This is a genomic window from Rhizobium alarense (genome assembly GCF_021555155.1).
Taxonomy (GTDB): domain Bacteria; phylum Pseudomonadota; class Alphaproteobacteria; order Rhizobiales; family Rhizobiaceae; genus Rhizobium_D; species Rhizobium_D alarense.
On the sequence record NZ_JAKGBU010000011.1, the window covers coordinates 1 to 41,272 of the forward strand.

The 41,272-nt window shown below is 65.1% G+C and carries 37 protein-coding genes and 1 pseudogene; 25 read left to right on the top strand and 13 right to left on the bottom strand.

Annotated elements, in window-relative coordinates; translation table 11 throughout:
* The 10 genes and pseudogenes from LXM94_RS05290 to LXM94_RS05335 form a co-directional block, all read left to right on the top strand.
* Window positions 1–173: pseudogene (locus LXM94_RS05290) on the top strand (acyltransferase); the annotation flags it as partial.
* A gap of 40 nt (window positions 174–213) precedes the next feature.
* Complete coding sequence (locus LXM94_RS05295) at window positions 214–1,347, top strand: AAA family ATPase (protein ID WP_235770114.1); 1,134 nt, start codon at window positions 214–216, stop codon at window positions 1,345–1,347.
* Between the two features lie 61 nt (window positions 1,348–1,408).
* The gene (locus LXM94_RS05300) at window positions 1,409–3,613 is read left to right on the top strand and encodes a primosomal protein N' (RefSeq protein ID WP_235770115.1); all 2,205 of its coding nucleotides are present in this window, start codon (window positions 1,409–1,411) and stop codon (window positions 3,611–3,613) included.
* Between the two features lie 93 nt (window positions 3,614–3,706).
* Window positions 3,707–4,099 carry an AGROH133_08824 family phage infection protein gene (locus LXM94_RS05305; RefSeq protein WP_235770116.1) on the top strand — a complete coding sequence of 131 codons (393 nt, stop codon included), beginning with the start codon at window positions 3,707–3,709 and terminating at the stop codon, window positions 4,097–4,099.
* Window positions 4,100–4,353: 254 nt separating this feature from the next.
* Window positions 4,354–4,920 carry a F0F1 ATP synthase subunit delta gene (locus LXM94_RS05310; RefSeq protein WP_235770117.1) on the top strand — a complete coding sequence of 189 codons (567 nt, stop codon included), beginning with the start codon at window positions 4,354–4,356 and terminating at the stop codon, window positions 4,918–4,920.
* Window positions 4,920–6,449, top strand: coding sequence for a F0F1 ATP synthase subunit alpha (atpA, locus tag LXM94_RS05315; RefSeq protein WP_235770118.1), 1,530 nt, complete (start codon window positions 4,920–4,922; stop codon window positions 6,447–6,449). Before LXM94_RS05310 ends, atpA begins: the two co-directional genes overlap by 1 nt.
* Window positions 6,450–6,477: 28 nt before the next feature.
* Complete coding sequence (locus LXM94_RS05320; RefSeq protein ID WP_235770119.1) at window positions 6,478–7,356, top strand: F0F1 ATP synthase subunit gamma; 879 nt, start codon at window positions 6,478–6,480, stop codon at window positions 7,354–7,356.
* Between the two features lie 26 nt (window positions 7,357–7,382).
* Window positions 7,383–9,005 (top strand): F0F1 ATP synthase subunit beta, encoded by a 1,623-nt coding sequence (atpD, locus tag LXM94_RS05325; protein ID WP_235770120.1) that lies wholly within the window; start codon window positions 7,383–7,385, stop codon window positions 9,003–9,005.
* A 69-nt stretch (window positions 9,006–9,074) separates the two neighbouring features.
* Window positions 9,075–9,482 (top strand): F0F1 ATP synthase subunit epsilon, encoded by a 408-nt coding sequence (locus LXM94_RS05330; RefSeq protein WP_235770121.1) that lies wholly within the window; start codon window positions 9,075–9,077, stop codon window positions 9,480–9,482.
* Between the two features lie 194 nt (window positions 9,483–9,676).
* On the top strand, window positions 9,677–11,122 hold the full coding sequence (locus LXM94_RS05335; RefSeq protein ID WP_235770122.1) for a mannose-1-phosphate guanylyltransferase/mannose-6-phosphate isomerase: 1,446 nt from the start codon (window positions 9,677–9,679) through the stop codon (window positions 11,120–11,122).
* Window positions 11,123–11,135: 13 nt separating this feature from the next.
* Here LXM94_RS05335 and LXM94_RS05340 read toward each other — a convergent pair whose 3' ends face one another.
* The 3 genes from LXM94_RS05340 to LXM94_RS05350 form a co-directional block, all read right to left on the bottom strand.
* Window positions 11,136–11,939 carry a DUF6030 family protein gene (locus LXM94_RS05340; protein ID WP_235770123.1) on the bottom strand — a complete coding sequence of 268 codons (804 nt, stop codon included), beginning with the start codon at window positions 11,937–11,939 and terminating at the stop codon, window positions 11,136–11,138.
* A 72-nt stretch (window positions 11,940–12,011) separates the two neighbouring features.
* On the bottom strand, window positions 12,012–12,209 hold the full coding sequence (locus tag LXM94_RS05345; protein ID WP_235770124.1) for a hypothetical protein: 198 nt from the start codon (window positions 12,207–12,209) through the stop codon (window positions 12,012–12,014).
* A 208-nt stretch (window positions 12,210–12,417) separates the two neighbouring features.
* Window positions 12,418–13,371, bottom strand: coding sequence for a LysR substrate-binding domain-containing protein (locus LXM94_RS05350; protein ID WP_235770125.1), 954 nt, complete (start codon window positions 13,369–13,371; stop codon window positions 12,418–12,420).
* Between the two features lie 111 nt (window positions 13,372–13,482).
* Between LXM94_RS05350 and LXM94_RS05355 the strand changes: the two genes are divergently transcribed.
* The 6 genes from LXM94_RS05355 to LXM94_RS05380 all read left to right on the top strand — a co-directional run bounded on the left by LXM94_RS05355 (window position 13,483) and on the right by LXM94_RS05380 (window position 20,402).
* Complete coding sequence (locus LXM94_RS05355; RefSeq protein ID WP_235770126.1) at window positions 13,483–14,625, top strand: iron-containing alcohol dehydrogenase; 1,143 nt, start codon at window positions 13,483–13,485, stop codon at window positions 14,623–14,625.
* A 15-nt stretch (window positions 14,626–14,640) separates the two neighbouring features.
* Window positions 14,641–16,140: an aldehyde dehydrogenase family protein gene (locus LXM94_RS05360; RefSeq protein WP_235770127.1), complete on the top strand. Its 1,500-nt coding sequence runs from the start codon at window positions 14,641–14,643 to the stop codon at window positions 16,138–16,140.
* A gap of 15 nt (window positions 16,141–16,155) precedes the next feature.
* A complete protein-coding gene (locus tag LXM94_RS05365) occupies window positions 16,156–17,277 on the top strand; it encodes a mandelate racemase/muconate lactonizing enzyme family protein (protein WP_235770128.1) in 1,122 nt (373 codons plus the stop codon).
* Between the two features lie 131 nt (window positions 17,278–17,408).
* Window positions 17,409–18,452 carry an efflux RND transporter periplasmic adaptor subunit gene (locus LXM94_RS05370; RefSeq protein ID WP_235770129.1) on the top strand — a complete coding sequence of 348 codons (1,044 nt, stop codon included), beginning with the start codon at window positions 17,409–17,411 and terminating at the stop codon, window positions 18,450–18,452.
* 1 nt (window position 18,453) lies between these two features.
* Window positions 18,454–19,695, top strand: coding sequence for an ABC transporter permease (locus tag LXM94_RS05375; RefSeq protein WP_235770130.1), 1,242 nt, complete (start codon window positions 18,454–18,456; stop codon window positions 19,693–19,695).
* Window positions 19,692–20,402 carry an ABC transporter ATP-binding protein gene (locus LXM94_RS05380; RefSeq protein WP_235770131.1) on the top strand — a complete coding sequence of 237 codons (711 nt, stop codon included), beginning with the start codon at window positions 19,692–19,694 and terminating at the stop codon, window positions 20,400–20,402. Before LXM94_RS05375 ends, LXM94_RS05380 begins: the two co-directional genes overlap by 4 nt.
* Window positions 20,403–20,450: 48 nt before the next feature.
* Here LXM94_RS05380 and LXM94_RS05385 read toward each other — a convergent pair whose 3' ends face one another.
* From LXM94_RS05385 to LXM94_RS05420, 8 genes are all read right to left on the bottom strand, one after another.
* The gene (locus LXM94_RS05385) at window positions 20,451–22,172 is read right to left on the bottom strand and encodes an ABC transporter substrate-binding protein (RefSeq protein WP_235770132.1); all 1,722 of its coding nucleotides are present in this window, start codon (window positions 22,170–22,172) and stop codon (window positions 20,451–20,453) included.
* 76 nt (window positions 22,173–22,248) lie between these two features.
* Window positions 22,249–22,668 (bottom strand): DUF2160 domain-containing protein, encoded by a 420-nt coding sequence (locus LXM94_RS05390; protein ID WP_235770133.1) that lies wholly within the window; start codon window positions 22,666–22,668, stop codon window positions 22,249–22,251.
* Complete coding sequence (locus LXM94_RS05395; protein WP_235770179.1) at window positions 22,668–23,519, bottom strand: carbohydrate ABC transporter permease; 852 nt, start codon at window positions 23,517–23,519, stop codon at window positions 22,668–22,670. The genes LXM94_RS05390 and LXM94_RS05395 overlap by 1 nt, the downstream gene beginning before the upstream one ends.
* A 41-nt stretch (window positions 23,520–23,560) precedes the next feature.
* Entirely contained in the window at window positions 23,561–24,427 is an 867-nt protein-coding gene (locus LXM94_RS05400; RefSeq protein WP_235770134.1) for a carbohydrate ABC transporter permease, read from the bottom strand.
* Window positions 24,428–24,429: 2 nt separating this feature from the next.
* A complete protein-coding gene (locus tag LXM94_RS05405; RefSeq protein WP_235770135.1) occupies window positions 24,430–25,500 on the bottom strand; it encodes an ABC transporter ATP-binding protein in 1,071 nt (356 codons plus the stop codon).
* A gap of 11 nt (window positions 25,501–25,511) precedes the next feature.
* Entirely contained in the window at window positions 25,512–26,594 is a 1,083-nt protein-coding gene (locus LXM94_RS05410) for an ABC transporter ATP-binding protein (protein ID WP_235770136.1), read from the bottom strand.
* Between the two features lie 39 nt (window positions 26,595–26,633).
* Window positions 26,634–28,148, bottom strand: a complete 1,515-nt coding sequence (gene glpD / locus LXM94_RS05415) for a glycerol-3-phosphate dehydrogenase (RefSeq protein ID WP_235770137.1) — start codon at window positions 28,146–28,148, stop codon at window positions 26,634–26,636.
* A 104-nt stretch (window positions 28,149–28,252) separates the two neighbouring features.
* A complete protein-coding gene (locus LXM94_RS05420) occupies window positions 28,253–29,038 on the bottom strand; it encodes a DeoR/GlpR family DNA-binding transcription regulator (protein ID WP_235770138.1) in 786 nt (261 codons plus the stop codon).
* Window positions 29,039–29,182: 144 nt separating this feature from the next.
* Here LXM94_RS05420 and LXM94_RS05425 point away from each other — a divergent pair, with 144 nt between their 5' ends.
* The gene (locus tag LXM94_RS05425; RefSeq protein ID WP_235770139.1) at window positions 29,183–29,953 is read left to right on the top strand and encodes an SDR family NAD(P)-dependent oxidoreductase; all 771 of its coding nucleotides are present in this window, start codon (window positions 29,183–29,185) and stop codon (window positions 29,951–29,953) included.
* 25 nt (window positions 29,954–29,978) lie between these two features.
* Here the strand turns inward: LXM94_RS05425 and LXM94_RS05430 are convergent, their stop codons facing one another.
* Entirely contained in the window at window positions 29,979–30,974 is a 996-nt protein-coding gene (locus LXM94_RS05430; protein WP_235770140.1) for an MDR family oxidoreductase, read from the bottom strand.
* A 98-nt stretch (window positions 30,975–31,072) separates the two neighbouring features.
* On the opposite strand from LXM94_RS05430, the gene LXM94_RS05435 reads away from it, so the two are divergent.
* The 6 genes from LXM94_RS05435 (at window position 31,073) to LXM94_RS05460 (ending at window position 38,251) form a co-directional block, all read left to right on the top strand.
* Window positions 31,073–31,966, top strand: a complete 894-nt coding sequence (locus tag LXM94_RS05435) for a LysR family transcriptional regulator (protein WP_235770141.1) — start codon at window positions 31,073–31,075, stop codon at window positions 31,964–31,966.
* 182 nt (window positions 31,967–32,148) lie between these two features.
* Complete coding sequence (locus LXM94_RS05440) at window positions 32,149–32,625, top strand: formate dehydrogenase subunit gamma (protein WP_235770142.1); 477 nt, start codon at window positions 32,149–32,151, stop codon at window positions 32,623–32,625.
* Window positions 32,622–34,193: a formate dehydrogenase beta subunit gene (locus LXM94_RS05445; protein ID WP_235770143.1), complete on the top strand. Its 1,572-nt coding sequence runs from the start codon at window positions 32,622–32,624 to the stop codon at window positions 34,191–34,193. The genes LXM94_RS05440 and LXM94_RS05445 overlap by 4 nt, the downstream gene beginning before the upstream one ends.
* Before the next feature lie 4 nt (window positions 34,194–34,197).
* Entirely contained in the window at window positions 34,198–37,077 is a 2,880-nt protein-coding gene (gene fdhF, locus LXM94_RS05450) for a formate dehydrogenase subunit alpha (RefSeq protein WP_235770144.1), read from the top strand.
* A gap of 11 nt (window positions 37,078–37,088) precedes the next feature.
* On the top strand, window positions 37,089–37,928 hold the full coding sequence (gene fdhD / locus LXM94_RS05455; RefSeq protein WP_235770145.1) for a formate dehydrogenase accessory sulfurtransferase FdhD: 840 nt from the start codon (window positions 37,089–37,091) through the stop codon (window positions 37,926–37,928).
* A 14-nt stretch (window positions 37,929–37,942) separates the two neighbouring features.
* On the top strand, window positions 37,943–38,251 hold the full coding sequence (locus tag LXM94_RS05460) for a formate dehydrogenase subunit delta (RefSeq protein WP_235770146.1): 309 nt from the start codon (window positions 37,943–37,945) through the stop codon (window positions 38,249–38,251).
* A 7-nt stretch (window positions 38,252–38,258) separates the two neighbouring features.
* Here LXM94_RS05460 and LXM94_RS05465 read toward each other — a convergent pair whose 3' ends face one another.
* The gene (locus LXM94_RS05465) at window positions 38,259–38,789 is read right to left on the bottom strand and encodes a methyltransferase family protein (protein WP_235770147.1); all 531 of its coding nucleotides are present in this window, start codon (window positions 38,787–38,789) and stop codon (window positions 38,259–38,261) included.
* 255 nt (window positions 38,790–39,044) lie between these two features.
* Between LXM94_RS05465 and LXM94_RS05470 the strand changes: the two genes are divergently transcribed.
* Together LXM94_RS05470 and LXM94_RS05475 are read left to right on the top strand one after the other, a co-directional pair.
* On the top strand, window positions 39,045–39,905 hold the full coding sequence (locus tag LXM94_RS05470) for an alpha/beta fold hydrolase (protein ID WP_235770148.1): 861 nt from the start codon (window positions 39,045–39,047) through the stop codon (window positions 39,903–39,905).
* A 160-nt stretch (window positions 39,906–40,065) separates the two neighbouring features.
* On the top strand, window positions 40,066–41,115 hold the full coding sequence (locus tag LXM94_RS05475; RefSeq protein ID WP_235770149.1) for an aldo/keto reductase: 1,050 nt from the start codon (window positions 40,066–40,068) through the stop codon (window positions 41,113–41,115).
* Window positions 41,116–41,272: the final 157 nt, after the last annotated feature.

Sequence of the window (41,272 nt, forward strand, 5' to 3'; positions counted from 1 at the left end):
TCCTGAACAAGAAGAGCAACCGCTTCGAGTTCACCATCGGCAATCTGATCCCGCCCGAGGCGCTCGACGGTGATCCGGCGGACGTGACCCGCGCGCTGGAGCGTCACAGCGTCGTCTCGCTTGCGAGCGATGCCGATGCGGTTTTCGGCCGGCCGGCCCAGCAGTTGCCATAACACCCTTCAAAGCCGTTCGATCTTGGCTTAGGGAAGGGCGATGATCGTCCGTTCCATGTTCGCCGAAAACTACCGGTCCCTGCGGTCCATCCGCATGGATCTCGGCGCGCTCAACCTTTTCGTCGGCGAGAACGGCGCCGGGAAATCCAACCTCTACCGCGCCCTTCACCTGCTGCAGGCCGCAGCGCGCGGCACCTTCGCGCGCGAGATCGCGGAGGAGGGCGGCATGGCCTCGGCGCTGTGGAGCGGGCCGCGGCGCGCCACCGATCCGGTGCGCATCCGGCTCGAGACCGAACTCCTTGACGAGGATCGGGCAGCGACCTTCCGCTACCGCATCGAAGCCGGGCTGAAACCGCCGGCCGCGGCGGGCTTCACCTTCGAGCCGCAGGTGAAGCTGGAGGAGCTGACAGTCACGCCCGGCTCGCGGCCCGTCGTCATGATGAAGCGGGCCGGTCCGTCGATCTCGGTGCGCGGCGAAAACGGCCGGATGGAGACACATCCCGAGCAGGCGCTGCCCTCCGAAACGGCGCTGGCGCTGCTTGGCGATGCCGGGCATTTCCCCGAGGTTGGCACCTTCCGCCGCGCCGTGACGCAGTGGCGCTTTTTTCACGGCTTCCGCACCGACCGCGATTCGCCGCTGCGGGCGCCGGCGCTTGCCGTGACGGCGCCGATGCTGGACGAGGACGGTGCCAATCTCGCCGCGGTCCTCGCCACCCTTGCCTGCATCCGCGAGGATACCGTGGATATCGACCGCGCCGTGTCGGATGCCTTTCGCGGCGCATCGCTCGTCGTCGGCGATCCCGAGGCCCATGCGACATTCGGGCTGGCCTTTCCGGAATTTCCGGGCCGCCTGTTTCAGGCGCGCGAACTGTCGGACGGACAGATTCGGTTTCTCGGGCTTGCCGCCGCGCTGCTTTCCTATCGCACGCCGCCCTTCATCGCGCTCAACGAGCCCGAGGCGAGCCTGCATCCGTCCATGCTCGGTCCGCTCGCCGACATGATCGTGCAGGCGAGCGCCGCAAGCCAGATCTGGCTTGTGACGCATTCCGAGCTCCTGGCCGACGAAGTGTCGCGCCGTGCGGGCATCAGGGCGCGCCGGGTCATCCGGCGGGACGGCGCGACCTGGATCGACGGCATGCGGCTCACCGGAGAAATCGACGAGGAGGACGCATGACGGCTGCCGTCGTCTGCCTGCCGGTTTCCTTTGCCGGGCGCGCGGGGCAGGATCGGTCGCCATGACGTCCGATTCGATCGATCTCTTCGGCGTGCCGTCGGGCCCGCGCACCGTGCCCGTCATGATCCCCATGCCGGCGCCGAGGGCTTATTCCTATGCCGTGCCGGACGGCGTGGCCGTGGAACCGGGCTCCATCGTGCAGGTGCCGCTCGGGCCGCGCATGGTGGCCGGCGTCGTCTGGGACGGCGACGGCGAGGACAAGGTCGATCCGAGGAAGCTGCGGCCGATCGAGAAGGTCTTCGACTGCCCGCCGCTTTCCAGGGAGATGCGCGCCTTTCTCGACTGGGTGTCCACCTATACGCTGACGCCGCCGGGCCTGGTGGCGCGGATGGCGCTGCGGGCGCCGGCCGCCTTCGATCCCGAGCCGATGGTCGAGGGGCTGCGGTTCACCGGCGTCAGGCCGGAGCGGCTGACACCGGCGCGCGAGCGCGTGCTGGCGCTCGCATCGGACGGTTTCGCCTGGACGCGCTCCGGCCTCGCCCATGCGGCGGGCACCTCGTCTGGGGTCATCGACGGGCTGACGCGGCAGGGCAGTTTCGAGACGGTCTTCCTGCCGCCGCCGCCGGTGGTCGCCGCCCCCGATCCGGATCACGCGGCGCCGCGGCTCGAAGGCCCGCAGACGGAGGCCGCCGCCGACCTGGTGGAGGCGGTGAGATCGGGCGGCTTCGGCGTGACGCTGATCGACGGCATCACCGGATCAGGCAAGACGGAGGTCTATTTCGAGGCGATCGCCGAGACGCTGCGCGCGGGCCGGCAGGTGCTGATCCTGCTGCCCGAGATTGCGCTGACGGCGAGCTTTCTTGAGCGCTTCCAGGATCGCTTCGGCGCCAGGCCGGCCGAATGGCATTCGGACCTGGCGCCGCGCATCCGTGAAAAGGTCTGGCGCCAGGCGGCGACGGGCGACGTGCGGGTCGTGGCAGGTGCGCGCTCCGCGCTGTTCCTGCCCTTCGAGAACCTGGGCCTCATCATCGTCGACGAGGAGCACGACCCCGCCTACAAGCAGGAGGACCGTGTCTTCTACAACGCGCGCGACATGGCGGTGGTCAGGGCCCGCATCGGCGATTTTCCGGCCGTGCTCGTCTCCGCGACACCGTCGGTCGAAAGCCGGGTCAACGGCGATTCCGGCCGCTACCGCATGCTGCACCTGCCGACGCGCTTCGGCGACGCGGCGCTGCCGGATCTGCATCTCGTCGACATGCGCCGCCATCCGCCGCAGCGCGGCGGGTTCCTGTCGCCGGTCCTCCTGCGCGCCATCGGCAAGACGGTGGAGAAGAGGGAGCAGGCACTGCTCTTCCTCAACCGGCGCGGCTATGCGCCACTCACCCTCTGCCGTGTCTGCGGCCACCGGTTCCAGTGCCCCAATTGCTCGAGCTGGCTCGTCGAGCACCGTTTCCGCGGGCAGATCCAGTGCCACCACTGCGGCCATGCGGAGCGCACGCCGGACGCCTGCCCGGAATGCGGCACGCTCGACCATCTCGCCGCCTGCGGCCCCGGCGTCGAGCGCATCGCGGAAGAGGTCGAGCGGCATTTCCCGGAGGCACGCACCATCGTGCTTTCCTCCGACCTGATGGGTGTCAAGCGGCTTCGGCTGGAGCTGGAGGCCATCGCCAAGGGCGAGGCCGACATCGTCATCGGAACGCAGCTCGTCGCCAAGGGGCACAACTTTCCGCTGATGTCGCTGGTCGGCATCGTCGACGCCGATCTCGGGCTGTCGAACGGCGATCCGCGCGCGGCGGAACGCACCTTCCAGCTTTTGTCGCAGGTGACGGGACGTGCCGGCCGGTCCGGCCTGAAGAGCCACGGGCTCATCCAGACCTATCAGCCGCAGCACCCCGTGATGCAGGCGATCGTTTCGGGCGAGGCGCGCGATTTCTACGAGCGCGAGATCGGCGAGCGCGAGCGGGCGGTCCTGCCGCCCTTCGGGCGCCTTGCGTCGGTGATCGTTTCGGCCGAGAGCCGGGCGGATGCGGAAGGCCATGCACGCGGCCTCAGGCAGGCGGCTCCGCGTGCCGACGGCATCGCGATCCTCGGTCCGGCCGAGGCGCCGCTCGCGCTGGTCCGCGGCCGGCACCGTTTCCGGCTGCTCGTCCACGGCCGCCGCGGCAGCGACATGCAGGGCTATCTCAAGGCCATGCTGGCCAACGGACCGAAGGAGCGCGGCTCGATCCATGTGCAGGTGGACATCGATCCGCAGAGCTTCCTCTGACCGGCCGGCAAACAGCTGTTCAAATGCGGCGACCCGGGATTCCGGCTCTGCCGGTCCCGTGGCATAACGGTGCGGCACGCGAAAGGAGCTCGCATGTTCGAATTCTACTGGCCGACCGAAACCGGCGAACTGTCGGCCTTCGCAGCGGCGGCTGCGACCGCCGTCTTCGGTCTGATCGGCCTCTTCGCACCGCGGACGTCGCTGCGGCTCAACGGGCTCGACCTGCGCGAGGGCCGGGCGGACGGTCTCGCCGGCGCGCGCTCAACCGGCGGCTTCTATGCGGGGCTCGCCATCGCCGCGCTGCTGCTCGCGCAGGACTGGATCTATCTCGCCCTCGGCGCCGGTTTTTCGCTTGCCTGCTTTGGCCGGATTCTGTCCCTGATGTCGGACGGTTCGTTCTCCGCAAGGAGCGTCGTCTTCCTTGTCGTGCAGCTTGTCCTTGCCGTCATGCCACTGCTCCACGTGTTCGGATTTCTGGGCGGCTGAACGGGCGAATTTGAAGCCTTTCGCGAACGCGGATTCAATTTCGCCCAGATTCCGCCCCAGACGGATAGACATAAGGCGCATTCCTGACCCAGGCGTGTTGCGAGTCCAGAGTTCCTATGCTAGACGAACCGCGAAATTCAGAAAAAGCGGGCGTCAAAAGCCTGTGGGAGCTGAAGATTATCGCAACGAATTCAAAGTGTTAGGCTTACGGTTCTCCGCTAGGCAAGCGCTTTGGATGAAAATAAGAGAAGCTTGTGCCCGTGGCAGACACATCCCAGCTTGTTTCCGGTGTTGCGGAAAGATACGCGTCCTCGCTTTTCGAACTCGCGCTTGAAGCTGGCTCCGCCGACGGCGTCGGTTCCGAACTCGATGGTTTCCAGACTCTCATCGACGAAAGTGCGGATCTGAAGCGGCTCGTGACGAGCCCGGTCTTCTCCGCCGAGGACCAGGCGAAGGCCATCGCGGCCATCGCCGAAAAAGCCGGCTTCTCGATGCTGGTCTCGAACTTCCTCAAGGTGGTCGCGTCGAACCGCCGGCTCTTCGCCGTGCCGGGCATGATCCGCGCCTATCGCGTGATCGCCGCCCGCCATCGGGGAGAAGTCACGGCCGAGGTCACCTCGGCTCATGCGCTGACCGCAGCGCAGGAAACAGAATTGAAGGCGGCGCTCAAGGGCGTCACCGGCAAAGACGTGGCGGTCTCCGTCACTGTCGACCCGTCCATTCTCGGTGGTCTGATCGTCAAGGTCGGGTCCCGCCAGATCGACACCTCCCTTCGCACCAAACTCTCTACCCTTAAGCTTGCACTGAAAGAGGTCGGCTGATGGATATCCGCGCCGCGGAAATTTCCGCAATTCTCAAAGATCAGATCAAAAACTTCGGCAAAGAGGCGGAAGTCTCGGAAGTCGGCCAGGTGCTCTCCGTGGGTGACGGCATCGCCCGTGTCTATGGCCTCGACAATGTCCAGGCCGGCGAAATGGTCGAGTTTCCCGGCGGCATCCGCGGCATGGCGCTGAACCTCGAAAGCGACAATGTCGGCGTCGTTATCTTCGGTTCCGACCGCGACATCAAGGAAGGCGACACCGTCAAGCGGACCGGCGCCATCGTGGACGTTCCCGTAGGCCCGGAACTGCTCGGCCGCGTCGTCGACGCGCTCGGCAACCCGATCGACGGCAAGGGTCCGATCAACGCCAAGCAGCGTTCGCGCGTCGACGTCAAGGCGCCGGGCATCATTCCGCGCAAGTCGGTGCATGAGCCGATGTCGACAGGCCTCAAGGCCATCGACGCTCTCATCCCGGTTGGCCGCGGCCAGCGCGAGCTCGTCATCGGCGACCGCCAGACCGGCAAGACCGCCATCATTCTGGACACGATCCTGAACCAGAAGGCGATCCACGACAACGGACCGGAAGGCGACAAGCTTTACTGCGTCTACGTCGCCATCGGCCAGAAGCGTTCGACCGTCGCCCAGTTCGTCAAGGTGCTCGAAGAGCGCGGTGCGCTTCAGTATTCGATCATCGTTGCTGCAACCGCATCCGACCCGGCGCCGATGCAGTATCTCGCACCGTTTGCCGGCTGCGCGATGGGCGAATATTTCCGCGACAACGGCAAGCACGCCCTCATCGGCTACGACGACCTGTCAAAGCAGGCCGTTTCCTACCGCCAGATGTCGCTGCTGCTGCGCCGCCCGCCGGGCCGCGAAGCCTATCCGGGTGACGTGTTCTACCTGCACTCCCGCCTGCTCGAGCGTGCCGCAAAGCTCAACGACGACCAGGGCGCCGGCTCGCTGACCGCCCTGCCGGTCATCGAAACGCAGGGCAACGACGTGTCGGCCTTCATCCCGACCAATGTGATCTCGATCACCGACGGCCAGATCTTCCTTGAAACGGACCTGTTCTACCAGGGTATCCGCCCGGCCGTTAACGTCGGCCTGTCGGTATCGCGCGTGGGCTCGGCGGCGCAGATCAAGGCGATGAAGCAGGTTGCCGGCTCGATCAAGGGCGAACTCGCTCAGTATCGCGAAATGGCCGCCTTCGCGCAGTTCGGTTCGGACCTCGATGCTGCGACGCAGCGCCTCCTGAACCGCGGCGCGCGCCTGACCGAACTCCTGAAGCAGCCGCAGTTCTCGCCGCTGAAGACGGAAGAGCAGGTCGCGGTGATCTTCGCCGGCGTCAACGGCTATCTCGACAAGATCGCCGTCAACCAGGTCGGCAAGTTCGAACAGGGTCTGCTCGGCTACATGCGTTCCGAGGGCAAGGGCATCCTCGACACGATCCGCACGGAAAAGGCCATCAGCGACGACACCAAGGGCAAGCTCAAGGCTGCTCTCGATGCCTTCGCCAAGTCCTTCTCCTGACAGGGTTCCATTCTAGGACGGAAAACGGATGCCTTCACTTAAGGATCTGAAAAACCGGATCGCCTCCGTCAAGGCGACGCAGAAGATCACCAAGGCGATGAAAATGGTCGCCGCGGCGAAGCTTCGGCGTGCGCAGGAGGCGGCCGAGGCCGCCCGGCCCTATTCGCAGCGCATGAGCGCGGTTCTCGCCAACATCGCGCAGGCGGTGGGCCAGGACGACTCGGCACCGCGGCTGATGACGGGCACCGGCAAGGACGACGTGCACCTGCTCGTCGTCTGCACGGCCGAGCGCGGCCTTTGCGGCGGTTTCAACTCGCAGATCGCGCGGCTCGCCCGCGACCACACCCGCAAGCTTCTGGCGAGCGGCAAGACGGTCAAGATCATCTGCGTCGGCAAGAAGGGCTTCGATATCCTTCGCCGCGAATTCGCATCGCTGATCATCGATCGTGTCGACCTGCGCGACGTCAAGCGCATCGGCTTCGAGAACGCCGACCAGATCGGCCGCAAGGTGATCTCGCTCTTCGAGCATGGCGAATTCGACGTCTGCACCATCTTCTATTCCGAGTTCAAGTCGGTCATTTCGCAGATCCCGACCGCATTGCAGCTCGTCCCGGCCGCCGCTCCGGAGGCCGTCGGGCAGACCGGTGCGAGCGCGATCTACGACTACGAGCCCGACGCCGCGGCGATCCTCAGCGACCTTATTCCGCGCAACATCTCCGTGCAGATCTTCCGGGCGCTGCTCGAGAACGTCGCCGGCGAGATGGGCGCCAAGATGAGCGCCATGGACAACGCGACGCGCAATGCCGGTGACATGATCAACAAGCTGACGCTGAGCTACAACCGCCAGCGCCAGGCTCAGATCACCAAGGAACTCATCGAAATCATCTCGGGCGCCGAAGCGCTCTAAGGACCAGGACAAAGAGGGTAAGAATCATGGCTAAGGCAGCTACCCCGAAGGACACCGCCGCAGCGACCAAGGCGGCCACCACGACCAAGAAGGCAGCGCCGGCCAAGGCCGCTGCTGCTCCGGCGAAGGCCGCAACGACCACCAAGGCGGCCGCAAGCAAGACGGCGGCCAAGGCACCGGCAGCTGCAGCCAAGGCCGCGACGACAGCAAAGCCGGCCGTGACGGCGAAGGGCGCCATCGGCCGCGTGACCCAGGTCATCGGCGCCGTCGTGGACGTGGCCTTCGACGAAGGCAGCCTGCCGCTGATCCTCAATGCGCTCGAAACCGAGAACCTCGGCAACCGGCTCGTCCTGGAAGTGGCGCAGCATCTCGGCGAAAACGAAGTGCGCACCATCGCGATGGACTCGACCGAAGGTCTGGTTCGCGGCCAGCAGGTTGTCGACACCGGCGCTCCGATCACCGTTCCGGTCGGCGACGAGACGCTCGGCCGCATCATGAACGTCATCGGCGAGCCCGTCGACGAAGCCGGTCCGCTGGTTACCTCCGGCATGCGCGCCATCCACCAGGAGGCGCCGGCCTATGTCGAGCAGTCGACGGAAGCGCAGATCCTCGTCACCGGCATCAAGGTCGTCGACCTGCTCGCGCCTTACGCAAAGGGCGGCAAGATCGGCCTGTTCGGCGGCGCCGGCGTCGGCAAGACCGTTCTCATCATGGAACTGATCAACAACGTCGCCAAGGCGCACGGCGGTTACTCGGTGTTCGCGGGCGTCGGTGAACGCACCCGCGAAGGCAACGACCTCTACCATGAAATGATCGAATCCGGCGTGAACAAGCACGGCGGCGGCGAAGGCTCCAAGGCGGCCCTCGTCTATGGCCAGATGAACGAACCGCCGGGCGCCCGCGCCCGCGTCGCGCTCACCGGTCTGACGATCGCCGAGGACTTCCGCGACAAGGGCCAGGACGTTCTGTTCTTCGTCGACAACATCTTCCGCTTCACGCAGGCGGGCTCCGAAGTGTCGGCTCTGCTCGGCCGCATCCCGTCGGCCGTGGGCTACCAGCCGACGCTCGCCACCGACATGGGCCAGATGCAGGAGCGCATCACGACGACGACCAAGGGCTCGATCACCTCGGTTCAGGCGATCTACGTTCCGGCCGACGACTTGACCGACCCGGCGCCGGCAACCTCGTTCGCCCACCTCGACGCGACGACCGTTCTGTCGCGCTCGATCGCCGAAAAGGGCATCTATCCGGCCGTCGACCCGCTCGACTCCACCTCGCGCATGCTCGACCCGATGGTTGTCGGCGAGGAGCACTACGAGGTCGCCCGCAAGGTGCAGACGACCCTGCAGCGCTACAAGGCTCTCCAGGACATCATCGCCATCCTCGGCATGGACGAGCTCTCCGAAGACGACAAGCTGGCCGTTGCCCGTGCCCGCAAGATCGAGCGCTTCCTGTCCCAGCCGTTCTTCGTTGCCGAAGTCTTCACCGGTTCGCCGGGCAAGCTCGTGGCACTTGAAGACACGATCAAGGGCTTCAAGGGCCTCGTCAACGGCGAATACGACCATCTGCCGGAAGCCGCCTTCTATATGGTCGGTTCCATCGACGAAGCCGTCGAGAAGGCGAAGAAGCTCGCTGCCGAAGCCGCTTGATCGGAGGAACGGGCGTCCTTTCGAGGGTGCCCTCTCCTGACCCGACGAAAACAGAAGAAGTGATTGGTCATGGCCGACAGTTTCAACTTTGAACTCGTGTCTCCGGAGCGTCTGCTGGTTTCCGGCAGCGTGACCGAGGTGGTGCTTCCGGCAACGGAAGGCGAGATGACCGTCATGGCCAACCACGCGCCGACGATGACGACGATCAAGCCGGGCGTGGTGAAGGTCAGGTTCGCCGACGGCAAGACCGACAGTTTTGTCGTGTTCGGCGGTTTCGCGGATATTCTGCCGAAGGGATGCACGCTGCTTGCCGAGTCCGCCGTCCACGTCGATGCCTTCGACGCCGCGCTAATCAGCAAGCGGATCGATGCCGCGAAGGCGGAGCTTGCCGGCGCAACGTCGGACGATCACAGATTTACGCTCGAAACCTATATGGCGCAGCTCACCACGCTGCACGGCGCGATCCTGCCGGCCTGACCGGTTTTCCCAAGGGCAAGACTTTTCAGAACCCCGCTCCGGCGCGGTTTCTGTTGCTGTTAAGCACCTTTGCTGAAGCGTCGCGCAGCGATCGGTTTGTGCTTTTCCTCACGCGCAATTGCTGCTTCTATCCGCCGGGCCGGACGAGACTGGACGATTCCGGCACAGGCTCTATCTGAAACGGGATGGATTTCGTGGGCGAGCGCATAGTACCGGTCATCATGGCGGGCGGCAAAGGCACGCGGCTCTGGCCCCTGTCCCGCGCGGCAGCGCCCAAGCAGTTCCTGGAGTTCCTCGGCGAGGCGACGCTTTTCCAGAAAACCCTGCAGCGCGTGTCGGCCACAGAACTCTACGAACCGCCGATCGTCGTGACGAACGCGGATTTCCGCTTCATGGTGGCGGAGCAGGCGCGTACCGCGGGCGTTGCGCTCTCTTCGATCCTGCTCGAGCCCGTCGCACGCAACACCGCCCCGGCTCTGGCTGCGGCAGCGACGCTCGTCGCCCGGCGTTTCGGCGAGGGCGCCATCATGCAGGTGCTCGCCTCCGACCACGAGATCAAGGCCGACCGGGTCTATTTCGACTGCGTCGAGAAGGCGCGCCGCGCCGCGGCTGCCGGACGGCTCGTCACCTTCGGCATCACCCCGACGGAACCCGCGACGGGATACGGTTATATCGAACTCGGCGAGGCGCTTGGCGACGGCGTGCATGCCGTCAAGCGGTTTGTCGAGAAGCCGGATCAGGCGCGGGCCGAGGAACTGCTGGCCGCCGGCAACTATCTCTGGAATTCCGGTCTCTTCATGTTGCCGGTCGCCGTTTTCCTGCGGGAGTTGCGCCAGTATGCGCCGGAGGTGCTGGAATCGGCGGTCGCCGCGATCGACAACCTGAAGGGCGACCTGGATTTCGAGCGCCTTGACGCGGAGAGTTTTGCCGCCGCGCCGAACATTTCGATCGATTACGCGATTTTTGAAAAGACGCCGATCGCTGCGGTGGTTCCGTCGCCCTTCGCCTGGTCCGACCTTGGAAGCTGGGACTCGGTCTGGAAACAGGGGGACCGGGACGACAAGGGCAATGTCACCGACGGCAAGGTGACGCTTATCGGTACGGAAAACTCGCTCGTGTTGTCGAAGCACATCCATGTCGCGGTCCAGGGCCTCGCCGACCTGGCCGTCATCGCCAGCGAGGACGCCGTCTATGTCGGACGGATCGAGGACAGCCAGGATGTCGGCAGACTGGTGAAGCAACTCGCCGCCGAGAAGTCGACGGTGCATCTCACCGAGACCCACAGGACGTCCTATCGTCCCTGGGGTGGCTTCACATCCATGCTGGAGGGCGAACGCTTCCAAGTGAAGCGCCTGTTCGTCACGCCGGGCAAGCGGCTGTCGCTGCAGCGCCATCACCATCGTTCGGAGCATTGGGTGGTGGTCCGCGGCACGGCGGAGGTGACGATCGGCGAGCGCACGATGCCGGTGCGGGAGAACGAATCCGTTTACATTCCGCAGGGCGAGATTCATCGCCTCGCCAATCCCGGCAAGATCACGCTGGAGCTCATCGAGGTGCAGACGGGATCCTATCTCGGAGAGGACGACATCATCCGCCTGGAGGACGAGTTCGGCCGGGAGTCCGAAGTGCCGCAGGCATAGGTGGCATCCGGGCTCAGAAGGGACCGCGAAGCTCTTCGGGAAGCGGCAGCCAGAGGCTCCGGTTGAAATAGTCCGGGATATAGGTGTTCTTCGGGCGCGTCCGATCGGGCGTGATCAGGAAATTGTAGCGCGGCGTCTCGCTGAATTCCCTCTTGAGCTGGATCCGGTTGCCGAAGCGGATGATGTCGAACTCAGTCAGGGACTCGATATTCGCCAGGATGTCCGGTGCCTCCTCCCAGCGCACCTCGTCCAGAAAGGTGCGGATGGCGGCAAGCACGGCGCCCGTCATGTCCGGCAACGTATTGCGGTTTTCGACATTGAGCTTGATGCGGAACGACGTGATCCGCGTCTCCTGGTTGCCGCGGATCGCCAGATAGGCCGACGTGGGCGCCCGCGTTCCTTCCCGGTCGGTGGGAAACTCGCGATAGGAAGAGCATTCCCAGCTGCCTGCCGCAAAGCCGCCCTCGCGCCAGCCCGAGCTGGCAAAGCCGGTGCGCCGCAAGGCTTCGCAAAGATCCTTCGGATCGCGACGGATCGCGCGCTTGAATTTCGTTTCCATCGGCACGATGCGCGAGATCAGCCGATCGGGGATCGCGACCTTCGGTCGCGGGATGCGATTGCCGCGCAGTTCATACGGCCGCAGTTCCCGATCGTCGCCGGACGTGGAAATCGGATCGAAGCCGGTGCGCACCAGAAGATGATTGAGATTGCGGTAATCGTTTGCGAGCAGAAAGGTCGCCAGGATGGCCAGGACAAGACAGGCCGAAAGCGCGATGAAGAAGCCTTTGCCGGATCTTGCGCTGGTGCCGTCCGTCATGTCCCGTCGAAGATCCTGGTGCCGGGCGTGGCCGCTGGAAGCGCCGGAAACTCCACGCGCCGACCGGCATTGTCAATTGCTCCGGCGTTCCTGATAAGCCACGAGCAGGACGGCTGCAAGCGCCAGTGGCCAGGTCAGGCTGAGCGCCAGACCCTTCAGCCGACCGGCGTCCCAGGCTCCTGTCGGTCCGCCGCCCTCCTCAAGTGTTCGGTGGAGGAAGAGAAGCATCACAAAGGCATAAAGTGAAAGACTGAATGAAAGCAGAGTCATCGGTTGCGATCGTAGCTGTACCGGAGCTGCCGCGGCCCCTCTTCGGAAGCTGTCCCGTGCGGCAGGATGCCGATTGTCCCCATTGCGCGGCAGTTTTGCAAGTTTCGAGTGAAATGCAAAGGAAAACATTCCCCAACAACTCAGGAAATGTCGGTCGGCGCGACCGGCCTGTGGCCGCCGACTGACAATGTTCCGGGACATGCTGCGTTCATTGAACCGGCGCGTCCGGGGAAGGGCCATCATCCTCTGGGGATGCGGCCGCGCCCTGAGCGGCAAGCAGGCTCAGGTGAAGCCGGGTTGCGGTGGCGGAGGCGGTCCGGAAACGCGGCAGACCGAGATAGTAACCGTAACCGGTCGCTAGGCTCGCCCCGCCGAGGCGCAGGAGCGATCCGGCGGCGAGATGGCGCTCCAGCAGCCCGAGGCTGCCGAGCGCGACACCGTCGCCCCGCAGGGCCGCGTCGATCGCCATTCCATAGTTCGAGAACGTGAAACGCGGCCTGACGCGCGACGGCGGATCGTTCGGCGCAACTCTGGAAAACCACTGGCGGAACGAAATCCAGTTGGCATTGAAGCGGTCGTAGTCGATGAGGTCCAGGCTTCGCAGCAGCGCAAGATCGACCGTCTGCGGATCGATGCCGGCGGCTGCGACATAACCGGGCGCCGCGACGGGGGCGAGCTCTTCCATCATCAGCGGGCTGAGATGCCAGCGCGGATGCTCGCCCGTCGTGTAGAGGATGACGAGGTCGTTGTTCTCGGACGCGAGATCGACCGGGCTGTCGGAGGTGATCAGACGGATGGCGGCGCCGGGATTGGCGTCGATGAAGGTCCGCAGCCGCGGTCCGAGCCAGAGATGGGAGACGGAGCCGCTCGCCGCGATGGTGATCGGCTGTTCGCCGCCGGTATGGAAGGGTTCGAGGCTTTCCTCCAGGTAGTCGAGTGAGGAGCGGACGCGCTGGAACAGCCGTTCACCCTGCGGGGTGAGTCGCAGATTCTTGCCCGCCCTCTCGAAAAGCCGGGCGCCGAGATGGTCTTCCAGCCCCCGGATGCGATGGCTGACGGCTGCCTGGGTGATCTGCAATTCCCGCCCGGCACGGGAGAAGTTCATGTGGCGGCAGGCCGCATCGAAGACGCGAAAGCACTCCAGGGGGATCCGGTCCAGCATTTCCTGCCTTTATAAGTTCAAATAATCAAAATAGCCGAAAATCGGATGGATTTGAAAATATCAGATTGTGATGCAGGGTAAAGCGTCGGTCGTCTTCCCCGGAGCGCTCCCTTGCATTTCACCACGCAGGCAATTCCCGAAATTCGGTTCGGCGCGGATGTCCATCGCCAGATCGGCGAGGCGGCGCGCAGCATGGGCGCCGCGGCCGCTCTCGTCGTCGCCGATGCGTTCCTCGCTCAAAGCGGCCTTGCCGATCGCGTGAAGAAGCAGCTCGTCGATGCGGGCGTTGCAACCGCGGTCTTTTCCGGCTTTTCCGGCGAGCCGAAGCTGCAGCACCTGCGCGCGGCGGTTGCAGCGGCCGAGGGCGCCGATCTCGTTGTGGGAATCGGTGGCGGTTCGGCGCTCGACATTGCCAAGATCACGGCCTGTTGTGCCGCCTCCGGCGAGGACCCGATGCACTATGCGCTCGCCGCCAACCCGTTGCCGAAGAACCCGCTTGCCAAGATTATGGTGCCGACCACGGCGGGCACCGGGTCCGAGACCTCCGCGACGAACATCTTCGCCGGACCGGAGGGCAGGAAGCTCTGGATCTGGGGCGTCGAGACCAAGGCGGATCTCGTGCTGCTCGATCCAGCCCTGACGACGAGCCTGCCGGCGAATCTTACCGCCTGGTGCGGCCTCGATGCCTTCGTGCACGCCTTCGAGGCGGCCACCAACAGGAATGCGCATACCGGCGCAAAGCTCTTCGCACACGAGGCGTTGCGGTTGATCGCGAGGGCGCTCGAACCGGCCGTGCAGAGCCCGGAGGATCTGGCTGCCCGCGGACGCATGTTGCTCGGCTCCTGTTACGCCGGCGTCGCCATCGACAATTGCGGAACGGCGATCGCGCACACCATCAGCCATGCGCTGGCGGGTCTTGCCCCCGTGCACCACGGCCTTGCGACCGCCCTTGCCTTCGAGGTGACGCTGGCCTGGCTGGTCGAGGCGGACACCGTGGACCTGAATGACGCGGCCGGAGCCTGCGGGCTCGCCTCGGCGCGCGACCTCCCGGCCTTCGTCTCCGGACTGATGGATCGTGCCGGGCTCGTGCGGGCGTTGCCTGCCGCCTTTGCGGCCTTTGCGGCAGACGACCTTGCCCGCGAGATGCGGGCTCCGGAAAACCAGCCGATGCGCCGATCCACCATCCGCGACCTGTCGGACGCAGACATCGACCGCGTCGCCGCCGCGATGATGGCGCTGCCGAAGACGCTTTGAACCGGAGGACACCGCATGGGCACGCAATATACACGGACCTATTGGGAAGCGCTGCTCGCCTCGCTTCGTCTCGAGGGGCGCCACTTCATCGACGGCGCGCACCGGCCGTCCCGGTCCGGCCTGACCATCACGCGGCCGCGGCCGATGGACGGTGCTGCGGGGCCGGTTCTGGCGCGCGGCGATGCGGCGGATGTCGATGCCGCAGTGGCCGCAGCACGCGCGGCCTTCGCGAGCGGCGTCTGGCGCCACAAGGAGCCGGGCGACAAGAAGAAGATCATGCTCGAATGGGCGGGTCTCATCCGTGCTCACGGCGAGGAGCTCGCCATGCTGGAGACGATCGATGTCGGCAAGCCGGTGACGGCGTCGCTGAATGTCGACGTCCGGCTCTGCGCCGACGGCATCCAGTATTACGGCGAGATGGTCGACAAGATGTATGACGAGATCGCGCCGACGGGTCCGAAGGCCCGCGCGCTCGTCCGCAAGGTGCCGCTCGGCGTCGTCGGGGCGATCACCCCGTGGAATTATCCGATGATCATCGACGCCTGGAAGCTCGGCCCGGCGATCGCCGCCGGAAATTCGGTTGTGCTCAAGCCGGCGGAACAGTCCTCGCTGACGGCGATCCGGCTTGCGGAACTGGCCGTCGAAGCCGGCCTTCCGGCCGGCGTCTTCAACGTCGTCACCGGCTACGGCGAGGAGACCGGCAAGCCGCTGGCGCTTCACATGGACGTCGACATGATCGCCTTCACGGGCTCGACCGAGGTCGGCAAGCTGATCATGGGCTATGCGGCGCAGTCGAACGTCAAGCGCGTGGCGCTGGAACTCGGCGGCAAGTCGCCGCTCGTCGTCTTCGAGGATGCCGATCTCGACGCCGCTGCTTCCGCCGCCGCCTGGGGCTGCTTCTACAATTCCGGTGAAACCTGCCACGCGTCGACGCGGCTGATCGTGCAGCGCTCCGTGCAGGAGGCGCTCGTCAGCAAGATCGAGGCGGTGGCCAAGAACGACATCGTGCTCGCGCATCCGCTCGACCCGTCGGCGCAGATCGGGGCGCTCATCGAAGAGACGCATATGGAAAAAGTACTCTCGATGATTGCGGCGGGCGAGCAGGAGGGCGCGCGACGGGCCTTCGGGGCGGAGCGCGTGCTGGCGGAAACGGGCGGCTGCTATATTTCGCCGGGTGTCTTCATCGACATGACCAACGACATGAGCCTGGCGCGGCAGGAAATCTTCGGTCCCGTGCTTGCCGCCATTCCGTTCGACACCGAGGAGGAAGCGCTGACGATCGTCAATGACACGGTCTACGGTCTCGCCGGCGCAGTTTTCACGAAGGACATGGACCGGGCGCACCGCTTCTCGGAAGCGATCCATGCCGGCACGGTCTGGATCAACACCTATGACATGGCGACCTTCGCGACGCCGTTCGGCGGCTTCAAGCAGTCCGGTTTCGGGCGCGACCGGTCGGTGCATGCGATCGACAAATATTGCGACTACAAGACCATCTGGCAGCAGTTCGGCTGAGGAGGAGCGTAGCCCGTGTCCAAGATCGTTTCCATCGAGATCACCCACCACCGCCTGCCGCTGGATCCGCCGTTCAAGGCGAGCTGGGACGGCCGTCCACGCAAGCAGTTCGAAGCGACCATCGTCCGCGTGACCGACGACGGAGGCCGCGTGGGCATTGGATCGGGCGACCTGATGAAGGGGTTCGAGGGGCACGAGGACCTGTTCGTCGGCCATGATCCGCGTCATCTGGAGCGGCATTACGAGGTTCTCTCGCACATCAATTTCCACTACGGCCGCTGCTGGCCGCTCGACCTGGCGCTGTGGGATCTCGCCGGCAAGGTCACCGGCGAGCCGGTCTGGCGCATGCTCGGCGGGCGCTCCGACCGCGTCCGGCTCTATGCGTCTTCCGGCGTGCTGCGCGACCCCGCAGCCATGGCGGACCAGGCGGAGCGCTATCTCGCAGAAGGCTTCCCGGCGATGAAGGTGCGCTTCTCGTCGAGCGCCGGCGGCCGCGGCGGCTGGCGCGACGACGTGAAGGCGCTGGAGGCGATCCGCGCGCGTGTCGGCGACCGGCTGGACCTCATGGTCGACTGCAACCAGGGCTGGCGAATGCCCTGGGACACGACGCTGCCCTGGACCTTCAAGGACGCCTTGACGGTTGCCAGAGAGCTGGAGCGGCTCGGCGTCTACTGGATGGAGGAACCGCTGTTCCGCTCCGACCGCGAGGGCATGAAGGCGCTGAAGGAAGCGACATCCGTCCGGATCGCCGGCGGCGAGATGACGCGCGAGCTCTCCGAGTTCCGCGACATCATCGAAGAGCGCGCCTTCGACGTGATCCAGCCGGACGTGGCGCTGGTCGGCGGAATCACCGGCTGCCGCCGCCTCGTCTACCAGGCGCGCGAGGCCGGCGTGACCTTCACGCCGCATTCATGGACCAATGGCATCGGTGTCCTGGCCAATGCCCACCTGACGGCAGGCGCCGGCGACGCACCCTTCCTGGAGTACCCCTATGACAATCCGGAGTGGAGCGAGGCGCGGCGCGACTATCCGATGGCGACGCCGCTGAGGCACAACAAGGGCTGGCTGGAGCTCGGCGACGCCCCCGGTCTCGGCGTGGTGCTCGACGAGGAGCGGCTGACGGCGACGAGGCTTTAGACGAACCGACACCGCCCCGGCCTCGTGGGCGGTGTCGGCCGCCGGTGCCCGCGTGCGACGGTGCCGGTCTCCCTGATCCCGATCAAAGTCCCGCTCGGCCGCGACGGTATGATCTCGCCACGAACTGGTCTATGACGTCGGCAACGACGAGACGGAGGTCAAAGGTGAGAACCAAGCGTCTGCTCTATGCCGTTGCCATCCTTGCTGCCGCCGGTGCGGCCGGCTGGCTCTATCTGAGGCGTCCGACGCCCGTCGACGTGGCGACGCCGTTTCGCGGCGACGCGGCGGAAATCGTCTATGCGAGCGGCACGGTCGAGCCGCTGACCTGGGCCAAGGTCGCGCCCCTCATTCGCGAGCGAATCGTCGAGCAATGCGATTGCGAGGCAGAGCGCGTCAAGAAGGGCGACGTGCTGGCACGGCTCGACGACAGCCAGGCGCGTGCGACGCTTGCCGAACTGCAGGCGCGTCTCTCGCTGGCGCAAGAGGAGTTGCGCCGCTCCAATGTCCTCGCCGAGCGGAACACCGCGTCCCGGCAAGCGGTCGACCGGGCGCAAAGCGAGGTCATTCAACTGGAAGCCCTGGTGGCCGGGCAGATTGCCAGGCTCGAAGGCTATGTGCTGAGGGCGCCGATCAACGGCGTCGTTCTTCGCCAGGACGGCGAGGTCGGCGAGGTGGCGGACCCGGGAACGGTCCTTCTGTGGGTTGGAGACCGCTCGCCGCTGATCGTCATCGCCGATGTCAACGAAGAGGACATTCCAAGGGTCGAGGTCGGTCAGAAAGCCCTGATCAAGTCGGATGCCTTTCCCGACCGGCCCCTCGACGCCACCGTCGATTCGATCACGCCGAAGGGCGATCCCGTCACGAAGACCTATCGCGTGCGCCTCCGCCTGCCCGCGGAGACACCCTTGCTGATCGGCATGTCCACCGACGTCAACATCATCATCCGGGTCGTCGGGGACGCGCTGCTGGTCCCGCCGGGCGTCCTGAAGGGCAATACGCTCTTCGAGGTCGACGGGGACCGGGCGCGGGAGCGGACCATCACGGGCGGTATCCGCGGCGCGACGGGGGTGGAGGTTCTTGATGGCCTTGGTGAGTCCGCGCGGGTGATCTCGCCCTATCCGACCGACCTCGTCGACGGCGATCGGGTTCGCGTCCGGCAGGTCGAGGAACGCTGACATGCGGCTGATCCTCGACATCGCCGTCACCCATATCGCCGGGCGCGGGCGTCAGACGCTCGTCGCCGTCCTCGGCGTCGCCGTCGGGGTCGGCTTCTCGATCGCCATGGCGGCGCTGATGCAGGGCGGGCAGGACGATTTCGTCGAGCAGCTGGTCAACACGATGCCGCATGTCGAGGTGACCGACGAACACCGTGCGGCGGAGCGCCAGCCGGCCGAGGATGTCTTCGCGGCATCCGAGATCTTCGGCTTGCGGCCACGCGAGGATCGCCGGGGGATCATCAATCCCACCGAGGCGACGGCCTGGCTCGAGGCATGGATCCCGGGACGCCTGGCGCCGTCGCTGCGCACGCAGGGTGTCATCCGCTATGCGGGGCGCGAAGTCGGGGCTTCGGTGATCGGGGTGGAGCCATCCGCCGAACGGGCGGTGTCGCCCATCGTCGGCGATTTCGTATCCGGCAGCTTCGAGGTGCTGTCGGCGGGCGGCAACAATGTGGTCATCGGCGACACGATGGCGGACCGGCTCGGCGCCGGCATGGGTGACACGATCAGCGCGGTATCGTCCGAGGGGATCACGAAAGCCTTTCGCATCGCCGGCCTGTTCCACACCGGCACCACGGCACGGGACGAGGGCGAGGCCTATGTGCTGCTGAAGAATGCGCAGATCCTCAGCGTGCGGCCCAATGCGATCAACGAAATCCGCATCAAGCTCGACGATCCCGATGCCGCGCCCGGCGTCGCCCGGCGCGCGGAGGCGGAACTCGGCTACAAGGCCCTGGCCTGGCAGGAGGCGAACGAGTCGATCCTCGAGGCGCTCGTGGTGCGCAACGTCATCATGTACACCGTGGTGGCCGCAATCATGCTGGTGGCAGGTTTCGGCATCTTCAACATCATCTCGACGATCACCCATGAAAAGGTGCGCGACATCGCCATCATGAAGTCACTGGGTTTTGCCGAGAAGGACGTGACCCGGATGTTCCTGCTGGAAGGTCTGGCGATCGGCGCCGCGGGTTCGGCGCTCGGCTGGCTCCTGGGGCTGTCACTGGTCTATGCGCTGTCGCTCGTCCGTTTCGAGCTCGCCGCGACCGGCCAGGAGATGACGCGTCTGCCGATGGCCTGGAGTCTGCTGCACTACGGGATCGCGGCCGGCTTCGCGCTGGGCTCGTCCGCCGTCGCCGGTTACCTGCCGGCACGGCGCGCGGCGCGCCTCAATCCGGTCGACATCATCCGGGGCGCCACATGAGCGCGCTGATCGAAGCACGCAACGTGACCCGCATCCTGCAGGAGACGGTGCCGGTGACGCTCGTCAAGGACGTCTCGCTGACGATCGGCGAAAGGGAATTCATCGCCATCACCGGCCCGTCCGGGTCCGGAAAGTCGTCGCTGCTCTACCTTCTCGGTCTTCTCGACAGGCCGACCGCGGGCGAGATCCTCGTCGGGGGCCGCGACACGATGCAGATGGAAGAGGAGGAGAGGGCCGAGACGCGCCTCGCGATGATCGGCTTCGTGTTCCAGTTCCATTTCCTGCTGCCGGAGTTCACCGCGCGGCAGAATGTCGAAATCCCGATGCGCAAGCTCGGGCGGCTGTCGCGGCACGCGATGCGGGAGCGGGCGGGCGAACTGCTGGGCGCGCTCGGGCTCGGGGATCATCTCGACAAGCGGCCGGACCAGCTCTCGGGTGGCCAGAGGCAGCGCGTCGCGGTCGCGCGGTCGCTGGCGAACGACCCGCCGCTCGTTCTCGCAGACGAGCCGACGGGCAGCCTCGACAGCAAGAATTCCGAGCAGGTCTTCCAGATCCTGGCCGACCTGGTGGAGGTGCGCGGCAAGACGGTCGTCGCGGTGACGCACGATCTCGACATGGCGGGCCGCATGAGCCGCCGCATCCATCTGGTGGACGGCCGTGTCGCGGAGCCGCCCTCCGGAGAACAGAAAACGCCGCCCGGGACATGACCCCGGGCGGCGCGGATTTATTCGCGCGTGTCGCGCGCGACCAGGGGCTTATTCCTGCCAGCTCTTGACCAGTTCGTCATAGTTGACGGTGACCGGCTGTTCCTTCTCGTTCTCGACCTTGAGCTGCGGAGCGAGGTTGCCGGCCTTGACGGCTTCCGCGTTCCAATATGCGAGGTCGTGCTCTTCGGCGAGCTTCGGGCCGATGTCGCCCTGGATGCCGGCGCGCTCGAGGCGCTCCATCACCTGTTCCTGCTCGGCGCACAGCGAGTCCATGGCTTCCTGCGCCGTCTTCGCACCCGAGGATGCGTCGCCGATCGCCTGCCACCACAGCTGGGCCAGCTTCGGATAGTCCGGAACGTTCGTGCCGGTCGGCGACCACTGGACGCGGGCCGGCGAACGGTAGAACTCGATCAGGCCGCCGAGCTTCGGAGCGCGCTCCGTGAAGCTGTCATGCCGGATCGACGATTCGCGGATCAGCGTCAGGCCGACATGGCTCTTCTTGACGTCGATCGTCTTAGAGACGACGAACTGCGCATAGAGCCAGGCGGCCTTGGCGCGGTCGTCCGGCGTGGACTTCAGCAGCGTCCAGGAGCCCACGTCCTGATAACCGAGCTTCATGCCGTCCTTCCAGTAGACCCCATGCGGGCTCGGAGCGAAACGCCACTTCGGCGTGCCGTCCTCGTTCACCACCGGCAGGCCATCCTTGACGAGGTCCGCGGTGAACGCCGTGTACATGAACATCTGCTGGGCGATCTCGCCCTGCGACGGGACGGGACCGGATTCCGAGAAGGTCATGCCCTGGGCGGCGGCCGGCGCATAGGCCTTCAGCCAGTCGAGGTATTTCTGGATGGCGTAGACCGAGGCCGGGCCGTTGGTGTCGCCGCCGCGCGCGACGCACGAGCCGACCGGACGGGAATCCGCGTCGACCTTGATACCCCATTCGTCGACCGGCAGGCCGTTCGGCAGGCCCTTGTCGCCGTTGCCGGCCATCGAGAGCCAGGCGTCGGTGAAGCGCCAGCCGAGCGACGGGTCCTTCTTGCCGTAGTCCATGTGGCCGTAGACCTTCTTGCCGTCCACGTCGCGGCCGGTGAAGAACTCGGCGATGTCCTCATAGGCCGACCAGTTGACCGGAACGCCGAGGTCGTAACCGTACTTCGCCTTGAAGTCCGCCTTGTTCTTCTCGTCGTTGAACCAGTCGTAGCGGAACCAGTAGAGGTTGGCGAACTGCTGGTCGGGCAGCTGGTAGAGGTCGCCGTCGGGAGCGGTGGTGAACTTCAGGCCGATGAAGTCCTCGAGGTCGAGGCCCGGATTGGTGACGTCCTTGCCTTCATTTGCCATCCAGTCGGTCAGCGAGCGGGCCTGCTGGTAGCGCCAGTGGGTGCCGATCAGGTCCGAATCGTTGACATAGGCGTCATAGACATTTTCGCCCGACTGCATCTGCGTCTGCAGCTTTTCGACGACGTCGCCCTCGCCGATCAGGTCGTGGGTGACCTTGATGCCCGTGATCGCCGTGAAGGCCGGCGCGAGAACCTTCGATTCGTATTCATGCGTGGTGATCGTCTCGGATACAACCTTGATCTCCATGCCTGCGAAGGGCTTCGCAGCATCGACGAACCACTGCATTTCGGCTTCCTGGGCAGCGCGGTCGAGCGTCGACATGTCGCCGATTTCCGCATCCAGGAATGTCTTGGCGGCATCCATGTCCGCGAACGCGGTGCCGGTAAACGCCAGCAGCACGGCTGCCGTCGTCGTCAGAAGATGCTTTCGCATAATAATCCTCCCTTGGGGTTAGCGATTGCATGTATGAAGGACCCCATCTCCCCGAGGCCCCCCAATTCGATTTGCCTTACACGTAGCGGAATACGCCGATGGCGTAGACCACGGACAAGGCAAGAGCCCACCACAGGCCGGAGCCGACGAGCCCCAGCCATGCGAGATGAATGAATGCGGAACCGAGCAGCGACACGAAGAGCCGGTCGCCGCGGGTCGTTTCGAAGCGCAGGATGCCGACGCGCGGGCTGCCGCCGGGCCGCGCATATTCCCAGACGGCCATCAGCGCGAGCAAGGCGAAGATCGTCAGGAAGAACATGGCGCTCGGGAAGGACCAGGCCATCCAGCCGCCGGGGACGAGCGCGGCGAACCAGTCGCGCTCGCCGTCCTTGACGGGCAGCGCCATGACGAGCAGTCCTGCCGCGGCGGCATAGGTGGCGAGAACGGCGGCAAGCGCGATCGGCCAGCGGGTGTTGCGATTGGCGACGGCGGTCATCAAACCCTCCCCAGGGCGAAGCCCTTGGCGATGTAGTTGCGGACGAAGTAGATCACGAGCGCGCCCGGGATGATGGTGAGCACGCCGGCGGCGGCGAGCACGCCCCAGTCCATGCCGGAGGCCGAGACCGTGCGTGTCATGGTGGCGGCGATCGGCTTGGCGTCCGTCGTCGTCAGCGTGCGGGCGATCAGCAGTTCGACCCAGGAGAACATGAAGCAGAAGAAGGCGGCGACGCCGATGCCGGACGCGATCAGCGGCACGAAGATCTTCGCGAAGAACTTGGGGAACGAGTAGCCGTCGATATAGGCCGTCTCGTCGATTTCCTTCGGCACGCCCGACATGAAGCCTTCCAGGATCCAGACCGCCAGCGGCACGTTGAACAGGCAGTGGGCGATGGCCACCGCAATATGCGTGTCGATCAGGCCGAAGGCCGAATAGAGCTGGAAGAAGGGCAGCGCGAAGACGGCCGGCGGCGCCATCCGGTTCGTCAGCAGCCAGAAGAACAGATGCTTGTCGCCGAGGAAGCGGTAGCGCGAGAAGGCATAGGCCGCCGGCAGCGCAACGGAGACCGAGATGATCGTGTTCAGCACGACATACAGGATCGAGTTGATGTAGCCGGAATACCAGGCCGGGTCGGTGAAGATGACGATGTAGTTCCGAAGCGTCGGGCTGGTCGGCCAGAGCGAGAAGGCGCCGGTGATCTCCTGGTTCGTCTTGAAGCTCATGTTGACGAGCCAGTAGATCGGCAGCATCAGGAACAGGATGTAGAGCGTCGGGACGAGCCAGGAGAGGCTGCGGCTCTTCGGCCTTGCGACGGAACGCGTCGCCGCAGGGGCGCTGCTCGATGCCATCGTGGTGGCGGTGGTTGCCTGTGTGGTCATGGTTTCCTCCCTCACGCCTGTTCGTCGCTGCTGGTCATGACCGTGTAGAAGATCCACGACAGCAGAAGGATGATCAGGAAGTAGATGATGGACATCGCCGCGGCCGGGCCGAGGTCGAACTGGCCGATCGCCATCTTGACGAGGTCGATCGACAGGAAGGTGGTCGAGTTGCCGGGACCACCGCCGGTGACGACGAAGGGCTCGGTGTAGATCATGAAACTGTCCATGAAGCGCAGCAGGAAGGCGATCAGCAGCACGCGCTTCATCTTCGGCAACTGGATGTAGCGGAAAACGGCCCAGCGCGAGGCGCCGTCGATCTTGGCGGCCTGGTAATAGGCTTCCGGGATCGAGACGAGACCGGCATAGCAGAGCAGCACGACGAGGCTCGTCCAGTGCCAGACATCCATGACGATCAGCGTGATCCAGGCATCGAAGACGTTGTTGACGTAGTTGTAGTTGACGCCGAGCAGGTAGAGCGTGCGGCCGAGCAGGCCGATATCGACGCGGCCGAAGACCTGCCAGATCGTGCCGACGACGTTCCACGGGATGAGGAGCGGCAGCGCCATCAGAACGAGGCAGACAGGCACGCCGAGACCCTTCTTCGGCATGTTGAGCGCGATCAGGATGCCGAGCGGGATCTCGATCGTCAGGATGATGGCCGAGAAGAGCAGGTTGCGGCCGAGCGCTTCCCAGAAGCGGTCGGACTCGAGCACGTCCGCGAACCAGTCGGTGCCGGCCCAGAAGAACTGGTTGTTGCCGAAGGTGTCCTGGATCGAATAGTTCACCACCGTCATCAGCGGGATCACCGCCGAGAAGGCGACGAGCAGCAGAACGGGCAGGACCATGAACCAGGCCTTGTTGTTCCAGGTCTTGTTCATCGTCAGCCCTCCCTGCCGATACGCCAGCTGTCGGCGTAGATGTTGATGGCGGCCGGATCGAAGGTGACGCGCGGTTCGGCCGGGATCTCGCCATCCTCGTCGACGACGATCGCGATCGGCTTGCCGGCGAACTCGGCACGAACGATCTTCTGGCGCCCGATGTCCTCCACCTTGCTGATCGAGACAGGCATGCCGTCGCGGGAAAGCGCGATGAATTCCGGCCGGATGCCGAGCTCGGTCCTGGCGCCCACGGCGATCTGCGGCTTGTAGCCGAGCGTAAGCGTTTGCTCACCGATCTTGACGCTGCTTCCATCAATGGATGCCGGCAGCACGTTCATGCCCGGCGAGCCGATAAAATAGCCGACGAAGGTGTGGCTCGGCCGCTCGAAAAGTTCGGCCGGCGTGCCGATCTGCACGATCTGGCCGTCATACATCACGACGACCTTGTCGGCGAAGGTCAGTGCCTCGGTCTGGTCATGCGTGACATAGACCATGGTGAAGCCGAACTGGCGGTGCAGCTTCTTGAGCTGCGACCGCAGCACCCATTTCATGTGCGGATCGATGACCGTCAGCGGCTCGTCGAAGAGGATGGCGTTGACGTCGTTGCGCACGAGGCCGCGGCCGAGCGAGATCTTCTGCTTCTGGTCGGCGGTAAGACCGCGCGCCGTCTTCTTCGCCCAGTCGGCGAGATCGATCATCTCGAGGATTTCCCGCACGCGGCGGTCGACTTCAGGCTCGGCGACGCCGCGGTTGCGCAGCGGGAATGCGAGATTGTCGTAGACCGTCATCGTGTCGTAGATGACCGGGAACTGGAAGACCTGCGCGATGTTGCGCTCCTGGGTCGACAGGTAGGTCACGTCCTTGCCGTCGAAGAGGATGCGGCCTTCGGACGGCTGGAGCAGCCCCGAGATGATGTTGAGCAGCGTGGTCTTGCCGCAGCCGGAAGGGCCGAGCAGCGCATAGGCGCCGCCGTCCTTCCATTCGTGGTGCACTTCCTTCAGCGCGTAGTCGGCTTCCGACTTCGGCTTCTCGCCATAGGCGTGGCGGATGTGGTCGAGATTGATGCGTGCCATGGTCTTTCTCCTCAGGCCGCCGCCGCAGTCGGTTCGGCGATCGCCCTGCCGTCCGTGCCGAAGGCCATCAGGTGGCGCGTGTCGACGTGGATCGTGATGATCGCGTCGGGTTCGATGTCGTGGATGCCGGGCGACAGCATGACCCAGCGGCTGCCCTCGAATTCGATGTGAATGAAACTCTCCGATCCGGCGATCTCCGAGATCGCGGTGCGCACGACCAGGCTGGCGGAGGAGGCATGCTGGCTCGCGAGCGAGAGGTGATGCGGATGGAAGGCGATCGTGCAGGAGCCGTCCGGCAGGGCGGCAAGATGCGCGGGCACGGGCAGGACCGGCCTGCCGGCGACCTCGAAATGGCCACCGCTCTTCAAGACCGCCATGGTGTTGAGCGGCGGGTCGGCGAAGGTGCGGGCGGTCTTGAGATCCGTCGGGCGGCGATAGACGTCGATCGTGCTGCCGAACTGGGTGATGCGCCCCTCCGACAAGGTTGCGGTATTGCCGCCGAGAAGCAGCGCCTCGGAAGGTTCCGTCGTCGCATAGACGAAGATTGCGCCAGAGGCGGCGAAGATCTTCGGCAGTTCCTCGCGCAGTTCCTCGCGCAGCTTGTAGTCGAGATTGGCGAGCGGCTCGTCGAGCAGCACCAGGCTGGCGTTCTTGACAATGGCGCGGGCGAGGGCGGTGCGTTGCTGTTGTCCGCCGGACAGGTTGAGCGGCGTGCGGTCGAGATAGGGGCCGAGCTTCAAAAGGTCCGCAGCCTTGCGGACCTCGCGGTCGATCGTCGCCTTGTCCGCGCCCTTGATGCGCATCGGCGAAGCGATGTTCTCGTAGACCGTCAGCGCCGGATAGTTGATGAACTGCTGGTAAACCATGGCGATGCTGCGATCCTGCACACGCACGCCGGTCACATCCGCGCCGTCGAACCAGACGGAGCCGGTCGTCGGGCGATCAAGGCCCGCCATGAGGCGCATGAGCGACGTCTTGCCCGAAAGCGTCGGACCGAGCAGCACGTTGAGCGTGCCGCGTTCGAGCACGAGATTGGTCGGGTGGATATGCGTTTCCGCCCCCGCCATCTTCGTGATGTTCCTGAGTTCAAGCATTCATGTCTCCAATGTTCCTCCCAGCCATCGGACTCGGCGCTAGTGGGTCGACCTGTTGGCCTCCGCCATATAGTCTTCCAGCGCGGCCACTTCGGCGGCGGTGAGATGCAATCCACGTTTCGTGCGACGCCACAGCACGTCCTCCGCGTGCCGGGCCCATTCCTCCTTCATCAGCCAGCGGACTTCGGCCTCATAGAGGTCGCTGCCGAAGTGGCGGCCGAGGTCGGCAAGCGATGTTGCCGAACCCAGTATCGCCGCTGCGTTGGTTCCATACAAGCGAACGAGACGGCGGCCATGGTCTTTCGTAAGAAACGGGTGACTTTTTGAAAGTGCGGCCACCTGCGCATCGAAGGTCGTGGCCGGAAAGTCGCCGCCCGGCAGGCGAGAATTCGCGGTCCATTTCACGCCCTTGTCGCCGATCGCCTCGCCGATCTTCTCAAGGGCGGATTCCGCCAGGCGGCGATAGGTGGTGAGCTTGCCGCCGAAGATATTGAGAAGCGGCGCCTGCGTGCCGCCACCCTCGAGCTTCAGCACGTAGTCGCGGGTCGCTTCCTGCGCCTTGCTCGCGCCGTCGTCGAACAGCGGCCGCACGCCCGAATAGGTCCAGACGATGTCGTCCGACCGGACGGGTTCGGCAAAATATTCGCTGGCGGACCGGCAGAGATAGTCGATCTCCTCGTCGCTGATACGCACGTCGCGCGGATCGCCCTGGTAATCCCGGTCCGTCGTGCCGATCAGCGTGAAGTCTTCTTCGTAAGGTATGGCGAACATGATCCGCCCATCCGGGTTCTGGAAGAAATAAGCACGCGGATCGGCGAATTTCTTCTTCACCACGATATGGCTGCCCTGGACGAGCCGTACATTGTGAACGTCGTTGCGGCCGAGCGAGGTGGCGAGCACCTTGTCCACCCAAGGACCGGCAGCGTTGACCAGCATGCGGGCGCGCACGGTCTCGCGGTCTCCGGTCTCCGTATTTTCTGTCTCGACGTTCCAGTGACCGTTCTCGCGGCGCGCCGCGACGACCTTTGTGCGAACCCTTATGTCGGCGCCGCGGTCGGCGGCGTCGCGGGCGTTGAGCACGACGAGGCGCGCATCGTCGACCCATCCGTCCGAATATTCGAAGGCCTTGCGGAACAGGCTCTTCAGCGGCTTGCCGGACGGATCTCGCGCCATGTCCAGCGTGCGCGTCGCCGGCAGCAGCTTGCGGCCGCCGATATGGTCATAAAGAAAGAGGCCGAGGCGGATGAGCCAGGCGGGGCGCAGGCCGCCTTTCTGGAAGGGCAGGACGAAGCGCATCGGCCAGATGACGTGCGGCGCCATCGCCCACAGCACTTCGCGTTCCATCAGCGCTTCCCGCACGAGGCGGAACTCGTAGTGCTCGAGATAGCGCAGGCCGCCATGAATGAGTTTCGTGGAGGCGGATGAGGTGCCGGACGCGAAATCCTTCATCTCGGCGAGCACGACGGAATATCCACGGCCCGCCGCATCACGTGCGATGCCGCAGCCGTTGATGCCGCCGCCAATGACAAAGATGTCCTGGATCACGTCGTCCACTGAATATTCCCCTCCCATTTCGCATTGCACAATTTTGCGCATATGCGAAAGCAAGAAGAGTTAAAACGAAAACCGTTCGAATGTCAAACGAATGTCTAAGGAAATTACGATGCCTTTGCCGCGGGATTTTCGAGCGTTTCCACGAGACGGACGTCATGTTCGACGCAGATGTCGCGAATCACGTCCACCGGACAGTGGTCCGTGATGAACGTATGCACCTGGGAAAGATGGCCGATCCGCACGGGTGCCGTGCGCTCGAACTTCGTCGAATCCGACACAAGGATGACATGGCGGGCATTGGCGATGATCGCCTGCGCCACTTTGACCTCCCGATAGTCGAAGTCGAGCAGCGCACCGTCGTGGTCGATGGCGGAAACGCCGATGACGGCATAGTCCACCTTGAACTGCCGGATGAAGTCGACCGCCGCCTCGCCGACGATGCCGCCGTCCGCGCCCCGTACGACCCCGCCGGCGATCACCACCTCTATCGACGGGTAAACACGCAACCTGTTGGCCACATTGATGTTGTTGGTGATGACCATCAGTTCCCGGTGATCCAGCAGCGCCTCGCCGACGGCTTCGGTCGTGGTGCCGATATTGATGAAGAGCGACGAATTGTCGGGGATCATGCTGGCGGCTGCCTTGCCGATCGCCTGTTTTTCGGGCGCGGCGATCGAGCGGCGCGCCTCGTATTTGACATTCTCGTTGCCGCTCGGAAAGAGCGCGCCGCCATGGATGCGGGTCAGCACCTTGTTGTCGCAAAGGTCGTTCAGATCCTTCCGGATCGTCTGCGGCGTAACGGAGAAGCGCGTTGCAAGATCCTCGACGAGAACACGGCCCTCAACCTTCGCCAGGTCCAGGATTTCCGTCTGGCGGCCCGTCAGAAACATAAGCACCTCCCTTTGCTTTCGTTTTCTTTCATAATATCGGAAAACGAAAGCGTAGCAATTCGTCCCGGGCATCTTCTTGGAGCTCCGGCGCTTTTTTGTGATACTGGCCGCAGACCGGCTGTCCGCATGAGGAGGAGATGCGCCATGTTCCACCCGTCCCTGTTCAAGGGCGCCAGCGTCGTCGTCACCGGCGCCGGACGCGGCATAGGGCTCGAAGTGGCCCGGCAGTTCCTGGATTGCGGCGCGCATGTGCTGCTGCACGGCGGGCGGAGCCAGCAGGGGGCGATGCCCGAATTTCTCGAAAGCGCGATCGCCGAGGCGCGCGCACATGTGGTGCACGCGGATTTCCTCGCGCCGGGCGGCGTCGATCGTGTCGTAAGCCGGGTCGACAGCCTGTTTCCGCAGGTCGATGTGCTGGTGAACAATGCCGGCACGATGGTCGGGCGATACCCGGCGGGCGAACTCACGGACGAGCAATATGAAACGGTGGTGCGCCTCAACCAGACGTCGGTCGTCGCGGTGACGCGCGGCCTGCTGCCCTATCTGCGCCGCGCGCCGCATGCGGCGATCGTCAACACCGTCTCGATCTCGGCGCTGACCGGCGGGAGTCCCGGCTCAGCGATCTATTCGGCGACGAAGGCCTTCGTCTCCACCTATTCCAAGGCTCTTGCCCGCGAACTCGCACCCGACGGCATCCGCGTCAACTGCGTCTCGCCGGGGACCATCACGACGGATTTCCACGAGCGCTATTCCTCGCCGGAAAAGCTGGAGGCGACGCGCCGAACGATCCCGCTGCAGCGCCTCGGCACGGCGGAGGATTGCGCGCCGGCCTATCTGTTCCTCGCCGCGCAGGCGCTGTCCGGCTACGTGACCGGACAGGTTCTCGAGGTGAATGGCGGCCAGCTCATCTGCTGACCGCGTCTTGTGGCACGGGGGGTGCTCAGCGCCGGACGTCGATGACCGCACGGCCCCTGATGCCGCCCTTGAGGATCGACTGCGCCAGGTCCGGCAGATCGGCGAGCCCATATTCGCTCACCATGCCGGTGAGCTTGTCGAAGGGCAGGTCCGTCGCGAGCCGGTGCCAGGCATCGAGCCGCTGGTCGTAGGGCCGCATGACGGAATCGATGCCGATCAAACTGACGCCCCTGAGCAGGAAGGGTATGACGGTAAAGGAAGGCACGGCCGCGCCGCCGGCGAGACCGATCGCGGCAACCGGCGCACCGTATTTCATCTGCTTGAGGACGCGTCCCAGCATCTCGCCGCCGACCGCGTCGATGGCGGCGGCCCAGCGTTCCGATTCAAGTGGCTTGCTGCTCGGTTCGGCAAGCGCTGCGCGGTCGACGATTTCCGTCGCGCCGAGTTCCTTCAGGTAGCCGGCCGCCTCCGGCCGCCCGGTCACGGCGGCGATCTCGTAGCCGAGCTTTGCCAGGATCGCCACGGCGACCGAGCCGACGCCGCCGGCAGCACCGGTGACCAGCACCTCGCCGCGCGTCGGCGACAGCCCCGCCTTTTCAAGTGCCGTGACGGCGAGCATGGCCGTGAGGCCCGCCGTGCCGATCGCCATCGCCTGCCGCGTCGAGATTTCGTCGGGCAGCGGCACCAGCCAGTCCGCCTTCACCCGGGCGCGGGTCGCGTGGCCGCCCCACCGGATCTCGCCGACGCGCCAGCCGGTCAGAACCACCCGGTCGCCGCGCCGGAAGCGTGGATCGTCCGACGTTTCCACCGTGCCGGCGAAGTCGACGCCCGGAACGTGCGGAAAATTGCGCACGAGGCCGCCCTTGCCCTCGATGCACAGCGCGTCCTTGTAGTTGAGGGTCGAATATTCGACCGCCACCGTGACGTCGCCGTTCGGCAGCAGGCCGTCGTCGAGGTCCTTGACGGAGGCGACGATCGCGCCATCCTCGTTCTTTTCCACCAGCAACGCCCGGAAGGTCATGCTCCGCTCCCTGTATTTCCCGTTCACCCTCTATATGGCGCAAGAGGTTTGTGCCGCCACCGTTCTTTTGTATGAAGGGGAGGGGAGCGGAGGGTCGCATGATCGACAAGCTGGAATATTTCATCGCGCTTGCCCGGGAGCGGCATTTCGCCCGCGCCGCGGAGGAACTCGGCATTTCCCAGCCGACCCTTTCGGCGGCGATCCGGCAGCTTGAGGACCAACTCGGCGTCATGCTCGTCAATCGCGGCTCGCGTTTCCAGGGGCTGACACCGGAAGGCCAGCGGGTGCTCGAATGGGCGCGCCGTATCGTCGGCGACGCACGCACCATGCGCGAGGAGATGCGCGCGGCACGCACCGGCCTGTCCGGCCATATCCGGCTCGCCGCCATCCCGACGACTCTTGCCATGGTGCCGAAGGTGACCGCGCCGTTCCAGCGGAAGCATCCGGACGTCACCTTCTCCGTCTTTTCCACCAATTCGCTGCAGATCCTCAGCCTGCTCGAAAACCTTGAGATCGACGCTGGCCTCACCTACCTGGAAAACGAGCCGCTCGGGCGCGTCACGAGCGTGCCCCTCCTGCAGGAGCACTACTGTCTCGTGACGGCGAAGGGCGGTCCCTTTGCGGATCGCGAACGGGTGACATGGAAGGAGGCGGGCGATCTTAGCCTTTGTCTATTGACCGCCGACATGCAAAACCGGCGCATCATCAACCGGCACTTTGCGGAAGCGGGCGTCGCGGTGAAGCCGACGCTCGAGTCGAACTCGATGATCGTGCTCTTCTCGCATGTACGAACGGGGCACTGGTGCAGCATTATGCCGCGAAACGTGGCGAAATCGTTCGGATTTCATGAGGAAATTAGTGTAGTTTCTCTCGTGGAACCGGAACCTCACCATATGGTCGGCCTCGTCGCAACCCACCGCGAACCTTTCACGCCCCTTGTCTCGGCGTTGCTGCACGAGGCGCGAATACTCGCGGAGATTGGTCTCGATTGATAGTTTTTTTCTATCATTCGACGGGACTGCATTATTGACCCCCTTCCGCATCCTTGAGAAGCTTGTCGGATCAAGGCGCGAGGATCGATGGTTGCGATCCCGCCGGCCGCAAGAGGAGTTGCGGGCCGGTGCGGAATCCCCGGAAGCGAGGCTTCGATCGTCGCGATGCGGGAGGTCTGTTCATGAATCTGCACGTATCCGGCGACGTCGGAGCGAGAACTTTGGCGATCGTCGCCGAACTGAAGGGGCTCGAAGGGCCGCTGTTGCCCATCCTGCACGAGATACAGGCCGAGTTCGGCTATGTGCCGCAGGAAAGCCTGCCGGTGATCGCGCGGGAACTCAACCTGTCGCGCGCCGAGGTGCACGGCGTCGTCACCTTCTACCATGACTATCGCGATCACCCGACCGGACGCCATGTGCTGAAGCTCTGTCGCGCCGAAGCCTGCCAGTCGATGGGCGGCGATGCGCTCGCCGAGCGCGTCAAATCGCTGCTCAGCATCGAGTTCCACCAGACGACGCCGGATGGGGCGGTGACGCTCGAACCCGTCTACTGTCTCGGGCTCTGTTCCTGCGCACCCGCCGTGATGCTCGACGGCGAGGTGTTTGGCCGGATGGATGTCGAGACGGCCCGGGAGATGATCGCGGAGGCGCGCCGATGACCGTTCGCCTCTATGTCCCGCGCGATGCCGCCGCCCTCGCTCTGGGTGCCGAGAAGGTTGCCAAGGCCTTCGCCGAGGAAATCGCGAGCCGCAATCTCGACGTCGTGATCGTGCGCAACGGCTCGCGCGGCCTGCACTGGCTGGAGCCGCTGGTCGAGGTGGAGACCGCGAACGGGCGCATCGCCTACGGCCCGGTCAAGGCGTCCGACGTCGCCGGCCTGCTCGATGCGGGTCTTGTGGAAGGCAAGGCGCACGCGCTCTGTCTCGGGCCGACGGAGGAGATTCCGTTCCTGAAGACCCAGACACGGCTGACCTTCGCCCGCTGCGGCATCACCGATCCGGTCTCGCTCGACGACTATAAGGCCCATGGCGGACTGCGCGGTCTCGAAAAGGCGACCGGCATGGTGCCGGCCGACGTGGTCCAGCAGGTCACCGACAGCGGCCTGCGCGGTCGCGGCGGCGCCGGCTTCCCGACCGGCATCAAGTGGAAGACCGTGCACGACGCGCCCATAAATGCAGAGAAGGGCGAGAGGAAATATATCGTCTGCAATGCCGACGAGGGCGACAGCGCCACCTTTGCCGACCGCATGATCATGGAGGGCGATCCCTTCGTGCTGATCGAGGGCATGGCGATTGCCGGGCTTGCGACGGGCGCGACGAAGGGTTTCGTCTATATCCGCTCGGAATATCCGCATGCCATTGCCGTGATGAACGAGGCCGTGACGGTGGCGCGTGCCGCCGGCGTGCTCGGGCAGTCGGTCATCGGTTCCGGCAAGGCCTTCGACATGGAAATCCGCGTTGGCGCCGGCGCCTATGTCTGCGGCGAGGAAACGGCGCTGCTGAACAGCCTGGAAGGCAAGCGCGGCATCGTGCGCGCCAAGCCGCCGCTGCCGGCGCTCCAAGGCTTCATGGGCCGACCGACCGTGGTCAACAACGTCATCTCGCTCGCCTCCGTGCCGATCATTCTGGACAAGGGTGCCGCCTTCTACAAGGATTTCGGCATGGGCCGCTCGCGCGGCACGATCCCGATCCAGATCGCCGGCAACGTCAGGCATGGCGGCCTCTACGAGACCGCCTTCGGCCTGACGCTGGGCCAGATCGTCGATACTATCGGCGGCGGCACGGCAACGGGCCGGCCGGTGAAGGCGGTGCAGGTCGGCGGGCCGCTCGGCGCCTATTTCCCGCGCGCGCTGTTCGATACGCCCTTCGACTACGAGTCCTTCGCGGCCAAGGACGGGCTGATCGGCCATGCCGGCATCACCGTCTTCGACGACACGGCCGACATGCTGAAGCAGGCGCGCTTCGCCATGGAATTCTGCGCCGTCGAAAGCTGCGGCAAGTGCACGCCCTGTCGCATCGGCTCGACGCGCGGCGTCGAGACGGCCGACCGGATTGCGCAGGGCATCGAGCCCGAGAAGAACCGCGAACTTCTGGCTGACCTCTGCAATACGATGAAGTTCGGTTCGCTCTGCGCGCTCGGCGGCTTCACGCCCTATCCGGTCATGAGCGCGATGAACCATTTCCCCGAAGATTTCTCGCCGGCGCCGGCCGCCGAAGCAGCGGAGTGATTCCATGTCCCTCGTTCCAGAAATCGACTATGGCACGCCCGCTTCCCGCTCCGAAAAGACGGTGACGCTCACCGTCGACGGGTTCGAGATCACCGTGCCGGAAGGCACCTCCGTCATGCGCGCCTCGATGGAGGCCGGCATCCAGATCCCGAAGCTCTGCGCCACCGACATGGTGGACGCCTTCGGCTCCTGCCGGCTCTGCCTTGTGGAAATCGAGGGGCGCAACGGCACGCCGTCCTCCTGCACCACGTCGGTGGCGCCCGGCATGGTCGTGCACACGCAGACGGGGCGGTTGAAGCAGCTTCGCAAGGGTGTGATGGAGCTCTACATCTCCGACCATCCGCTCGACTGTCTGACCTGCGCGGCCAATGGCGACTGCGAGCTGCAGGACATGGCCGGTGCCGTCGGCCTGCGCGACGTGCGTTATGGTTACGAGGGCGACAACCACGTCAAGGCCCGTAACAATGGCGACATCAACGCCAAGTGGATGCCGAAGGACGAGTCGAACCCCTATTTCACCTATGATCCGTCGAAGTGCATCGTCTGCTCGCGCTGCGTTCGCGCCTGCGAGGAGGTGCAGGGCACCTTCGCGCTGACGATCGAGGGTCGCGGCTTCGAAAGCCGGGTGTCGCCCGGGATGCACGAAAATTTCGTCGAGTCCGAATGCGTCTCCTGCGGCGCCTGCGTGCAGGCCTGCCCGACGGCGACGCTGACGGAAAAGTCGGTCATCAACATCGGCCAGCCGGAACATTCGGTCGTCACCACCTGCGCCTATTGCGGCGTCGGCTGTTCCTTCAAGGCGGAAATGCGCGGCGAGGAACTCGTGCGCATGGTGCCCTGGAAGGACGGGCAGGCGAACCGCGGCCATTCCTGCGTCAAGGGCCGCTTCGCCTGGGGTTACGCCACTCACAAAGAGCGCATCCTCAACCCGATGATCCGCGAAAACATCTCGGATCCGTGGCGTGAAGTCACCTGGGAAGAAGCGTTCTCCCACGTCGCTTCCGAGTTTCGCCGCATCCAGTATCAGTATGGCCGCGAATCGATCGGCGGCATCACCTCGTCGCGCTGCACCAACGAGGAAACCTATCTCGTCCAGAAGCTGATCCGCGCCGGCTTCGGCAACAACAATGTCGATACATGCGCCCGCGTCTGTCATTCGCCGACCGGCTACGGCCTCGGCCAGGCTTTCGGCACCTCGGCCGGCACGCAGAACTTCGATTCTGTCGAGTATACCGACGTCGTCATCGTCATCGGCGCCAATCCGACGGATGGCCACCCGGTCTTCGCCTCGCGGCTGAAGAAGCGGCTGCGCCAGGGCGCCAAGCTCATCGTCATCGATCCGCGCCGCATCGATCTCGTCAAGGGGCCACATGTCGAGGCTTCCTATCACCTGCCGCTGAAGCCGGGCACCAATGTCGCGATCGTCACGGCACTCGCTCATGTCATCGTGACGGAGGGGCTCTACGACGAGGCCTTCATCCGCGAGCGCTGCGACTGGTCGGAATTCGAGGACTGGGCCTCCTTCGTCGCCGAACCGCGCCACAGCCCGGAAGAAGTGGAGAAATTCTCCGGCGTCAAGGCGGACCTGATCCGCGGTGCCGCCCGGCTCTTTGCGACCGGCGGCAACGGCGCAATCTATTACGGCCTCGGCGTCACCGAGCACAGCCAGGGCTCGACGACCGTGATGGGGATCGCCAACCTCGCGATGGCGACCGGCAATATCGGCCGCCCGGGTGTCGGCGTGAACCCGCTGCGCGGCCAGAACAACGTGCAGGGCTCCTGCGACATGGGCTCGTTCCCGCACGAGCTGCCCGGCTACCGCCACATCTCGGACGACGCGACGCGCGACATCTTCGAGAAGCTCTGGGGCGTCACGCTCAACAACGAGCCGGGCCTGCGCATCCCGAACATGCTGGACGCCGCCGTCGATGGTTCGTTCAAGGGCATCTACATCCAGGGCGAGGACATCCTCCAGTCCGACCCGGACACGAAACATGTGTCGGCCGGTCTCGCCGCGATGGAATGCGTCGTCGTGCAGGATCTCTTCCTGAACGAGACGGCCAACTACGCCCATGTCTTCCTGCCGGGCTCGACCTTCCTCGAGAAGGACGGCACCTTCACCAATGCCGAGCGCCGCATCAACCGCGTGCGCCGCGTGATGACGCCGAAGAACGGCCTTGCCGACTGGGAAGTCACCCAGAAGCTCGCGCAGGCAATGGGCCTCGACTGGAACTACACCCATCCCTCGCAGGTCATGGACGAGATCGCGGCGACGACGCCGAGCTTTGCGCTCGTCTCCTACGACTATCTCGAGAAGATGGGCTCGGTGCAGTGGCCCTGCAACGAGAAGGCGCCGGAAGGCTCGCCGATCATGCATGTCAACGGTTTCGTGCGCGGCAAGGGCAAGTTCATCCGCACCGAATATGTCGCGACCGACGAGAAGACCGGCCCGCGCTTCCCGCTGCTGCTGACGACCGGCCGCATCCTCAGCCAGTACAATGTGGGCGCGCAGACCCGGCGCACGGAAAACGTCGTCTGGCATGCGGAAGACGTGCTCGAAATCCATCCGCACGACGCTGAAAACCGCGGCATCCGCGAGGGCGACTGGGTGCGGCTTGCCAGCCGATCCGGCGACACGACGCTGAGGGCGGTCATCACCGATCGCGTGGCGCCGGGCGTCGTCTACACGACTTTTCACCATCCGAACACGCAGGCGAACGTCATCACCACCGACTTCTCCGACTGGGCAACCAACTGCCCGGAATATAAGGTGACGGCCGTGCAGGTCTCGCCCTCCAACGGTCCGTCGGAGTGGCAGGTCGAATATGACGAACTCGCCCGCCAGTCGCGCCGGATCTCCGGCAAGCTGGAGGCGGCGGAGTAAGGACGGTTCCCGTGCCGGACATCGCAACGACGGCCCTCGTTTCCGAACGTGCCCGCCGCAACGGGCGGCTTGCCGACGGCAGCCGCGTCGTTCCGGAGGAGACGGCGATCGCCTTTTCCTATGCGGGGTCGACCCATGCCGTCATGATGGCGACGCCGGCCGATCTCGAGGATTTCGCGGTCGGCTTCAGCCTCACCGAAGGCATCATCGCCGATCCGTCCGAGATCGAGGCGATCGAGCCGGTGGTCGAGGACAAGGGCATCGACGTGCAGATCCGCCTGGCGGACGCGCGGAACGACGCGCTCGTCGCGCGCCGGCGCCACATGGCGGGGCCTGTCGGCTGCGGTCTCTGCGGCATCGAATCGATCGAGCAGGCGGTGCGCGAGACGCCGTCAGTGCGTGTGTCTCCGCTTACGTTGTCGGAAGACGAGGTAGCGGAGGCGGTTCACCTGCTGAACGGTCAACAGCCGCTGCATATGGCGACGCGCGCCGTACATGGTGCGGGATTCTATGTGCCGGGACAGGGGTTGATCGCGGTCCGGGAAGACGTCGGCCGGCACAATGCGCTCGACAAGCTGGCGGGTGCTGCCGCGCGCGCGGGCTACAAGGGTGCGGCCGGTGCCGTCGTCGTCACCAGCCGGGTTTCGGTCGAGATGGTGCAGAAGACGGCGATCGTCGGCAGCCCCTTCATCATCGCCATTTCCGCGCCGACGGCGCTTGCCATCCGCACGGCGGAACAGGCGGGCATGACGCTGATCGCGCTGGTGCGCGGCGACGAGTTCGAGATTTTCACCGGGGCCGAGCGCGTCCCGTCGGCGAGCGCCGCGGCGCTGAAGGCCGGCAACGGCTAGAGGGGAACAAAGGCATGTCCACCGATCAGAAGCTTGTGCGCATGGCGAACCAGATCGCCACGTTCTTCCATTCCCAGCCGCGGGAAGACGGCCCGCTGGGTGTCGCCACCCACATCAACAAGTTCTGGGAGCCGCGCATGCGTCGCGCGCTCTTCGAGATCATCGACCACCATGGCGGCGAGGGGCTGGACAGTCTCGTCATGGCGGCCGCGCCCCTGATCCGGCGACCGCATGCCGATCCGGACACGAGGGCGGGGACAGGCGGCGGTGCGCCCGGCGGCAAGGGTTCTGGCGAAGCGCTTTCGGAAACGAGCGCGCCCTGATTCGACGTCAGCCCCGCGTCAGGCGCGGAAACAGGAAACCCGTCCGGCTCTTGTAGTCTGCATAGGTGGGGGCGAGCGCGGTGTTGCCGAACTTGCGCTCCTCGTCGCGGGCGGCGACAATGTAGATTGCCACGAAGGCGACGACCGGCACGATGGCCCAGATCGTCTGCGTCGCGAGCGCCCAGCCGGACCAGAAGACGATATAGGACGAATAGAAGGGATGCCGGACATAGCGGTAGGGGCCTTCCGTCACGATGCTGTCCGGATGGTCGGCATCGAAGGCGAAACGCAGCCGTGCCCGGCGCGAGGCGGAGACGGCCCACCAGAAGAGCACCGCGGCGGCGATCTCCAGCAGAAGGCCTATGCCCTGCGCGGTCCCCGACTGCTCCCTCGACCAGATCAGGTAGAGGAAGAAGAGGGTCGAAGCGGTCACGGCCGCCGAGATCACCTTCGCGCCGTCCGGCATCGTCGGCGACGAAAAGTGCCCCTTCAGCGACCATGTATAGAACCCGACGACCATCAGGCTCACGATCGTCACCGCAATATCCAGCACCACCATCGCACCGCTCAATCGTTCGTGCAGGGCGCAGGCTGCTCCTTCGGCCGGAAGCCTCTGCCCCAAGAAGGGAGAACCATAGCGGCTGGTCGGCGGGGTGGCAATGCGGCGGCTGCGGTCGCCAGAGGATGTCCCATTTAAAGCAAGCGGTTAGGTTTTCTTCACGATAGATGTGCACACTCCGTAGAGGTTATCGTGAGACTGTGCGGCATGCGCTCTTCAGACCGATCCCATCCAGTGCGAGCAAGGACGTTTTCCATCCCGACCCGCTGCGGCGCGGTCGTCGTGACCGATGTCGGCGGTTCCGGCTTTCCCCTGCTGCTGATCCACGGGTCGTCCTATTCCGCCCGTGTCTTCGAGAAGCAGTTCGACAGCGAACTTGCGCGGCACTGGCGGCTGATCGCAGTGGACCTTCCGGGGCACGGCCGGTCGGAGGATGCTGCCGATCCGCAGTCGGGGTACACGGTCAGCGGTCTTGCGGACTGCCTGGCAGAGGTGCTCCGCCGCTGCCGCCTGTCGCGCGTCGTCGTCTATGGCTGGTCGCTCGGCGGGCATGTGGCGATCGAACTGCTGGCGCGCAACGCCGCCATTGCGGGCCTGGTCTGCGGCGGCGCGCCGCCGGTTCAGGGCGGTTTCCTCGGCATGCTGAAAGGCTTCAGCCCGTCGTTCGACCTGCTGCTCGCGTCGAAGCAGACCTTCACGCCGCGCGATGCAGAGCGTTTCGAGCGGCTGTGCTTCGGCCGCCGCTCCGATGGCCGGTTCCGCGACGACATCCTGCGATCCGATGGCCGCATGCGGGCGATCTTCACCCAGAGCATGATGCGCGGCGACGGCACCGACCAGCGCCGGGCCATCGAGACTGCCGAGGTGCCGGTGGCCTTCGTCAACGGCGCCGACGAACCGTTCGTCCGTCTCGGCTATTTCGACGGGCTGTCGGTGCCGATGCTTCATGGCGGCGAGCCGCAGCTTATCGAGGGAGCGGGCCATGCGCCGTTCTGGGAGCAGCCCGAAGCCTTCAATGCCTTCGTCGACCGTTTCATGTTGTCCGTGATGGAGAACGAGGTTCGGCGGAAAAAGCGGCGCGTCGCACGGGCATGACGACGCGGGGTCTTGCAACCCTCGCCACCGGGTTCCTATATCCCTTGTGCAGCAAGAAGGCGCAGCTATAAGCGCCGCGTCCGCGCCCTGCGGACCTTAAAAGCACGATCACGATATTTCAGCCATCATCAACCGACCGCACAGGCGGGGGAGTTTTTCCATGCGCTACAATCAATTGGGCAATACCGGCCTTTTCGTCTCCGAACTTTGCCTCGGAACAATGACCTTCGGCGAGGCCGGCGGGGCGAGCCTCTGGGGCCAGATCGCCGACCTCGATCAGCAGGCGGCCGATGCCATTGTCGCACGGGCGCTCGGCGCCGGCATCAATTTCATCGACACGGCGGACGTCTATTCCTTCGGTCAGTCGGAACGCATTCTCGGCCAGGCGTTGAAGAACCTTGGCGTCAAGCGCAAAGACGTCGTCATCGCCACCAAGTTCCTCGGACAGACGGGCGAGGGGCCGAACGACCGCGGCGCCTCGCGCGGTCACATCATGGATTCCGTCGAGGCGAGCCTCGAGCGGCTGCAGACGGACCATATCGACCTCTACCAGATCCACGGCACGGACATGGTGACGCCGATCGAGGAGACGCTGCGGGCGCTCGACGATCTCGTGAGCCGCGGCCTCGTCCGCTATGTCGGGCTTTCCAACTGGCAGGCCTGGCGCGTTGCCAAGGCGCTCGGCATTTCGGAGCGACGCGGTTATGCCCGGTTCGAGACGATCCAGGCCTATTATTCGATCGCCGGCCGGGACCTGGAGCGCGAGATCGTGCCGCTCATGAACGAGGAGAAGCTGGGCCTCATGGTCTGGTCGCCGCTTGCAGGCGGGTTGCTCTCCGGCAAATATGGTCCCGGCGCGCCCGGCAATGGCGAGGGTCGCAGGGCGAATTTCGACTTTCCGCCGGTCGACAAGGACAAGGCCTGGGACGTCGTCGCCGTCATGCGGGTGATCGCCGAGACGCGCGGCGTCAGCGTCGCCGAAGTGGCGCTCGCCTACATCCTTGCCAAGCCCTTCGTCACCAGCGTCATCATCGGGGCAAAGCGCATGGAACAGCTCGAGCAGAACCTGAAGGCCGTCGACCTCGCATTGGGGCCCGACGAGTTGCTAAGGCTCGACGAGGTGAGCGCGCTTGCGCCCGAATATCCCGGCTGGATGGTGGCACGACAGACGGCGGCCCGCCGACCGGAACCCTTCGTCGCGAACGCTTGACGCCAAAGGCCACCGCCCGCAGTCCGGCACGGGCGGTTTTGCTTTCGCGCCGGCTCTGCTATCTGTTCCCAAGAGGCAGAGGCCGGCGCAACGCGGGGAGGGTCGTCATTGCATACGGAAGCGTTGCGCAAGACCGCGGAGGCAGAACGAGACCCCG

Excerpts from the sequence above, each read along its gene's own strand:
- LXM94_RS05435 (WP_235770141.1), top strand. The coding sequence starts at position 31,073 with ATGATCGACAAGCTGGAATATTTCATCGCGCTTGCCCGGGAGCGGCAT.
- atpA (WP_235770118.1), top strand. The coding sequence starts at position 4,920 with ATGGATATCCGCGCCGCGGAAATTTCCGCAATTCTCAAAGATCAGATC.
- LXM94_RS05370 (WP_235770129.1), top strand. The coding sequence starts at position 17,409 with ATGACGTCGGCAACGACGAGACGGAGGTCAAAGGTGAGAACCAAGCGT.
- LXM94_RS05360 (WP_235770127.1), top strand. The coding sequence starts at position 14,641 with ATGGGCACGCAATATACACGGACCTATTGGGAAGCGCTGCTCGCCTCG.
- LXM94_RS05395 (WP_235770179.1), bottom strand. The coding sequence starts at position 23,519 with ATGGCATCGAGCAGCGCCCCTGCGGCGACGCGTTCCGTCGCAAGGCCG.
- LXM94_RS05330 (WP_235770121.1), top strand. The coding sequence starts at position 9,075 with ATGGCCGACAGTTTCAACTTTGAACTCGTGTCTCCGGAGCGTCTGCTG.
- LXM94_RS05405 (WP_235770135.1), bottom strand. The coding sequence starts at position 25,500 with ATGGCACGCATCAATCTCGACCACATCCGCCACGCCTATGGCGAGAAG.
- LXM94_RS05375 (WP_235770130.1), top strand. The coding sequence starts at position 18,454 with ATGCGGCTGATCCTCGACATCGCCGTCACCCATATCGCCGGGCGCGGG.
- LXM94_RS05440 (WP_235770142.1), top strand. The coding sequence starts at position 32,149 with ATGAATCTGCACGTATCCGGCGACGTCGGAGCGAGAACTTTGGCGATC.
- LXM94_RS05410 (WP_235770136.1), bottom strand. The coding sequence starts at position 26,594 with ATGCTTGAACTCAGGAACATCACGAAGATGGCGGGGGCGGAAACGCAT.
- atpD (WP_235770120.1), top strand. The coding sequence starts at position 7,383 with ATGGCTAAGGCAGCTACCCCGAAGGACACCGCCGCAGCGACCAAGGCG.
- LXM94_RS05380 (WP_235770131.1), top strand. The coding sequence starts at position 19,692 with ATGAGCGCGCTGATCGAAGCACGCAACGTGACCCGCATCCTGCAGGAG.
- LXM94_RS05420 (WP_235770138.1), bottom strand. The coding sequence starts at position 29,038 with ATGTTTCTGACGGGCCGCCAGACGGAAATCCTGGACCTGGCGAAGGTT.
- LXM94_RS05400 (WP_235770134.1), bottom strand. The coding sequence starts at position 24,427 with ATGAACAAGACCTGGAACAACAAGGCCTGGTTCATGGTCCTGCCCGTT.
- LXM94_RS05295 (WP_235770114.1), top strand. The coding sequence starts at position 214 with ATGATCGTCCGTTCCATGTTCGCCGAAAACTACCGGTCCCTGCGGTCC.
- fdhF (WP_235770144.1), top strand. The coding sequence starts at position 34,198 with ATGTCCCTCGTTCCAGAAATCGACTATGGCACGCCCGCTTCCCGCTCC.
- LXM94_RS05340 (WP_235770123.1), bottom strand. The coding sequence starts at position 11,939 with ATGACGGACGGCACCAGCGCAAGATCCGGCAAAGGCTTCTTCATCGCG.
- LXM94_RS05445 (WP_235770143.1), top strand. The coding sequence starts at position 32,622 with ATGACCGTTCGCCTCTATGTCCCGCGCGATGCCGCCGCCCTCGCTCTG.
- LXM94_RS05305 (WP_235770116.1), top strand. The coding sequence starts at position 3,707 with ATGTTCGAATTCTACTGGCCGACCGAAACCGGCGAACTGTCGGCCTTC.
- LXM94_RS05385 (WP_235770132.1), bottom strand. The coding sequence starts at position 22,172 with ATGCGAAAGCATCTTCTGACGACGACGGCAGCCGTGCTGCTGGCGTTT.
- LXM94_RS05475 (WP_235770149.1), top strand. The coding sequence starts at position 40,066 with ATGCGCTACAATCAATTGGGCAATACCGGCCTTTTCGTCTCCGAACTT.
- LXM94_RS05320 (WP_235770119.1), top strand. The coding sequence starts at position 6,478 with ATGCCTTCACTTAAGGATCTGAAAAACCGGATCGCCTCCGTCAAGGCG.
- LXM94_RS05350 (WP_235770125.1), bottom strand. The coding sequence starts at position 13,371 with ATGCTGGACCGGATCCCCCTGGAGTGCTTTCGCGTCTTCGATGCGGCC.
- LXM94_RS05430 (WP_235770140.1), bottom strand. The coding sequence starts at position 30,974 with ATGACCTTCCGGGCGTTGCTGGTGGAAAAGAACGAGGATGGCGCGATC.
- LXM94_RS05425 (WP_235770139.1), top strand. The coding sequence starts at position 29,183 with ATGTTCCACCCGTCCCTGTTCAAGGGCGCCAGCGTCGTCGTCACCGGC.
- LXM94_RS05300 (WP_235770115.1), top strand. The coding sequence starts at position 1,409 with ATGACGTCCGATTCGATCGATCTCTTCGGCGTGCCGTCGGGCCCGCGC.
- LXM94_RS05345 (WP_235770124.1), bottom strand. The coding sequence starts at position 12,209 with ATGACTCTGCTTTCATTCAGTCTTTCACTTTATGCCTTTGTGATGCTT.
- LXM94_RS05390 (WP_235770133.1), bottom strand. The coding sequence starts at position 22,668 with ATGACCGCCGTCGCCAATCGCAACACCCGCTGGCCGATCGCGCTTGCC.
- LXM94_RS05460 (WP_235770146.1), top strand. The coding sequence starts at position 37,943 with ATGTCCACCGATCAGAAGCTTGTGCGCATGGCGAACCAGATCGCCACG.